This window comes from Streptomyces sp. NPDC058685 (assembly GCF_042714725.1).
Classification (GTDB): domain Bacteria; phylum Actinomycetota; class Actinomycetes; order Streptomycetales; family Streptomycetaceae; genus Streptomyces.
Map to the genome: position 1 here is coordinate 57672 of NZ_JBHXSL010000012.1, position 55233 is coordinate 112904.

Here is a 55233-nt window from a genome sequence, read left to right on the forward strand (position 1 = left end):
CCACCCGACGAACCGCCGCACCCCGAGCCGGAACTGCTGCCGCAGCCGGACCCTCCGCCGCCGTCCGGGCTCGCCGCCGCACACCACACGACCGTGGTGGTGGCCGCGACAGCGGCCGAACGCTCGTACCGGGACACGGGAGTCCGGGCCGCGGTCCTCAGCTGCGCCTGGAGGAAGGGGTCCGTCACGCCGCGCAGGCCGTGGAGGGCGACGAGATGGGCGGGGGAGTGCAGGTGCGCGAACTGCACCCCGAAGGAGCGCAGGGCGTCCTGGCCGGCCGAACTGATCCGGCGGCGTGAGCGGGCGGCCGCCGTGAAGCCGATCCCGATGCCCACGAACAAGGCAGGCAGTACCAGCACGATGAAGGGAATCCCGGGGTCCTCGGGACCCGAGACGAAACTCAGAACCGTGACGACGAACGCGAACGGAAACCCCATCACGCACACGAACCCCTGGCAGAGGCCCCAGACGGTCAGAGCACGGTTCGCCCGGGGCGGGAGCATCAGCCCGCGCGCTGCGAGACCGTCGCCGATCTCCTGCACCGCGGGACTGCGCATCACCGAGCGGCGCAGGGTGTGCAGTGCACCGGTGGGCGACGCGGCCAGTTCGTCGAACACCGCCCGTTCCACGAGGTCCTGGGCGACCGGGCGCTGGGCGACGGCGATGCCGGGACCGCCGATCGCCAGCCGCCCGTCCGCGTGCAGCACGGCGAGCGCCGCGTCCACCACCCGCGCCGGACCGCCGCCGAGGAAGGCGGCCTCGTACACGTCGTGGATCTGTGCCCGGACGCCGGGGGCGGGGCCGCGCTGCGACCTGGACACCAGGACCAGCAGCGCGGTGGACGAGGCGGCCACGGCGACGTGGACGAGGATCGCGAGGACGGTCACGGCGGTCACCTCCTCACCAGCGCGGCCCGTGCCGCCCGGACGATGCGGGCGGCGCGCCGGGGCGGGTGCGTTCCGGCGCGCTCCTCCCACCACCGGGTCAGCAGCCGGCGGGCGCTCTCGTCGGCGGGCTGCCCGGCGACGAGCAGCTGCTCAGCGAAGTCGAGCGCGTCACGCCGGTAACCGGCCTGCATGGGGCGGTACTTGGCGTAGTCGAGGAAGGCGGGCCGGTAGCCCGTGCCGAGGATCTCCGGCAGTTCGGGCGCGACCTTGGCGACGACGTCGGCGCGCTTGGCGGCGAGCGCCCGGCTCTGCACACGGAGCCGCTGCGGGTCGAAGCCCTCGGGAGCGGGCGTCCCGGCGACCAGGGCGGAGAGCAGGGAGGCCTGGGCGATACCGACGCGCTCCCGGGCCCCGGGGTCCACCTCCCCGACGGCGGCGCGCACGCCGACGTCCATGGTCCCCGGCGCCGCGCGCACGCCGTCGCCGGCGAGGACCGTGCCTGCCTCGTCGTCGGCGCGGGCCGCGGGCCCGGCGCCGTTCACCACCGTCGCGCGGACGGTCTCCAGTTCGGCCGCCAGCGCCCCCGGCGGCGGGAAGTCGTCGTCACGCTCCAGCAGGACTCCGGGCGGCGCGACCCGGGACCTCAGCTCGCGCAGGACCGAAAGGACCGGTTCGGTGACCGGGTGGGCGTGGGTGTCGTGCCAGACGCCGTCGCGTTCGACACCGCCCGCGACATGGACGTACCGGATCGCCTCGACCGGCAGTTCGTCGAGCGCCTTCGCCGGGTCCTCACCGCGGTTCACATGGTTCGTGTGGAGGTTCGCCACGTCGATCAGCAGGCCCACGCCGGTGCGTTCGACCAGCTCGGCCAGGAACTGGCCCTCCGTGAGCTCCTCGTCGGGCCAGGAGATCAGCGCGGCGATGTTCTCCAGCGCCAGCGGCACCGGCAGGAGGTCCTGCGCGATGCGCACGTTCTCGCAGAGCACCTTGAGCGCGTCCCAGGTGCGGGGCACCGGCAGCAGATGGCCGGCCTCGAGCTGGGGGGATGCGGTGCGCACACCGCCGGCCCGGACGAACGCGATGTGCTCCGTCACGAGCGGCGAATCCAGCGCCACGGCCCGCTCCGCGAGATCGGCCAGTTTCTGCTCCGAGGGACGGTCCGCGCCGCCGAGACCGAGGGAGACCCCGTGCGGGACGATCTTGGTGCCGCGCGAACGCAGCCGCGTCAGCGAGGCGGGCAGATGGCCGGGGCAGACGTTCTCCGCCACGACCTCGACCCAGTCGAGGCCCGGCAGGCCCTCCACGGCGTCCGCGATCTCAGGACGCCAGCCGATTCCGATACCCAGTTCCATGGGAAGTCCCCTCCTCTGCCCACTGCGCCGTGTGACGGTGCGTGCAGGGCCTATGGCCCCGCAGGACGGCGGTGAATCCGGAGGAGGGGACGTTCAGAGGTTCATTTGAGGTTGCGGCCCGGCCGGACCGACTAGCCCGCGGGCTGCGGTTCCGGCGCCTCCGGGCGGTTGGTGTTGACCGTGCCCGGCGCGACCGGCGAGGGCTTCGAGGTGACGGACTGGTTGCCGGACGGCTCCACGGGCGCCGGCGCCGGCGGCAGGTTGCCGTCCGGCGGCGGCGGGCCGGTGGGGCTCGCGGTCACGCCGGTGGCCGCCTCGTTGGCGATGGCGTCGAAGTCGACCATCCCGGTGTTCTCCAGCATGGTGATGTGGTCCAGCACCGTGATGTTCGCGTCGGTCGCGAGCTGCCGGATCAGTGTGTTCCGGGTGGTGTGCCGGACCTGCGCGACGAGAGCGAACACCTTGCCGTGCGCGTTGCGCAGTAGGTTGGCGAACTTGTACTCGTACTCGCGCCCGCTGGCCGCCGAGAGTTCCCGCAGCCAGCCCTGCTGGATGTCGTTGGGCTGGTTCGGCAGCTCCACCCCGAGCTGCGCCGCCACGGTGCGGGCCCGCTTGTCGAGGTCCGAGTGACCGACGATCAGGTGGTCACCGGCGTCCTTGATCGCCTTCGTGGGGGCCCGCTCGATCGCCTGCTGCCCCGCGGGCAGCTCCCAGAGTCCCGCCAGCCGGACCTTCACCAGGAAGTCGCGGTCGGTCGCCGTCAGAGGTCCCCACTGCGTCGCCACCGAAGAGGCGTTGATGTTGTCCTGGCCGGTGCCGGAACGGTCCGCGTACGACCACACAGGGAACGCCAGGGCCCCTACCGTGGCGACCAGGGCCGCGATGATGAGTGCCGTCCCGTTGATGCGCCGCAACAAAATGCCTCCTGAGCCGATGTGCTACACCGCAAACCAACCGCCAACTGAATCCGTGTTCAATGCATTCGGCGGTACTGAGAGGTACGTAACGCGGCGGCGGAGTGTTCAACTCCGGAGCGAGGGATGATCGGCGACCACGGTGCAGGAGCCCGGAGCGATCTCCGTGAAGCCGGCGTCACGCACCACGGGCAGCCCGCTGACCGTGAGTTCCTGCCACCGGGCACGCCCCGGGGTGCGGACGGACAGCCGAAATCCCGTGTCCCGCCACGACTTGCGGTCGGCGTCCGACAGTTCCCACCACGCCAGCTGGGCGCCGTGCCCGGCCTGGGCCATCGCCTTGCCGGCCGACATGTCCAGTTCGGGGCTCAGCCACAGCACCGGCTCTCCCGGGCCCGGCTCGGCCGGCGGCTCCGGATCGTCCAGATCCGTGCCGGAAACCTGTAGTTTGGCCAGCTCCTTGGGCCAGCCGTCGAGCGGCACCGGCGGGAAGACGCGTACCTCCGTCTCCTCGCCCGTCACCGTGATCCCGGGAAGCGCCGACGCCTTGCGCCACTCCGCGCCCCGCGCCCGCCGGACGACCTTGCGGATACGGGCGTCCTGCCAGTCGCGCATCGCCTGCGCCCACTCGCCGTCCCCGGCCGAGCGGTCGTCGGACAGGATGGTGAGCACGGCCCGTGCGGCGGTCTCCAGCGCGTCGGTGCGCGCCGGGGGCGCGGCCTTCTCGATCCGCACGACCAGCGGCAGCACGTACTGCGGGGCTTCGTCGCGCGAGACGCTCTCGTGCCGGAAGGGACTGTCGGGGCTGATGTCTTCGCTGCTCACACCGCCAGTCTGCCAGCCGCTCCGGACCCGTTTCGCGGGGCTGTTGGCGGAACGGACGCGTCCGGGCGACGATGCACCCCATGAAAAGCGATCTTTTTGCCTCGGAGAACATGGCGCAGCAGGCCACCGTGCCCGGAATGACCCTGCAGAACGCCAAATCGGTCAAGTACGCCGTGAACGGTGAGATGCACGCGCGGCAGGGATCGATGATCGCCTACCGCGGAAACCTCCAGTTCGAGCGCAAGAGCCAGGGCATCGGCGGCATGCTCAAGCGTGCGGTCACCGGTGAGGGCCTGGCGTTGATGGCGGTGCGCGGCCAGGGGGAGGCGTGGTTCGCGCACGAGGCGCAGAACTGTTTCATCGTCGACATCGACCAGGGCGACGCCCTGACGATCAACGGTCGCAACGTCCTCTGTTTCGACGCCACACTCTCGTACGAGATACGGACGGTGAAGGGCGCCGGCATGACCGGCGGGGGCCTCTTCAACAGTCTCTTCACCGGCTACGGGAAGCTCGCCGTCATCTGCGAGGGCAACCCCATCGTCATTCCCGTCACCGCGCAGCAGCCCGTCTACGTCGACACGGACGCGGTCGTCGGCTGGAGCGCCCAGCTGAACACCTCGCTGCACCGCTCCCAGTCCGTCGGCTCGATGATCCGCGGCGGCTCGGGCGAGGCCGTCCAGCTGATGCTCCAGGGCGAGGGCTTCGTGATCGTGCGGCCCAGCGAGCTCACGGCGCAGCCCGCGTCGAACTGACGCGGCGGTGATCGTGTAGCCGCCGCCGGTTCGGCGGCGCAAGATGGAGAGTGCTGCTGAAGAGCTCGCCGAAGGCGTCGGCACGCCATCCGGCGCCGCCGTGCCCGCGCCGCAGGCAGGGCTGGGCGGACGTGCGGGAGGTCCGATGGTGGAGGAAGCGCCGCGACTGCGCGAACTCGCGGCTCGTGTGCACACCGCAGACGTCGTCGACGCCATGGGGCGATTTCACCGGCACCGATGCCATCTGATGGATCTCAAGAGCCCCACGCCGGATCGCCTGCTCTTCGGGCCGGCCGTCACCGTCTCGTATCTGCCGTCGTGCGAGAAGTCCCTGCCGGCGGACCGGTACAACTTCACCGAGCTCTTCCGTGAGGCCATCCGCGACGGCGGGCAGGGGCGGGTGCTGGTCCTGGCGAGCAACGGCTACCCGGACGCGTCACTCGGCGGCAAGGTCAAACTCTCCCCGCTCGCTGCCCACGGGCTCGCCGGGATCCTCACGGACGCCCGCCTGCGGGACTTCACCGAGCTCGCGGAGTACGAGTTCGCCGCCTACTGCAGCGGCGAGGCCGTGCACTGGGGCGGCAACGCCGTCACGCCGTACGAGGCGAACCGGCCGGCGGTGGTGTCCGGAGTGGTGGTGCGTCCCGGTGACTACGTGTTCGCCGACGCGGCCGGGGCGGCGATCATCCCCGGGGCGGAAGTACGGGCGATCCTGGAGGAGGCCGTGCGGGTGGTGGACGAAGAAGCGCGCTTCGTCGAGACGAGCCATGGCGAGAGCGGATCCGCCGGCGGGCCGAAGCAGTAGGCGCGGGGGGTCCCGCTCCGACCGGCGGGCACCCGGGCGACCTGCCCGCCGGCCGCCGGCCCGCTCACCGGTGTTCGGGGTTCGGCTGGTCGAAGCGTGCGCCCGCGTCCCACTCGGTGCGCTGGTTGCCGCGGGCGGGGATGCCGCCCGCCCGCTTGATCATGGCGGCGAGGTGCATCAGGTTCCAGGTCATGAAGGTGACGTTGCGATTGGTGAAATCGTTCTCGGGGCCGCCCGATCCGGGGTCGAGATACGAGGGCCCGGGGCCGGCCTCACCGATCCAGCCCGCGTCCGCCTGCGGCGGGATCGTGTACCCGAGGTGCTGGAGGCTGTAGAGGACGTTCATGGCGCAGTGCTTCACCCCGTCCTCGTTGCCCGTGATCAGACACCCGCCGACCCGCCCGTAATACGCGTACTGGCCCCGGTCGTTGAGCAGCGACGAGCACGCGTACAGCCGCTCGACGACCTGCTTCATGACGGAGCTGTTGTCGCCCAGCCAGATCGGGCCGGCCAGGACGAGGATGTCCGCCGCGAGGACCCGCTCGTACAGGGCGGGCCACTCGTCGCTCGGCCACCCGTGCTCGGTCATGTCCGGCCACACGCCGGTCGCGATGTCGTGATCGACGGCCCGTACGACGTCGACCCGGACCCCCTGCGTCTCCATCAGCGCCCGGCTCTTGTCGATGAGTCCCTGGGTGTTGCTCACCTCGGGCGACCGCTTGAGCGTGCAGTTGACGACGAGGGCGCGGAGGCCGTCGAAGCGGTCGGGAAGCGCGTCGGCGGTCTGCTGCTGGGCGGTCACGGAGCCCTCCTGGATTCGGTCACCGTGCCGTTCACGGCGGTGCGACGCCGTCCATGGTGCGCTCGGGGCCCCTGCCACGGCCGTTACGGCGCGGGGGGCGACGGACGACCACACCACCAGCCCAACGGCCGGGCGGGGCCGCACTCCGTGAACCACGCCCCGGCGACCACGGGAGGTCGGGCGGCGCGGCGGTGTGTGCGTCCGGCCGAGTTGCCCGTGCCACGGCCGGGTGGTTGTGTCGATGGATGGGCGTGCGCGCGGGGTGACCGATGTGATCCTTCGTCACAGAGAGGACCTGCCATGCAAGCCATCACCGTTCGAGACCGCGACGCCGGTCTCGGTGGACTCTCTCTGACGGACATGCCCTACCCGCATGCCGCCGAGAACGACGTCATCGTGAAAGTCCACGCCGCAGGGTTCACGTCCGGGGAGCTCGACTGGCCGGGGACGTGGACCGACCGCGCCGGCCGCGACCGGACCCCGAGCGTGCCGGGCCATGAACTGTCCGGTGTCGTCGTCGAACTCGGTTACGGAACGACCGGCCTCAGCGTCGGCCAGCGGGTGTTCGGACTGACCGACTGGACCCGCAACGGCTCACTGGCCGAGTACACCGCCGTGGAGGCCCGCAACCTCGCGCCGCTCCCGTCGGACGTCGACCACGTGGTGGCCGCGGCGGTGCCGATCTCCGGGCTGACCGCGCAGCAGGGCCTGTTCGGCCACGGTCGTCTCATGACGGGGCAGACGGTACTGATCCATGGTGCCGCGGGCGGCGTCGGATCGATCGCGGTGCAGTTCGCGCACGACGCGGGAGCGCGGGTGATCGGCACCGGGCGGGCCGGCGGCAGGGACGTGGCCCTCGGTCTCGGCGCGGATGTCTACCTGGATCTCGAGAACGATCGGCTGGAGGACGCCGGCGAGGTCGACGTGGTGTTCGACGCGATCGGCGGAGAGGTCCTCGACCGCTCGGCGGCGCTGGTGCGCGCCGGTGGCACGCTCGTCGCCGTTGCCATGCCGCCCACGGTCCGTCCCGAGGACGGGCGCGCGGTCTTCTTCATCGTCGAACCCGATCGCGCCGGGCTCCTGGATCTCGCCCAGAGGCTCCGCGACGGCAGGGTGAAGCCGATCGTCGGATCCGTGCGGCCGCTCGCCGAAGCGCCGAACGCGCTCGGCCCCGGCAGGCGCACCCGCGGCAAGACGATCATCCGCGTCGCGGAGGACTGAGCGAGGCAGGACTCACTCCTTCCACATTCCCGTGACGGCCAACAGCGTTACGCTGGGTGGAACGATGCATTCCGGGATGGCGGCGTCCCCCGGGCCGCTGTTCAGCTCTCGCCGGGGCGCATCCCACGGCACGAAGGACTCAGCGATGGCATCGACGAGCGAGTCGGAAAGCCCCGAATCGGCGGGGCTGCTCAGATCCCAGGAGGGTCTGGACGACGAGGAGATCGGCGACTTCCTGGACGCCGGGTACTCGCCGCCGGAACGGCCTCTGGGTATCGGCGAGTGGGGCGTCACGGCCCGAGAGGCGCTGTCGCACGAGGACCTCGACCATCGGCTGGCCCGGGAGGTCGGCGAGAACACCGTCGACGAGGGTGACGGAATCGGTGACGCCTCGGACACGGATGGCGAGCTGATCGACGACGAGGTGGGCGACGAGCGGGCGGGCCGTCTGCTGGCCTGGGACACCGACGTGACGGGCGGGCGGCGCTACGACGGCTACGACTACTGGGCGCACGACGTGGGCATCGACGGCGGCGCCGCCTCCGCGGAGGAGGCCGCGGTGCATATCGTGCCCGACCCCGAGGACCAGCAGCGCTGAGATCGGCAGCGGTCGATCGGCGCGGTCGCTTCGGGGCGCTCGTCGACTCGGTGCCGTCCGTCCGAGGATCCGCCCCAGGAGGTGCCATGCCCGAGTACGTCAAGAACCCCGAGGCTGTCGCGCAACTCGCACCCGAGCAGTACCGGGTCACGCAACAGGACGGCACGGAGCGCGCGTTCGCCAACGAGTACTGGGACAACAAGGAGCCGGGCGTCTATGTGGATGTCGTCTCCGGTGAGCCCCTGTTCGCTTCGGCGGACAAGTACGACAGCGGCACGGGATGGCCCAGTTTCACCAAGGTGATCGACGCGGAGAACGTCGTCGAGCGGCGGGACGCCTCGCACGGGATGCTGCGTACCGAAGTCCGCTCGGCCCACGGCGACAGCCACCTCGGCCATCTGTTCCCCGACGGTCCCCGGTCCGCGGGCGGACTGCGCTACTGCATCAACTCGGCTTCCCTGCGTTTCATCCACCGCGACGACCTGGAGCGTGAGGGCTACGGGACCTATGCGGGCCTCTTCGGGACGGCGTGAAGGAACGCGCCGACGTGGGCAGGCGTGTTCAGCGCCTGCTCACTGGTCGTCCATCGGAATGGCGAGCGCCGCGGTGCCGCTCATGTCGAGCCAGACCTCGCCCCTGCCACGGACCATGCGCATCATGACCTCCCCGCATCCCGGGCAGCGGGCGACGCGGCCGGGGCCGCGGTCGTACACATGCAGCCCGCCCAGGGGCCCGGTACGGGTGCAGTGCGCACACCGGCTCATCGCCGCGGTGACATCGACCGCGAAGATCTCGGACAGCGGTCCCGCGAGCGCGTTGCCGTCCGTGTAGCTGGGCCCGCTGAACGCGTGGCCGGCTGAAATCGTCATGTCACCCTCCGCTAGCCGAAGCGTTCTGTGCGGACGCGATCAGGGGAATGGCCGAGAAGGACCAGGTAGGCGGCGGCCTTCTCGACGAAGCCGGTGGGGCCGCAGACGTAGCAGGTCGGCTCGAAATCCGGGGGCCAGCCGTGCCGCGCCAGGTCGTCCGGCTCCACGCGCCCCGCCGGCCGGGGCCATCCGTCGGGTGTCACCCGTGTGTAGACGTACGTCATGTCCAGGCCCGGAGAGCCCTTGCGCAGTTCGTCGGCATAGAGACGGTCCGCCGGATCGCGTACGGAGTACAGCAGGCGGAACGGGACCCGGCTGCCGATCGACGACCTCGTACGGATCATGGACATCAGCGGCACGATCCCGGAGCCGCCCGCGACCAGCAGAACCGGCTCCGACTGCTCGGGCTGCCAGACGAACCAGCCACCGACCGGACCGCGGATCTCGACGAGGCCCCCGACCAGCAGCGTGTCCACGAGATAGGGGGAGACCTCCCCGTCATCGATGCGCTGCACCGTGAGTTCCAGCTGCTCGCCGTCCGCGACGGAGGCGATCGAATAGCTGCGCTGCGTGCTGTACCCGTCCTCGGCGGTCAGCCGCACGTCGACGTGCTGACCCGCCAGATGGCCCGGCCAGTCCGGCACGTTCAGCACGAGCGTGGTCGCCGTTCCCGACTCCGTACGCCGGTCCTCCACCTGAGCGGTTCGCCAGCGCAGACGGTCGCCTAGTCGCCCCTGTATCGCTGCTCTTGCCATGGGTCTCCGTAGTTGTGGTAGCCGGCGCCCTCCCAGAAGCCCGGTTCGTCGTCCAGTCGGAGTTCGATCGCGCGCACCCACTTCGCGGACTTCCACAGATACAGATGCGGAACGAGGAGCCGGGCGGGCCCGCCGTGCTCGGGCGCCAACTCCTGGCCGTCGTAGTCGTGCACGATCCACGCCTGGCCGTCGAGCAGGTCCTCCAGCGGGAGGTTGGTGGTGTAGCCGCCGTAGGAGTGGACGAGGGCGAAGTCCGCCGCTGTCTCGACATCCGCGAGCAGGACGTCGAGGGACACTCCTCGCCACTCGGTGTCGAACTTGGACCACTTGGTCACGCAGTGCAGGTCGACCGTGGGCGTCTCCATCGGCAGCTTCTGCAAGGCTGCCCAGTCCCACGTGTGCCGCCGGCCGTCCTCCGCGACGACCGCGAGTTCCCAGGTCTCCAGCGGCACATGGGGAGTCGGGCCGGTCGAGAGCACCGGGAAGTCGTACGTCTCGTACTGGCCGGGCGGCAGCTTCTTGCCGTCGGTGGGCCGCCGGCCGTGGAATCCTGGCGAAATGATGGGCATGCGCGCATCGCCTTCCTCAGCGCAGGACGCGCTTCGAGGACAAAGGGCTCCCTTGCCCTGAAGGCCTGTACCCAGCATGCGCCTGAGGGCGGCGATCGCTCCACTCGAAGCGGCCGGGGGCGAGGCACCGGACAGAGCCTAGGCCCGGCCCCTCCGCATCAGCTCCGAGACCTTGACCAGGCGATAGCCGCGCTTGCGCAGTTCGGGGACGATCTTCCGGACCGCCTCTTCGGTGACCGGGGCCGCGCTGCGCGTGCAGTGCATCACCACCAGTGATCCGGGCTTCACCCCGGCGAGCACCTGTTCCGCGACCGCGTCCGCGTCCGTCGCGAAGGCGTCCCCGCTGACGACGTCCCACTGGACGGCGGTCACCTGGGCCGGGGCGATGGCCCGCAGCGCGGCGTCGTCGTAACAGCCGCCCGGGAAGCGGAAGTACGGCACGGTGTTGCGCACCCCGGCCTTCGAGAACGCGGCGAACGCCCTGTCCACATCGGCCCGCATCTCGCTCCTGGCCACCGTCGGGAGGCCGTAGCAGGAGTCCTTGAAGGCGTGGTGGCTGTAGGAGTGGTTGGCCGTCTCGAAAAGCGGGTCGTTGCCGATCCCCCTCGCCTGATCCGGATACTGCTCGGCCCAGCGGCCGGTCATGAAGACCGTCGAGGGGACCTTCAGCTCCCGCAGCGCGGCGATGAGCCCTGGGTTGTCGAAGCGCTCGCCGTCGTCCGCCCGCGGTCCCTGATCCGCCGTCATGTCGGCGTCGAAGGTGAGCGCGACGGTCATGTCGCCCGTCGCGGTGGAGGAAGCGGCCCGCTCGAAGACGGGTGTCACCCCGCCCGGACCGGGGGCGAGTGTCGGCGGGCCCTGCTTCGGGCGCTGCGCCGGGGGCTTTCCGGGATGGGGCGACGCAGCGGCGGCCTTGCCGGGGGAGGGCGGGGCGGACGAAGCCCCGCTTCCGCAGCCGGCGAGCACGGCACCCAGGGCGGCCACGGCCGCAACTCTTCGTACGATAATGATCACTGACGGAAAATATACGATCATTCCATCTGTGATGGGACACGGCGCTCGGTGTCGGGTTCTATGTGCCGGAGGTCCAGCCGAGCGGGTGCAGTTCCACCGGTCCGGACGGGGCGTCCGGCTCGCCGCCCGCCTCGGAGAAGGCGTTCAGCGCCGCGATCAGGGACGCGCGCTGCTCCGGTGCCAGGCGCTCGACGATCGTGCTGATCTCCCCGCGCCGTTTGGTCATCACCTCGTCCACGATGCGTGCCCCCTCCGGGGTCAGCCGCAGCTCCGTCTCCCGGCGGTTGCCGGGGTTGGTCCGGCGGTCCACCAGGCCGACGGCGATCAGCCGGTCCACCATGCGCATCGCCGTCGAGGGGCTGACGGCCAGCCGTTCCGCGAGCAGGACGAGCTTGGCGGCGCCGTGCGTGGACAGCACGACCAGCAGCCGGAACTGGGGGAGCGTGACCCGGTCCTCCACTGCGGCGAGGGACCGCGCCGAGATCGCGACCAGCAGCCGGGAGGCCGTGAGCACCGCACCGGTGACCGCCTCCACGTCGTCCATCCCGTCGGCGCGCGGCCCGAAGCGGGGACCGCCCGTCTCCCGGTCGTGACCGATCGCGCCGGGCTGCTGTGTCTGCTCCTTCATGGGCCTCTTTCTACCCTGCCGCCGCGGCCGCCGCCGATGAACGTGCCCCTCGCCCGACCCGTACTCATGGCGGGGCGCCGCCCGGTTTCCGGTGGCGGTACCGCTCTCTTGCATTGTGCAATGATGCCCGGCGGGGGCTCGCCGACGTCCGGGCCCTGTTCGGGAGGAATGCGATGACGGTGTCCCCGAGAGCGGGAGTTCTCGCCGGCCTGGCCGACGTGCGCGCGGTGCCCGCGGACCGCGGCGGCGCGCTGTGGCGACTGTCGGAGGCGGGCAGGCAACTGGACGCCAACATCATCCGCGTACCACCCGGTGACCGGGTCGCCCGCCATGCGGAGGCGGACCTGGACGTCCTTCTCTGTGTACTCGACGGCAGCGGCGAGCTGGAGACCGACGCCGGCCGGCAGCGGCTGGAGGCCGGTTCCCTGGCCTGGCTCCCGCGCGGCAGCCATCGTGCGCTGTTCGCCGGAGCGGACGGACTCGCCTACGTCACCGCGCACACCCGCCGTCCCGGGCTCGCCATCCGCAACGCCTCAGCCTCCCCCGTCGCCGCCGTTTCCGCGGAACCGGAACGGAAACCGGAACCCGAAGGCGGCGAAGCGGCCTGCCTGCTGAACCGGATCTGTCCCGCCTGCGATCGTCCGGCCGAGGCAATCGACGCACGTTACTGCACCCGTTGCGGCAGTTCACTGGCGCCCTGAGCGCTTTCTGACGAACCATCAACAAGGTTCTTTTGCTTGTGCGATGAGAACAACACGCGCCTCATGCGTATCCAAGGGCGGACGCGTCCCCCGGTGTCCATCGGCAACCGGACTCCGTACCCCCTACAGGAGGCGACGAGTTGAGTCACAGGCGAATAACCAAGCGAAAGGCCGTTCTGGCGGGAGCGGGTGCCGTCGGCATCGCCGCGGCTGCCATCCTGCTCCCACAGGCCTACGCTGGGCAGGACGGTTCCCAGTCCGAGGCGGCGTCGGCTCCGAAGAAGATGAGCGCCGCCTCCGCGGCAGAGCTCCTCCAGCAGCTCGGCCGGCAGCTCGGCGAGTCCTACGGCGGTGCGTACTACGACTCCGACAAGCAGCAGCTCGTCGTGAACGTCGTGGGCGACAACAACAACGTCGTCGTCCAGGTCAAGAAGGCCGGCGCGGTGCCGAGGAGCGTCCAGAACAGCGCCACGAAGCTGACCGCGGCGAAGAGCACGCTCAGCAAGCAGGCCACGATGGCCGGCACCTCCTGGGCCGTCGACCCGCGGAACAACCAGGTCCTCGTGACGGCGGACCGCACCGTCGCCGGCGAGCGCTGGGACAGGCTGGAATCCGCCGTGAAGGCCCTCGGCCCCGGCGTGGCCCGCATCCAGAAGTCCGCCGGCGAGTTCAAGACCTTCCTCGAGGGCGGCGACGCCATCTTCGGTGGCGGTGCGCGCTGCTCGCTGGGCTTCAACGTGACCACGCAGGACGGCAGCCCCGGCTTCCTGACCGCCGGACACTGCGGGGTCGCGGCCGAGCAGTGGTCCGAAGAGGCGAACGGCGAGCCGATCGGCACGGTCCAGGAAGCGGTGTTCCCGGGCGAGGGTGACTTCGCGCTGGTGACGTACGACGACCCGGCCACCGAGGCCCCGAGCGAGGTCGACCTCGGCAACGGCCAGACGGTCGCGATCACTCAGGCGGCCGACGCGGCCGTGGGCCAGGACGTGATCCGGATGGGCAGCACCACCGGCCTCAACGACGGCCAGGTCACCGGACTCGACGCCACCGTGAACTACCCCGAGGGCACCGTCACCGGTCTGATCCAGACCAACGTGTGTGCTGAGCCGGGCGACAGCGGCGGCGCGCTCTTCACCCAGGACGGCAGTGCGATCGGTCTCACCTCGGGCGGCAGCGGAGACTGCACCTCGGGCGGCGAGACCTTCTTCCAGCCGGTGACCACGGCTCTCGCGGCGGTCGGCGCGCAGATCGGTGACGGCGCGGGCGCCGGAGAGGGCGCGGACGGCGGCGCCGAGGCCAATGCCGGTGCCGAGGCCAACGCGGGTGCCGATGGCGGCGCCGAGGACAACGGTGGTGCCGAGGCCAATGCCGGTGCCGAGGCCAACGCGGGTGCCGATGGCGGCGCCGAGGACAACGGCGGCCTCGACGGAGGCGTCCAGGACAACGGCGGTGCCGAGGCCAACGCCGGTGCCGACGGCGGTCTGCAGAACAACGGCGGCGCTGACGGCAACGGTGGCGCCGACGACAACGGCGCGGGCGGCGACGGCGGCGGCGGGAACGACGCGGGGGGTGACGCGGCCGGCGACGGCGCGGGCGGGCACAACTGAGGCCGAGTCCCGCCGCGGACACCCGCAGACGAGGAGCCCCGGACATCGGCGGATGTCCGGGGCTCGTCCGTGTCCGGGGTGTCCGGTGCGTCGGTCGCGGACCTGCGTCCCTGCGTGCACGCCGTGCCCGCCCCGCCGGGCGTCAGTCGTCCTCCGTCAGGCAGGCCGCGGCCTCCAGCCCGGTCGTGTCCAGCGTGGCGGTCAGCGCTTCCAGCTCGGAGCGCAGCGCGCGGATCCGCTCCACCGTCAGCCCGGTGGCCTCGCCGATCCTGCGGGGCACGTCCAGAGCCTTCTCCCGCAGCTCCGCGCCCGCCGCCGTGGGCCGGGCCGTCACGGAGCGCTCGTCCTCCTTGCTGCGCCGACGCTCCACATAACCCGCCGCTTCGAGCCGCTTGAGCAGCGGGGACAGGGTCCCGGAGTCCAGACGCAGATGTTCGCCGATCTGCTTGACGGGCAGCTCGCCGTGTTCCCACAGCACCAGCATCACCAGGTACTGCGGGTAGGTGATCCCCAGATCCTTGAGGGCGACCCGGTAGACGCTGTTGAACGCCCGGGACGCGGCGTGCAGCGAGAAGCAGATCTGGTGGTCGAGGCGGAGGAAGGCCTCGTCCGGCACATCGGTCAGTGGCGTCTTCTCCATGCACCCAGCATACCTGCGCCCCATTGAGTTGTGCACAACTTAGTTGTGTGCTCTACTTACGCCATCGGTTCGCAACGGACGAAGAGGGATGCATTTCATGGACGCGATCTACACCGCAGTCGCCACCGCCAATGGCCGTGAGGGCCGCGCCGTCAGCTCCGACGGTCAGATCGACCTCCCGCTCGCCTTCCCCGCGGCGCTGGGCGGCAACGGTCAGGGCACCAACCCCGAGCAGCTCTTCGCCGCCGGTTACGCGGCCTGCTTCGCCAGCGCGATGGGGGCCATCGGCCGGCAGGAGCGGATCGACGTCAAGGACGCGTCCGTGACCGCCGAGGTCAGCATCGGCAAGGACACCGACGGCGGTTTCGGTCTCTCCGTGATCATGCGCGTCGAGCTTCCGGACCACCTCCAGGGCGAGGCCGGCCGTGACCTCCTGGAGAAGACCCACGCGTACTGCCCCTACTCCAAGGCGACCCGCGGCAACCTGCCGGTCGAGCTCGTCATCGAGTAGTCGCCTTGCGCAAGGTGAAGCCCGGGACAGGGAGTTACCGGACATGTCCCGGGCTTCGCCGGTTGCTCCAGAATTCTGGGAGCGCTTCTGGAGACGGCTCCATCGTGCGGCGCGTCCGCCACGGGCGCACGCCGGGAGCGTCTGACCAGGGGATCCCGCCCGGACGGCCGGACCGGCGCCCGCCGGAACCCACGGTGCCCGCGGCCGACGGCGGGCGTCTCGGGGTGGCCGGCCCGGGGCTCACGACGGCCCCGGCGCGGAGCTCACGACGACTGCTCGCGACGCCCGCGGCCCGCGGCCCGGGGGTCGAGACGGCAGCCCCGGACGGGCCACCCCGCGACGCCCGCCCGGGCCGCACACCTGCCCGCGCCGCCGCGCAACCCGCCCCGCCCGTCTCCGTCAGTCCCAGGGCCCCCTGACCGCGAACGTCGTCCCCGGCGTATAGCAGTTGACGTACATCGTCTCGCCGTCCGGCGAGAAGGTGACCCCCGCGAACTCGCCCCACTCCGGCGCCTCGGGTGTCCCGATGTTCTGGCGGCCGCGGGCCATCGCGTACACCGCGCCCGACTTGGTCAGCCCGTACACGTGCTGGGCGCCGCTGCCGTCCTCGCACACCATCAGTCCCCCGCTGGGTGCGAGGCAGATGTTGTCCGGGGACTCGCCCGGCAGCTGGATGTCCGTGCTCGGGCCGAAGGCGATGACCAGCGTCAGCCGGCGCCGGTGCGGCTCGTACTTCCACACCTGGCCGAAGTGGTCCGCCGCCGAGCCCTCGCCGCTGCGGGCGAAACTGGAGACGAAGTAGACGGAGCGCCCGCCCCAGTAGCAGCCCTCCAGCTTCTGTGCGTGCGTGATGCCCTTGGGGCCGAAGTCCTGGAGCCGGATGGGTGTTTCCTTCGCCTGGCTGTCCGGTACGGGCACCCACTCGATCCGGTCGAAGCTCGCTCCCGGTTCCTGGATCGCGGAGAGGTCGGGCACGCCCGGCACCCGCATGGCCTCCAGTTCGCCACCCGCGCGCAGGGAACGCGTCCCACCCAGTGGCCTGTTCGGCAGGAAGCGGTAGAAGAGGCCGAAGGGCCGCTGGAAGGCGTCCTCCGTCTCGTAGACGATCCCGCTCTGCGGATCGACGGCGATGGCCTCGTGCTGGAAGCGGCCCATCGCGGTGAGCGGTACGGCCCCGGTGCGCTGCGGATCGGCGCCGTGCACCTCGAAGATGAACCCGTGATCCTTGGTGTAACCGTTGGTGCCGGCCTTGTCCTCGGTCTCCTCGCAGGTCAGCCAGGTGCCCCAAGGGGTGGGCCCGCCCGCGCAGTTGACCGCGGTGCCGGCGATGGCGACCCGTTCGGACAGGACGTTGCCCCGCCCATCGAGCTCCAGGGACGTACAACCGCCCTTGCCCATCGGGTCGTAGGTCAGACCTTTGACCGTGGGGACGGGGATCGCGGCGTCCGCGCGGTTCTCGTGGTTGCGGACGAGGTGCACCCGGCCGCGGCGACCGGCGAAGGCCGCCATGCCGTCGTGATTGCTCGGAACGCGGCCCTCGCCGGAGCTCAGCGGCTCGCCCTCCCGTGAGAGGACCCGATAGCGGAATCCTTTCGGCAGATCGAGCAGACCGGCTGGGTCGGGGACGAGCGGTCCGTATCCGGCGTGGTGCCCGCGAGCGGCCGCGGTCCCCGCGAAGAGCTCGGAGAAGGCACCGGTGAACGCGATTCCGGCGGTCAGCGCGCCGGTGCGGGCCAGGACTTGTCGACGTGTTGCGGACATGAGGCAACTCCCTGTTGGGGGGACCTCCCGTTGCCGAAGCCCTGGGAGGGGACAGGAGATGTGACCCGCACGTGTGTATCACGCACCTGGGTGCACGGGAACCGTGCGGGCCACACGAGCCTTCAGCTGTCCCTACAAGTCAACCGTTCAGGCGAGCGAGGCGCTCAGGGTGATCGTCGTGCCCGACAGGGCCTGGCTGACGGGGCAGTTGGCCTTCGCGTCCTCGGCCGCCTTGACGAAACCCGCCTCGTCGAGACCGGGGACGGTGCCCTCCACGGTGAGGTGGATACCGGTAATGCCCGTGCCGGGCTGGAAGGTCACCTCGGCCTGGGTGTTGAGCCGGGTCGGCGGGGTGCCGGCCTGGGCGAGCCCGTGCGAGAGGGCCATCGAGAAGCAGCTGGAGTGGGCGCCGGCAATGAGCTCCTCGGGGCTCGTCTTTCCATTGGCCTGCTCGGCGCGGGACGGCCAGGAGACGGCGTACTCGCCGATTCCGGAGGAGTCGAAGGTGACGGTGCCCGTGCCTTCGGTGAGGTTGCCCTCCCAGACCGTGTGCGCCTGACGCGTGGTGGCCATGATGCGAATCCCTTCTGACGGAAAGGTGGTTACGCACCCGAACCTACTGCTCCACAAGGCCCTTCGCGTCACGGGCCAGCGCGGTGAGACGGGAGATGGCGCGGAAGTACTTCTTGCGGTAGCCGCCGTTCAGCATCTCTTCGCTGAACAGTCGGTCGAAGGGCATGCCCGAGGCGAGCACCGGCACTTCGCGGTCGTACAGCCGGTCGGCGAGCACGACGAGGCGCAGGGCGGTCGACTGGTCGGGCACCGGCCGCACATCGGTGAGGCAGACCGCGCGTATGCCGTCGGTCAGTGCGCCGTAGCGGCTCGGGTGCACCCTGGCGAGGTGGTCCAGCAGTGCCGGGAAGTCGTCGAGTGAGGCGCCTTCGGTGGCGTACGCGGCCTTGGTGACCGTCTCCTCGGAGTACGGGGGAGGGGCGTCCGGCAGTCCGCGGTGGCGGTAGTCCTCCCCGTCGATGCGCAGCGGACGGAACTGCGCGGAGAGGCCCTGGATCTCGCGGAGGAAGTCGGCGGCGGCGAACCGGCCCTCGCCCAGCTTGCCCGGCAGGGTGTTGGAGGTGGCCGCGAGAGCGACACCCGCCTCGACGAGCTTGCCGAGGAGGGTCGAGACGAGGACGGTGTCGCCCGGGTCGTCGAGCTCGAACTCGTCGATGCACAGCAGCCGGTGACCGCTCAAGGTGCGCACGGTCTGCTGGAAGCCGAGGGCGCCGACCAGATTGGTGAGCTCCACGAAGGTGCCGAAGGCCTTGAGCGAGGGCTCGGCCGGGGTGGCGTGCCACAGGGAGGCGAGGAGATGGGTCTTGCCGACGCCGTAGCCGCCGTCGAGGTAGACGCCGCGAGGCCCGGTGGGGGCGGCCGGCTTCTTCGCGAACCACCGGCGCTTGCCCGATCCGCTCGCGTGGGCTCCCCCGAGGCTCGCCGCGAACGAGCTGAGGACCGTGACCGCCTCGCGCTGGCTGGGCTGGTTCGGGTCCGGGACGTAGGTGTCGAAGCGCACCGCGTCGAAACGCGGCGGCGGCACCATCTCCGCGACCAACCGGTCGGCGGGGACGTGCGGCTCGCGGGCGCACAGCGAAAGGGGGGCCGCTTCGGTCATGGCACTGGTCGACACAGTTCCCAACTGTAAGGGTCGTGCCAGACTGCTCGGCATGCGACGACTGCTCCCTGTGACCGACCAGACATCCGGTGAGGACCGCGAATGGTCCCTGGACGAGCTGGCGGACGCCTACGCGTACCCGGAAGCCCTTGAGGGTGCCTGGCTGCGGGCCAACATGGTGTCCTCGCTGGACGGGGCGGCCCAGCACGAGGGCCGGTCCCAGCCCCTGTCCTCCGACACGGACATGCGGATCTTCGGCACCCTGCGGGGCCTCGCCGACGCGGTCGTGGTCGGCGCGGAAACGGTCCGTCTGGAGGGTTACCGGCCCGCACGTGCCCGGGATGCCTTCGCCGAGCGCCGGGCCGCGGCGGGCCAGGGTCCCGCCCCCGCGATCGCCGTGGTCAGCGCCTCGCTGAACCTCGACCTCTCCCTGCCCCTGTTCACCGGGCCCCTGGTGCCGACGCTGGTGCTGACGGGCGCCGCGGCCCCGCCGGACCGGGTCCGGGAGGCGGAGAAGGCGGGCGCCGAGGTGGTGGTCGCGGGCGACGGGCCCGGGGTGGATCCGCCGAGGGCTGTGCAGGCGCTCGCCGAACGGGGCCTGCGGCGGCTGCTCACCGAGGGCGGGCCGCGCATGCTGGGTCAGTTCGCCGCCTCGGGCGTGCTGGACGAACTGTGTCTGACCGTGTCGCCCACGCTCACGGTCGGGGACGCGCAGCGCATCACGGGCGGGCCGGGACTCGCCGTCCCGGAACGCTTCGCGCTGGCCTCCGTACTGGAGGAGGCGGGGTTCCTTTTCACCCGCTACCGTCGCATCTGACAATCGGCGGAATTTGTCGTTCCGGTTTGCTCCGGCCGGGCAGACTACTCTCGCAGTCCCCGTGCCGGCGCGGGGAAGGATGGTTTCCGCAGAAGGGCTCCTGACGTGTTCACAAGCGTATTGATGATCGAGAAGCCCCTGACCTCGGAAGATGTGGAATTCGTCACCACACTGCACGGTGACGAGAACATCTCCTTCGTCGTCCTGATGCAGCCGCGCGGCGACCAGGCCGACCTCCTGCTGCGTGCCATCGACGACGTCGCCATCGGCGAACTGAAGGATGCCGTCAAGGAGGGCGACGAGCCGGAGGGCCGGGCCGCCAAGGCCCCCGCCGAGCGCGCGCTGGACAACTCCCTGGCCGCCCTGCGGGCCGCCGGCAGCGAGGCCGTGGGCCAGGTCGTCGAGGACCATCCGCTCGACAAGCTCATGGAGGTCGTCGACGAGTCGGGCGCCGACGAGGTGATCGTGCTGACCGCACCGCACTACGTCGAGGAGTTCTTCCACCGGGACTGGGCCTCCAGGGCCCGTCACAAGGTCGGCGTCCCGGTGCTCAAGCTCTTCGCGCACAGCGAATAGGCTGGCCCCTCGCACGTACTCGTACCTCGTGGGGAGACACACGCATGGCACCCGCCATCCCTAGCGCCATGGAACGCCCGCACTTCATCGGCATCGGTGGCGCCGGAATGTCGGGCATCGCGAAGATCCTCGCCCAGCGCGGCGCCGAGGTCGCGGGCAGCGACGCCAAGGAGTCCGCGACCGCCGAGAGCCTGCGTTCGCTGGGCGCCACGGTCCACATCGGGCACGCCGCCGAGCACCTGGCCGCCGACGCCAGCTGTGTCGTCGTCTCCAGCGCCATCCGCGCCGACAACCCGGAGCTGGCCCGTGCCGGCGAGCTCTCGGTCCCGGTCGTCCACCGCTCCGACGCGCTCGCGTCCCTGATGACCGGCCTGCGCTCGATCGCGGTGGCGGGCACCCACGGCAAGACCACCACCACGTCCATGCTGGCGGTGGCGCTCACCGAGCTCGGCCTCGATCCCTCGTACGCCATCGGCGGTGACCTGGAGGGCCCGGGGACCAATGCCCGGCACGGGGCCGGGGACATCTTCGTCGCCGAGGCCGACGAGAGCGACCGCAGCTTCCAGAAGTACGACCCCGAGGTCGCGATCGTCCTCAACGTCGAGCTCGACCACCACGCCAACTACGCCTCGATGGACGAGATCTACGACTCCTTCGAGACCTTCGTCGGCAAGGTCGTCCCCGGCGGCACCCTGGTGATCTCCGCCGACCAGCCGGGCGCGGTGGAGCTCACCTCCCGCATCCGTGACCTGTCCACGCTGAAGGTCGTCACCTACGGCGCCTCCGAGTCCGCGGACGTACGGGTGCACAAGGTCACCCCGCGCGGCCTCACCAGCGAGGTCACCGTCCTGCTCAACGGCAAGTTCCTGACCTTCACCGTCTCGGTCCCCGGCAGCCACTACGCGCACAACGCCGTGGCCGCGCTCGCCGCCGGCGTCGCGCTGGGCATCCCGGCGCACAATCTCGCCTCCGCCCTCGGCAAGTACACCGGGGTCAAGCGCCGGCTGCAGCTGAAGGGCGAGGCCGCGGGCGTCCAGGTCATCGACTCCTACGCCCACCACCCCACCGAGATGACCGCCGACCTGGAGGCGATGCGGGGCGCCGCGGCCGACTCCCGGCTGCTGGTTGTCTTCCAGCCGCACCTCTTCTCCCGTACGCAGGAGCTCGCCACCGAGATGGGCCAGGCACTCGCCCTGACCGACGCCTCGGTGGTCCTCGACATCTATCCGGCCCGCGAGGACCCGATTCCCGGGGTCACCAGCGAGCTGATCATCGACGCCGCCCGTGCGGCGGGCGCGGATGTCACCGCCGTGCACGACAAGGAGACGGTTCCCGAGGTGGTCGCGGGAATGGCGAAGCCCGGCGATCTCGTTCTCACGATGGGCGCGGGAGACGTCACGGACCTCGGTCCGCTGATCCTGGCCCGTCTGTCGAGCTGAGGGAGCCGAATTTCATGGCGTACGACATCGAGAAGCCGGACGAGCAGTGGCGCGCGGAGCTGAATCCGGCGGAGTACAAGGTGCTGCGCCAGGCCGGTACGGAGCCCGCCTTCGTCGGTGAGTACACCGACACCAAGACGGAGGGCGTCTATTCCTGCCGGGCGTGCAGCGCCGAGCTGTTCCGCTCCGACACGAAGTTCGAGTCGCACTGCGGCTGGCCGTCCTTCTACGACCCGAAGGACACCGACGCGGTCGAACTCATCGAGGACCGCTCGCACGGCATGGTGCGCGTCGAGGTGCGCTGCGCGCGCTGCGGATCGCACCTCGGGCACGTGTTCGAGGGTGAGGGATACCCCACCCCGACCGACCAGCGGTACTGCATCAACAGCATCTCGCTGCGGCTGACGCCGGACGAGAGCTGATCCCACGGGCGATCCCGGCCACGGCCGGGTGACCCCCACCGAGCACAGCCGGCCGCGGCCGGGGCCCTGTCCGAGTACGAGCCGGGCAGCCCCCAGGCCGCGGCCGGCCCGTTCGCCGGCACATCCCGGCGGCGGCGAGCGGGGCTACTTGGGCTGGAGGAGGTCCCACCGGTTGCCGTACAGGTCCTCGAAGACCGCCACCGAACCGTAGACCTCGTGCCTCGGCTCCTCCAGGAAGCGCACACCCGCCGCCGTCATGCGTGCGTGGTCGCCCGCGAAGTCCTCGGTGTGCAGGAAGAAACCGACGCGGCCGCCCGTCTGGGCGCCCACGCTCGCGCGCTGCTCCTCGTCCTTGGCGCGGGCCAGCAGCAGTGCGCTGCCATGGCCGGAACCGGCCGGGCGGACCACGACCCAGCGACTCCCGTCGCCGCGGTCGGTGTCCTCGACCAGTTCGAAGCCGAGCGCGTCGGTGTAGAAGGCAATGGCCTCGTCGTAGTCACGGACGACGAGGGTGACCAGGGCGATGAACGACATGGACCTCACGTTATACGTATGACCGGTGATGGAACAATGCGCACATGCTTGCGCAGCCGCCCCCTCCGCACCTGCTGGAACGAGCCCGCGCCCTCGCCGTCCCCGGCCGGCGCCGCATCCTGGGGCTCGCCGGAGCGCCCGGCGCGGGCAAGTCGACGCTCGCCGGCCGCCTGGTGGACGCCCTCGACGGTCTCGCCGTCCTCGTGCCCATGGACGGTTTCCATCTGGCACAGGCCGAGCTCGAACGCCTCGGCCGGGCCGGGCGCAAGGGCGCTCCCGACACCTTCGACGCGGCCGGATACGCCGCTCTCCTCGCCCGATTGCGCACGCGATCCGCGGACACCACCGTCTACGCGCCCGCCTTCGACCGGAGGCTGGAGGAACCCGTCGCCGGGAGCATCGCCGTCCCGCCGGACGTTCCCCTCGTCGTCACGGAGGGGAACTACCTCCTGCACGACGAAGGTGCCTGGGCCGGGATCCGCGCCCTGCTCGACGAGATCTGGTACCTGGAGCTCGATCCCGCGGTCCGTGTGCCCCGACTGGTGGACCGGCACGTGGAGTTCGGCAAGGAGAGGTCCTTCGCCGAGCGCTGGGTCCGCGACTCCGACGAGGCCAACGCCCGCCTGGTCGCACGGGGCAGGGACCGGGCGGACGTCGTCGTCCCGATGCCGTAGGGCGTGTGGGACGCCGTCAGACCTGAGCGGTGTGGGTGATGAAGGCGGTCCAGGAGGCGGGGGAGAGGGCGAGTTGAGGGCCCTGCTCGACCTTGGAGTCCCGGACGTGGACGGTGGTGGGGCAGGTGGCGACCTCGACGCAGTCGTCTCCGGATCCGCCGCTGTAGCTGGACTTGTGCCAGGAGAGGGCGACCTCGACACAGCTGTCGCCGGATCCGCCGCTGTAGCTGCTCTTGAACCAGGTCAGTTCCGTGGTGGTCATGCCTCTCCTCGCATCTGCCGCAACAGGCTCAGCGAGTCCTCCAGGGAGAGAGCCTGTGACCGCATCCTGGCATACCGCATCTGGAGCATGCTGACCACTTTCGGGTCAGAGATGAACTGGCCGCTTTCCTGCCCTTCGCAGTAGCCGAACCACTTGTTGTTAGGGGTCTCCAGCAGCCTCATGGGGCCGTCGAGCCCCGCGTGACTCTCTCGCACCATCGGCATGACCTGGATCTCGATGTTGCGGAGTTCCGCGAGCCCGAGGATGTGCTCGATCAGCTCCAGCGTGATCTGCGCACCGCCCGTGCGGCGCAGGAACAGATGCTCCTCCAGGATGAAGCTGTACGCCGTGTTCGGCCGCTCCCGTAACAGCTTTTGACGGTCCAGCCGCGCCGCCAGTTGGTCCGCGATCTGCTGGTCGCAGAGCGGCGGCAGCTGGTTCGTGAACAGCGTCCGGGCATAGGCCGCGGTCTGCAACAGGCCCGGAACCAGTCGGCATTCGTACGTGCACAGGTTCACCGCCTCCGCTTCGAGGCGCGCCCACTGCCGGAACCAGCTCGCCAGCCCCGGTCGCCGCGACAAGTGCCGTGCCGCGCCCCGGATCGTTCCGAACGCGTCCAGCACCTCCTCCGCCCGGTCCACGAAATCCGCCGGCGGAAACCTCCGCCCCTGCTCGATCGACGCCACCGTCGGCACCGAATACCGCACCCGTGGCGCGAACTGTTCCTGTGTCAGTCGCGCCCTCTTCCTGAAAGCCTTGACCACTTCCCCGAACGCCTTCAGGCTGTCCGAGACCTCCGGCTCCCCGCATCCGCTGTCCACCATGGACGGCCACCTCCCGCGTCCATGGTCACGGAGGGTCACTGCGACTGTCCACCGTGTGTACCCGTACGCTGACGCAGCGTACGAGTCGCTGATCTGGAGCGGCCCCCTTCCGGGCGGCCACGGTGGGGCCATGCACCCACCCGTCACACCCCAACAGCTCGGCACCGTACGTGTGTTCACGCAGCGGTTCAGCTCCACGGCCCTCGGCGCCCGGCTCGCCCGTCACCTGGCTCTCCATCAACTCCACGCCTGGGACGTGCCGCACGGCTCCGAGGCGTCCGACACCGCCGCACTGATCGTCGCCGAGCTGGCGGCGAACGCCGTGACGCACGGCCGTGTCCCCGGCCGGGACTTCGAGCTGCGCCTCACCCGTACGCCCGCAACCCTGCGTATCGAGGTCTCCGACACCCGCGGGGAACGCCGTCCACCCGGCCCCGGGGATGTCCACCCGCCCGCCGCGCTCGACGGAGCCGGCCGGGGGCTGATGCTGGTGGACGCGCTGGCGGACCGGTGGTCGGTGCTGGACCGCGTCCCGGTGGGAAAGACGGTGCGCGCGGAGCTCGATCTCGGGAGCGGGGAGCCCTGAGGGCTCACACCTTCGGGAGGCGCGCGACCGCCCACTTCGCCCGGGCGGGTAGATCGCCCAGCGACTGGCGGAACTGCTTCGCGATCACCGCGAGGAGGTGGTGGGCGTGGGCCATCGTCTCCCGGGCCAGGCCCGTCTCCCCGGCGGCGATCACGGCGAGCACCAGCTCGAGATGCTCCTCGGTGATCATCCGGCCGAGACCGCGACGGTGCCATTCCTCGGCGCTCGTGTCCGGGGCGGGCGGTTCGCCGGCCGCACCGAGGTCCAGCGTCTGTTGCTCGTGCGAGGGTGGCGGGGCGGGGGAGTCCAGGCCGATCGCCGTACGGACGCGCGCCAGGGTCCGGCCGGCGGCCGCGAGATCGCCCGCCGAGCGTTCTCGCCGCGCGAGCACATGCCCGGCCGCGGCCCGGTCCCAGGAGCTGTTCTGGAGCGAGAGGAACCCGCGCTGCGCCCGGGCGGCCTGCGCGTACTCGCCGATCTGCTCCAGTTCCCGGCCCAGTTGGCCCAGCCGCTCCGGATCGGGGCCCGTGTCGTCGAGCCGGCGGATCAGCGAAGTGCGGACCACTTCCCTGCGGACCGGCCCGATCGAGCGCTCCGGATCGCGGGGCAGCCGGTCCAGGAGCTCGTACCCGAGCAACTCCCGCGAGTTCAGCAGCAGATGGTCCGGATCGGTGCGCAGCAGGGCTGCATGAAGACGGGCCACCAGCTCGGCGGGGGAGCGCTCGGGCAGGCCGAGGGCGGTGCGCAGTTCGGTGCGCCGGGCGTCCAGGTCGGGTGCGTAGGAGGTGCGCATCCCGTCCTCCAGTTCGCGGATCTCCTCCGGACCGGGGTCGGGACCCATCAGGTCTCGCCACGCCGGCAGCCCCACGACGATGTCCAGCGCGTCCGTCACGCTGTCCGCCAGGAGACCCGCACCGCCCTCCGAGTCGGCGTACAGCACGGCGTTGCCCCCGCACAGGAAGAAGGTCCCGCCGGTGTCGTCCCCGGCGATCGGCTCCAGCGCGGCGCCGGAGGCGAGGTGCACCTCCTCGCCGTGCTCCGCCCGGTCCAGGTCGAAGTCGAAGGGGAACGCGGCCAGGGCCGCCAGATCCGGCCGCCGCCGAAGCAGCGCCAGGGAGGGATCGGTCATGCGGCCGCATGCTACTGAGCCGTACCGACAGCCCGGCGCGCTCCTGTGCCGTCCGGGCATCGGCCCATGAGTCGGCACAGGCCGGGCAAAGCGCAGGCCACGACCCCTCTCCCGGGGGATCACCCGCCGACGGGGTGGGTACGCTCGGAGTCCAGGCAGGTCCGGTCCTGGCGGGCGAACGAAAGGGCTGATGACGTGGGGTTGTTCCGGCGGGGGCCGAAGCGCGACGGACTCGATGTGCCCCGGGACCCCGAGTTCTCCTTCTTCTCGGTCGACGAGGGTGCGCGCTTCCGGGGCCAGGTACGGGAGGCGTTCGCGGAGCACGGCCTCGAAGTGACCGTCTTCGCCGATGTCGTCACCGACAGCGACGGACGTCAGTTCGGACTCGGCAATCTGGCCGCCGTCCTGCACAACGACGACCGCGGACCGCGTGCCTGGTCCGAGCTGGTCCGGCGGCACGTCGGCATGGTACTGCGCACCATGAACGCGCCCTCCGCCCTGGACACCCTGCCGACCGAGCAGATCCGCGCCCAGCTCTACCCACGGGTCGTCGGCCACGAGGGCTTCGATCCGCAGAATTTCGGCTACGCCCGCCCCCTCGCCCCCGGCCTCTTCGAGATCATCGCGCTCGATCTCCCGGAGAGCGTCATGATGCTCACCGACGAGGCCCTGGAGCCGCTCGGTGATCTGCCCTACCTCCGTGAGCAGGCGCTCTACAACCTGCGCGGTCTGCCGGTCGAGGGGCACGAGACGGTCAAGGGCGAGGGAGGCATGTGCTTCGAGGTCGTCCTCGGCGACTCCTTCTACACCGCGAGCCGCGTCCTCGCGCTGGAGAGCGTCGTCCGGCAGATCGGCGGCGAGCAGCTCACCGCCGACGGCGCCCTGGTGGCCATGCCGTTCCGGCACCAGCTCGCCTTCCACGCCATCCACGACACCGGTGTGATCCCCACGCTGAGCGCCATGACCTCGTTCGCGGCCTCCGGCTTCGCCGACACCCCCGGGGCGATCAGCCCGTACGTCTACTGGTGGCGCGACGGGACGCTCACCCAGCTCAGCGATCGGGACGAGGACGGCGACGGCCTGCGGATCGTCGTCGGCGAGGACTTCCAGGAGCTGCTGGAACGGCTCGTGGCCGAGGACGGCGGATACGGGGATTGAGCTCGCGCGGGATGTGAGCCGGAGGCAGGATGGGCTCATGCCGACGACTCCCGCGCCCTTCACCGCCGACGACTACCGGGCCCGTATGGCCCGCGCCGCCGAGGCCGCCGCCTCTGCGGGGCTCGACGGTCTGCTGATCGCTCCCGGGCCCGATCTCGTGCATCTCACCGGCTATCAGCCGGGGGTCACCGAACGGCTCACGCTGCTCGTGCTCGTCGCGGGCCGCGACCCGGTGCTCGTCGTCCCCAAGCTGGAGGCGCCGGACGCGGAAGCCGCCGTCGGCGGACCCGCTCTCACGCTGCGCGACTGGACGGACGGCACCGACCCCTACGGGGTGGCCGGGCCGCTGCTCCCGGCGGGCGGCCGCTTCGGTGTCAGCGACAACGCCTGGGCGATGCATCTGCTCGGTCTTCAGCGGCAGTTGCCGGATGCCTCGTACGCCTCGGTGACCGAGGTGCTGCCCATGCTGCGCGCGGTGAAGGACGGACCGGAACTGGAGCGGCTGGCCGCGGCCGGCGCCGCCGCGGACGCGACCTACGAGGAGATCCTCAAGGTCCGCTTCTGCGGGCGCAGGGAGTCGGACATCGCCGCCGATCTCGCTGGTCTGCTGCGGCAGTTCGGTCACTCGCAGGTCGACTTCACGGTCGTCGGCTCCGGGCCCAACGGCGCCAACCCGCACCACGAGGCGGGGGACCGGACCATCGAGACGGGCGACATGGTCGTTCTCGACTTCGGCGGGCTGCTGGACGGCTACGGCTCCGACACCTCCCGCACGGTCCATGTCGGCGAGCCCGCCCCCGCCGAACAGCACATCCACGACGTGGTGCTGGAGGCCCAGCAGGCCGGCGTCGACGCGGTGAAGCCGGGCGTCGCCTGCCAGGAGGTCGACCGGGCTGCCCGCGAGATCATCGAAGAGGCGGGATACGGCGACCTGTTCATCCACCGCACGGGCCACGGCATCGGTGTGACCACGCACGAACCGCCGTACATGATCGAGGGCGAGGAGCAGCCGCTCGTCCCGGGGATGTGCTTCTCGGTCGAGCCGGGGATCTATCTGCCGGGCCGGTTCGGGGTCCGCATCGAGGACATCGTGACGGTGACGGAGACCGGAGGCCGCCGGCTCAACAACACGCCCCGCACGATGGCGATCGTCGACTAGGTCCTGTCGGGGCGATCTTCGAGGATCAGCCTGTGGCGTCAGATGCGGTGCATCGCACGGCGGAGGATCGTCCTCGTACTGGGCGTACTCGGGCGACTCCGACAACACAGCGAGGTGCCGTAGCTGTCGTCACAGGCCCGACAAGATCGCCCGGACAGGACCTAGCGGCCCCGGGCCGGGCAATGCCGCCTACCGCGGGTCGTGGTGGGACAGCCGCGCCAGCATCTCGTACGGATACGGCAGTGGCCTGCGGCTCGCCTCGTCCAGCCGCGCCGACTGCGCGTCCGTCAGCTCGAATGCGACCGCCCCGAGGTTCTCCTTCAACTGCTCCGCGTTCCGCGGGCCGATGATGGGAGCCGTCACCGCCGGCTGCTGCATCAGCCACCGCAGCGACACCTGCAATGCCGTACGCCCGGTCTCCCGCGCCACCTCGTCCACCGCGTCGAGCGTCCGCCAGGTCTCCTCGTTGTCCCGCTCGCGCCAGCCCTCCTTGCCCGACTGCTCCTGGAAGTGGGCCTCACGCGAACCCGCGGGCACGGACTCCATGCTACGCCGGTACTTGCCGGTCAGCCAGCCGCCCGCGAGAGGGCTCCACGGGATGACGGCGACGCCCTGCTCCTCGCACATCGGCGCCAGCTCCCACTCCAGTTCGCGGCTGAGCAGGCTGTAGCGCGGCTGGAGACTGACGTACGGCTCCCAGCCGCGGAACTGCGCGAGATCCAGGGCGCGTTGGAGCTGGGAAGGCGTCACATTGCTGGTGCCGACATAGCGGACCTTGCCCGACCGCACGAGCGTGTCCAGCGTCGCGAGAGTCTCCTCGAGCGGGGTCGTCGCGTCCCAGATGTGCGTCTGGTAGAGATCGATGTAGTCCGTGCCGAGCCGCCGCAGGCTGGCCTCCACCGCGGCGATGATGTGTTTGCGGCTGAGCCCGCCGTCGTTGGGCGCCTCGCCCATCCGCCCCCACACCTTGGTCGCGATGACGAGATCGTCCCTGCGGCGTCCCTTCAGCCAGCGCCCGAGGATCTCCTCGGAGCCGCCTCGCGCGTACATGTCGGCGGTGTCGATGAAGGTGCCGCCCGCCTCGGTGAAGGCGTCGAGGGCGCCGTGGCCGCTCGTGTCGTCGCCGAAACTCATGGTGCCGAGGCACAGTTCGCTGACGCGCAGACCCGTCCTGCCGAGATTGAGTTGCTTCATGCCCCGAGACTAGGTCGTGTCCGCGAAGTCTCGTCCTCGGCCGGTGTCGCCGACGCAGGGAGATCTACGGGCTCGGTGCCGAGGCGGGCGTGTCGGTCGTCGCGAGCAGCGCGTGCACGGTCGTCTCCATCGCGCGCCGGGCCGTCGCGGTGTCCAGGCCGCTGCTGCGCCAGTGGTACCAGGCGCCCCAGGTGGTCACCCCGTCCAGCCCGTTGAGCAGATCCGCCCGGCGGTCCGCGGGGAGCCGGTCGAGTTCCGCGGCGAAGATCTCGGCCAGGCGGTCGCGCGCGAAGTCGTAGACCTCACGGGTCACCTGCTCCACGCGTTCCGACGGCTGGTCCTGGCGCATGATCGCCAGCCGTGTCGGGGTCATCCACTCCAGGATCCGGGAGCGCTGTTCGGCCATCGCCGCGACCCGCACACTGCGCGGACCGTCTGTCGGCAGCGGCTTGATCTGCGCGAACAACTGCTCCAGCCGGCGGGTGATCGCGGTGTCGATGACCTGGGACATGTCGGCGAAGTGATGGAACACCAGTCGCCGGGACACACCGGCCCGCTCGGCGACGCGGTCCGCGGAGAAGTGCGCCTCGCCCTCGTCGAGCAGCGCCAGCAGAGCGTCGGCGATCTTCTCGCGCGTCTGCCGCCCCCGCTCGGTACGGCCGTCCGGAGCGCGGGCGGGGGTGCCGCCCTCGCCGTCGTCCGGGGCGCGGCCCGGGGCACGGCCTTCGCCGTCCCGGTTCCGGCCCGGGGTACGACCCTCGCCGCCCTCCGTTGACTGTCGCGCCGGCTGCTTCACCACGGTCCCTCCTGAAGTCTCGCTGTTGACATTGTTGCACTCGCGATGCAACGGTTCTGATTGCACGCCGAGTGCAATGAGTTCGTACGAAAGGGCCGCAATCCTGATGCTCCTGTCCGTCGGGCGCTGGTGCGCCCGCAGACCCAAGCGAACCGTGGCCGCCTGGCTGCTGCTGCTCACCGCCCTGGCCGCCGCCGTCGGGGTCTTCGGAACCGTCACCAGCGAGGCCGTCACCATCCCGGGCAGCGACAGCCAGGCGGCCCGTGACGCGGGCGAGGCGTTCGGCGACGCGGCCTCCGGGCCGCAGCCCGTCCTGCTGCACACCGCGGCCGGTGAAGCGGAACTGACCTCCGCGGCACAGCGGACAGCGGTCGAGGCGGCGGCGCGGGCCATAGCGGACGTGGATCACGTCGTGGCCGTCACCACCCCCTATGACCGGGCGGGCGGGAGCGCCCTCGGCGCCGACGGCCGTACCGGCCGGATGCTGGTCGAACTCGACCTCACCGGGCGGGACATCACCCCCTCGATCACCCGAGACATCGTCGACGCGGCCGGCCCCGCCACCGACGCGGGCGTCGAGGTCACGCCGGGCGGCGATCTCGCCGAGGCGGAGGACAAGGGCTCCACCGGTCACAGCGAGATCATCGGGCTCGCCGCCGCCTTCGTCGTTCTCGCCCTGGGCTTCGGCAGTCTCGTCGCGGCCGGGGTGCCGCTGCTCACGGGTGCGCTGGGGCTGGCCGGATCCCTGTGCGCGGTCGGCCTGGTCGGACACCTCGTCGACATGCCGTCCTCGGGCGCCACGATCGCGGCGATGATCGGCCTCGGCGTGGGCATCGACTACACGCTGTTCTGCCTGACCAGGTTCCGTGAACTGCTCGCCGCCGGGGCGGGCGTGGAGGACGCGGTCGCCCGCACCATGGCCGGCTCCGGTAAATCGGTGCTCTTCGCCGGAGCCGCCGTCATCGCCGCGCTCTCCGGTCTCGCCCTGGGCGGGCTGCCGCTGCTGCACGCGCTGGCGCTGGCACCGGGGATCGCCGTACTGGTCGCGGTGGCGGCCACGCTGACGCTGCTGCCGGCGGTGCTGGCGCTGCTCGGGCCGAGGCTCGCGCCGAAGCCCGTACCGACACGCGTACCGAGGTTCATGGCGAAGCTCGTACCCAAGCGTTCCGCATCGCGGCCGGTGGAGAGCGACGCCGATACCGGCGCCGACGTCCGCCCGCGCGGCTGGGGACGTATCGCCGGGTACGTCGCCGCCCGGCCGTGGCGCTGTCTGGCGGCCGGGCTCGTCCTGACCGGCGTCCTGGCCGCACCCGCGGCCCAGCTGACGTTCGGTCAACTCGACGGCGGCGACCGGGCCGTGGGCACGGCGAGCCGTACCGCGTACGACCGGACCGCGGCGGCCTTCGGCCCCGGCGGCAACGGGCCGCTCCAGGTCACCGGCACCTTGTCCGACCCCGCGGCCGCCCCGGACGACCCGAGGCTCGCCCCGGTCACCGCCGCGCTCAGGACCACGCCCGGGGTCGCCGCGGTCGCACCGGCCGAGCTGGCCGCCGACGGCCGCCACGCCCGCTGGCAGGTCACCCCCGAGACCGCGCCGGGGGATCCGGACACCGTCGACCTCGTGCACCGGCTGCGCGAGGACACCCTGCCCGGGGCCACGGCCGACAGCGGACTCGTCACCCATGTCGGCGGCTCGACGGCAGCCCAGGCCGACCTCAACGAACGCCTCGCCCGGCGGATGCCGCTGGTGGTCGGCTTCGTCCTGGCGGTGGCGGGGCTGCTCCTGCTGCCCGCCTTCCGTTCCCCTGTCATCGCGGTAAAGGCCGCGGTGCTGAACCTGGTGTCCGTGGCGGCCGCTTACGGAGTGCTGACCGCGGTCTTCCAGTGGGGCTGGGGCGCGCAACTCATCGGCCTGGAAGGGCCGGTCCCGATACCCGGCTACGTCCCGCTGCTGATGTTCGCCGTGCTGTTCGGGCTCTCGATGGACTACGAGGTGTTCCTGCTCAGCGCCATCAGGGCGGCCTATGTGCGCGGCGGCGACAACCGCGGTGCGGTGATCGGCGGTCTGGCGGGCACCGGCCGGATCGTCACCTCCGCGGCACTGATCATGGTCAGCGTCTTCCTGAGCTACGTACTGTCCGACGACCCGGTGGTGAAGATGTTCGGCATCGGCCTCGCCGTCGCCGTGGCCCTGGACGCGACGGTCGTCCGCGGCATTCTCGTCCCGTCCACGATGATCCTGCTCGGCCGCGTCAACTGGTGGCTGCCCGCCTGGCTGGACCGGCTGCTGCCCCACATGGACATCGAGGACGACGGTCACGGTCCGGCGCGACCTCCCAACGACGCGGTCGCCGATGTGGCCCTCGCGGGTGAAGGAGGTGCGTCATGACCCGCCTGTGCAGGGCGTGGCGCGTCAGGCGCCGATGGACCGTGCTCGCGCTGTGCGCCGTACTCGCCGCTCTGCCCGTTGCCGACCGGATCGCGGCCGGTGCCGCCGAGAGCCGGATCGCCGACCGGGTCTCCGCACTGAGCACCGCGGTGGTCGGCACCCCGCAGGTACGGATCGACGGCTTCCCCTTCCTGCTGGACGCGGCCCGCGGAAGCTTCCCGCAGGTGTCGGTGCGGGCCGACGCGGTCACGGCCGAGGAGCAGCCCGTGAGCGCGGCGATAGAGCTGCACACGGTGACGGAGAACGCAGGCACCTACACGGCGGCGAGCGCGGACGGACGATTCACGGTGCCTCTCGACTCGTTGGGCGGCGGCTCCGGCGGGGCCGCGTCCCTCTCCGCCGACGAGGACGGACGCCTGCGCATCGAGGGCGTGCGCGGCCTCCCGCTGACCGTGACGGCGGAACTGCGGCTCACCGGCCGCACGATCACGGCGGTCCCGGTGTCGGCCTCGTTCGCGGGGCGCCCCCTCGACCCGTCCGCTCCCCGCATCGCGCGGGCCTTCGCGGAACGGGACCGCGTGGTGCCGGACCTGCCGGCGGGCCTCAGCCCGACGGAGGTGACGGTGGGGGAGTCGGGGGTGACGGTGCACGCGCGGGGGGAGGATGTGCGGCTGGGCTGACGGGGATGCTCAAGTGAACCCTGCTCGGGGGGTGTTGGCCTACCTGTGGCTCCGGCCCTCGCGGCGAGGCAGGGCGAGGACGACGGACGTCGTGGACGACAGGGACTTCACCATCTGGCCGGACCTGATGGACTGACCGCGCCCGCCGCGGAGGGAAGGCCGCACCCGCCACGACGGCCTCACCCGTCCGCCAGCACCACACACGACTCCGCCGGCAGGTGCAACACCCCGTCCCCGCCCGGCGGTTCGACCGCTTCCCACGCCGCCAGCACCCTCCCCCCGCCACCCAGCGGGATCGCGGCCGGTTCCTTCGACAGGTTGATGGCGACCCGCAGATCGCCGCGTCGGTAGGCCAGCCAGCGCGCCTGTTCGTCGAACGCCACCTTCACCGCGGCCAGGTCCGGGTCCGCCAGGTCCGACTGGGCGTGGCGCAGGGCGATCAGTTCGCGGTGCCAGGCCAGCAGCCGGGCGTGCGGTTCGCGGTCGCGTTCCGCGCGGTCCAGGCAGGAGCGGTCGCGGGTGGCCGGGTCCTGGGGGTCCGGGATCTCCTCCTCCGGCCAGCCGTGCTCTCCGAACTCCCGCCGTCTGCCGTTGCGTACGGCTTCGGCGAGTTCCGGGTCGGTGTGGTCCGTGAAGAACTGCCAGGGCGTACGGGCGCCCCACTCCTCGCCCATGAACAGCATCGGGGTGAACGGCCCGGTCAGCACCAGCGCGGCCGCGCAGGCCAGCATCCCGGGGGAGAGGGAGGCCGAGAGACGGTCGCCGAGTGCCCGGTTGCCGATCTGGTCGTGTGTCTGGGCGTAGCCGAGGAAGCGGTGGGCGGGCGTGGCGGCCACGTCCAGGGCACGGCCGTGAGTGCGGCCACGGAAGCTGGAGTACGTGCCGTCGTGGAAGAAGCCGTGGGTGAGGGTCCTGGCGACGGCCGCGAGCGGCGCTGCGGCGAAGTCGGCGTAGTAGCCCTGGGACTCGCCGGTCAGGGCGGTGTGCAGGCCGTGGTGGAAGTCGTCGTTCCACTGCGCGTGCAGGCCGATGCCGCCCGCGTCGCGCGGTGTCGTCGTGCGCGGGTCGCACAGATCCGACTCGGCGATCAGGAACAGCGGGCGCCCCACCTCTGCGGAGAGTCCGTCGACCGCCGCCGCGAGTTCCTCCAGGAAGGTGAGGGCACGGTGGTCGACCAGGGCGTGCACGGCGTCGAGGCGCAGGCCGTCCAGCCGGTAGTCCCGCAGCCAGGCGAGCGCGCTGCCGAGAAGGAAGGCGCGGACCTCGTCCGAGCCGGGGGCGTCGAGGTTGACCGCCGAGCCCCAGGGCGTGGTGTGGGTGTCGGTGAGGTAGGGGCCGAAGGCGGGCAGGTAGTTGCCGGACGGGCCGAAGTGGTTGTGGACCACGTCCAGCACCACGCCGAGGCCGTGCGCGTGGGCTGTGTCGACAAAGCGCTTCAGTGCCTCCGGGCCGCCGTACGGCTCGTGCACGGCCCACAGCGACACCCCCTCGTAGCCCCAGCCGTGCACCCCGGGAAACGGGCAGAGCGGCATCAGCTCGATGTGGGTGATGCCCAACTCGGCCAGCTCGCCCAGACGTTCGGCCGCCGCGTCGAGCGTGCCCTCGGGGGTGTACGTGCCGATGTGGAGCTCGTACAGCACCGCACCCCGCAGCCCTTTCCCGTTCCAGGCGTGGCGCCACACATAGGTGTCCTGCCGTGCCAGCGCGCTCGGGCCGTCCGGGCCCTCGGGCTGGCGGCGCGAGCGGGGGTCGGGCAGCACCGGACCGCCGTCCAGCGAGAAGCCGTACCGGGCGCCGTCGTCGGCCTCCGCCTCGGCGGTCCACCAGTCCCTGCGCTCTGCGTCGCGGGCCATCGGGCGTTCGGCGCCCTCCAGCCACAGCGTGACCTGCTCCTCGGCCTGCGGTGCCCACACCTCGAACAGCACTGGCGGTCCCCTCGTCGTCGATGCCGACCCCCATCCTGACAAGGCCGGGGTCTGGAGGGGGTGACGTTGCGGCCATTAAGGTCAACGGCTATGTCATCGGCCAGCTCCATGCCACCGCTGCCCGCCTTTCCGCCCGGCTTCCTGTGGGGCGCCTCCGCTTCCGCCTTCCAGACGGAAGGGGCCGCGACCACCGACGGCAAGGGGCCGTCGGGATGGGACGCCTTCGCGGCCCAGGGCCGTATCAAGGACGGTTCCGACGCCTCGCGCGGCACCGGCTTCCACGAGCACTACCGCGAGGACGTCGCCCTGCTCGCGGGGCTCGGCGCCGACGCCTTCCGGTTCTCCGTCAGCTGGCCGCGGGTGGTGCCCGGCGGCAGCGGTCCGGTCAATGCGGCCGGGCTCGGCTTCTACGACAGGCTCGTCGACGAACTCTGCGCGAACGGCATCACCCCGGCGCCCACGCTCTATCACTGGGACACCCCCCTCCCGCTGGACGAGGCGGGCGGCTGGCTGAACCGGGACACCGCCCACCGCTTCGCCGACTACGTCTCCGCGGTCGCCGAGCGGCTCGCGGACCGCGTCCCCATGTGGATCACCGTCAACGAGCCCGCCGAGGTCACCCTGCTCGGCTACGCGCTCGGCGAGCACGCCCCCGGCAGGCAGCTGCTGTTCGACGCCCTGCCCGCGGCCCACCACCAGTTGCTCGCCCACGGACTCGGTGTCGCGGCCCTGCGGGCGGCCGGCGCGACGAACATCGGCATCGCCGTGTCGCACTCGCCCGTACGGACCGCGGGCACGAGCGAGGAGGACCGATTCGGCGCGGACCTCTACGACACGCTGACCAACTGGCTCTTCGCCGACCCGGTCCTCACCGGCGCCTACCCCGACGAGAACCTCGCCGCGCTGATGCCCGGCCCGGTGGCGGAGGATCTCGCCGTCATCGCCGCCCCGCTCGACTGGTACGGCGTGAACTACTACCAGCCCATGCTCGTCGGAGCCCCCGCCCAGGACGCGCTCGGCGACTTCGCGGGCGTCGGCATGCCGGCCGAACTGCCCTTCGGGCTGCGGGAGACACCGAGCGAGGAGCGCACGGACTTCGGCTGGCCCGTCGTCCCCGACGGACTGCGCGAGATGCTGGTCCACCTCGAGGACCGCTACGGCGACCGCCTGCCGCCGGTGTACATCACGGAGAACGGCTGCTCCTACGACGGACTCGACGACCACCGCCGGATCGCGTTCCTGGACGCGCATCTGCGGGCGCTGCACCAGGCCGTCGACGAGGGGGTCGACGTGCGCGGCTACTTCACCTGGTCGCTCACCGACAACATCGAATGGGTCGAGGGCGCGTCCCAGCGCTTCGGTCTCGTCCACATCGACTACGCGACGATGCGGCGCACGCCCAAGGCCTCGTACGCCTGGTACCGCGACGTCATCGCCGCTCAGCGCGCCCTCGCGCCGCGCGTCCGGGATGCGGACCGCCCTGGACCGCACACCATTGTCTGACTAAGGTCAGAGAATGGATGGGACGCAGATCGGACAGGTGCGCCGGTTCAACCGCACCGTCACCGAACGCGTCGGCGCGCTCCAGGACCACTACCTGGGCCGCGACCGGCCCATCGGCGAGGCCCGGCTGCTCTGGGAGATCGACGACCGGGGTCAGGACGTACGACGTCTGCGCGAGCGCCTCGGGCTCGACTCCGGGTACGTCAGCCGCCTGCTGCGCTCGCTGGAGGCAGCGGGTCTGGTGACGGTGGAACCCCAGCCCCGGGACAGACGGGTGCGCACCGTCCGGCTCACCGACGCGGGCCGTGTGGAGCGCGCCGTGCTCGACGGCCGCAGCGACGAGCTGGCGGGCTGCATGCTCGAACCGCTCAGCCCCGCCCAGCGCGGCCGGCTGGTCGCGGCCATGGCCGAGGTCGACCGCCTGCTGACCGCCGCGACGGTCACGCTGGACGCCGTCGACCCGGACGGCCCCGACGCCCGGGGCTGCCTGCGGTCCTACGTCACCGAACTTCAGGAGCGCTTCGACAACGGCTTCGACCCCGCCAGGAGCCTGTTGCCCGACGCGGGCGAACTCCGTTCGCCGCAGGGTCTGTTCCTCGTGGCCCGGATGCACGGCGAACCCATCGGCTGCGCCGGTCTGAAGCTGCCGGCCGGTGCCCCGGCCGAGATCAAACGGATGTGGGTCGCCCCCCGGGCCCGGGGCCTCGGTCTCGGCCGCCGGTTCCTCGCGGAGCTGGAGAAGCGGGCCGTACGGCACGGCTGCGGCGTACTGCGGCTGGACACCAACAAGGCACTCGACGCGGCAATCGGCCTGTACCACTCCGCCGGCTTCGAGGAGGTCCCGGCCTTCAACGACGAGCCGTACGCCCACCACTGGTTCGAGAAGCGGATCGGCACGCCGGCGCCGGAGTAGGGCAGGGGCCACGGGCAGGGAGACGAGGACGCGGGCCGGGGCGCCCGGAACTCCGGACGCCCCGGCCCATCAGCTCAGTCCTGCCGGGCCGGCTCCAGGTGGATGCGCTCCTGCACGACCGGGTGCCCGGCCCTGGTGAAGTTCGCCGCCATCGGGAAGTTGCCCTGGTCGGTGGCGCCCGCGATGAACTCCGCGCCCCGTTCGGCCAGGAAGTGCGTGCACTCCGCGAGCAGGTCGTACGCGTAACCGTGACCGCGCTGCCCGGGCACCACCCCGATGAAGCCGACGCACGGCCCCGACGGATTGTGCGCCGGGATGTGCAGCCCGACCAGTTCCCCGTCCTGGGTGTGGGCCAGCTGCCACCACTCGCGCGGCGACGGGCACCAGTGGAAGAAGTCCAGCTCTTCCCGAGCCGCCCGGTCCACACCGCCCTCCGCGATCGCGCGCAGGGCGTGGGCGTCGAGCGTCGACGAGTGCACCCGGCGCAGGACGTCGAGGAAGACCTCGTCGTCCGGCTCCGGCCGGAAGACCAGCCGGCCCGGCCGCTCCGGCAGCCCGTTCCGCGGTGTCCACCGGTACTGGAAGCGCTCCACCAGCACGGTCATTCCGGCACCCTGCGCGGCCCGCAGCCGGCTCTCACCGGCGGCCCGCAGCACGGGGTCCTCGCGCCAGCCGGCGGGCAGGATCAGCTCGTACTCCACCTGGTGCGGGGAGGTGCGCAGCAGTTCGGCGCCCGCCGCCTCCTCGCCCTCGGCGACGTCGAACCAGTTGATGTTGACAGGGGCCGTGTCGTCGGGACCGCCCCACCAGGCGGCCCGTGCGACGACCTTGCCGTCGCGCAGGGCGACGCGCTTCCAGTCGGGCCGGTGGGTGGCACGGGACAGCGCACGGCCGACGCCGAGCGGGTCGGGAAGCGAGTCGAAGAGATGTGCGTCGCTCTCGTCGAGCGCGCGGATGACCAGATCGGTCATGAGGAAGTCCTCCGGGAAGAGATCAGGGTGATGCGCTCCCGGTCAGACTGCGAACGCCGGGTGGACGGGGCGGGAGCGCGGGAATCGTGTGGTGGACATCGCACTCGCCTCCTTCCGTCGTCACAGGCGTGGTGATCACCGTAGACGGCCACGGCCCGAGCCGTCCAGCGCTTTCCCGAGTGAACTCCGGTCCGCGGTCCGGGACTCCGGGAACTCGCGACCGGGCCCGCCGGACCTCGGCGCTCGGCCCCCTCCGCCCGGGACCGGAGCACAGGCACCCGGCGGCTGCCGGCGGAGCACCTCTCCGGGACGACCACCTCGCCCGGTCCCGGTACCGGTCCCGGGCCCCGGTATCGGTCCAGGAGCTCGGCATCAGTCCCAGACGAAGTTGATCGCCCGCTCGAAGTTCACGTACCCGGCCCGCTCGAAGGCCTTCGCCATCGGCACGTTGGCCAGGTCCGTCGCCGCCCGGATCCGCGGGACGTCCTCGGCGGCCAGGACGCGGGTGCCCTCGGCGAGGATCTCGTCGATGTAACCCTTGCCGCGGTGGCCGGGGAGCACCCCGATGTACGCGATGATCGCGTTGTAGTTGTTGCGGGCGGGGATCACGAAGCCCACCGGCTCACCGCTGCCCGGCAGTTGGGCGATCCGCCACCACGCACGCGGCGACGCGTAGCCGGCGAGCTCCTCGTCGTAGTGCTTCTCCGCCGCCTCGCGGGCGGTGAGGCCGGAGGCGAGATCGTCCCGGGCGTGCGCGTCGAGGGTGCCCTCCATGACCGGAGTCATCAGCGCGAGGAGATCGTCCCGGTCGGTGACGGCGCGGAAGTCCAGACGTCCGCCCGGCGCCGGCACGGCCGTTCCCGGGCGCCACTCCAGCCGCAGCCGTTCCACCAGCGGCCGGGCGCCCGTCGCCTCCAGGATGGCCGTGCGGGTCTCCACCACCGCGCGGGCGGTCGGGTCCTCGCGCCAGTCGGGCGGGATGAAGCGCCCGTATTCCGGCCGTGGCACGTCGGCCGGGAGGACCGCGGCCGTCGCGGTCTCCAGCAGCCGCAGCCCGGCCTCCGACCGTTCGGCCGGGGGCAGTTCGTCGTCGACGTCGAAGAAGTCGAGGGCGAGCGGCCTGTCGCCGCCTGCGGTCGTCCACCAGGAGAGCCGGGCGAGAACCCGCTCCCCGCGCAGGGCGACCCACATCCACTCGGGACGCCGCCGGCCGGTGGCGAGGTCGTCCTCGAGTTCATGGTCGAGAACGTACGAAAGGCGCTGGAACAGGGGGAGTTCGTCCGGTCCGCTCAGCGCGCGGACGGTGAACTCCGGGTGTGCCGCCGGTACAGCTGTCACGTGTGAGGGCTCCTCAGGTGTTCGGATCCGAGGGACAGTAACAGCCGCGCGGGCAGGAGCTACGAGGTTTTCCTGGGCCGGAATGTTTGCTTCCGTGCAGGTCAGCGGTGGGTCGGGAGGGATGAGAACGCCGGTTCTTCTGGACACCTCAGGCCTTTCGGCCCGACAATTACGGACGTGACGTCGTCCCCCGAGTTCCACACGTACCCCGCACGGCTGTCGGATGCCGAGCGGGACCGTGTCGTCGGCGTGCTCCGAGAGGGCGCCGCGCAGGGCAAGCTGTCGCACGACACCTTCCTGCGGCGCATGGAGCTGGCCCTGGTCGCGCGCCGGCCGGAGGAACTGAGCGTGCTCACCGCCGATCTCCGCGTCGAGAACCGCGCGTCACAGGTGCTGTTCGGCGCGGTGGGCGGAGTGTCCGCGTTCTTCGTACGGCTCCGCAGGGCGTGGCAGGCGGAGAAGCTGCCCCCACTGCTGCTGCCGGAACCCGGCCCGTACCCCCTGCGGATCGGCCGCGACCCGGGCAACGGTCTGCGGCTGAGCCACGACAGCGTCTCGCGGCTGCACGCCGAACTGAGCATGCAGGGCAGCCGGTGGATCCTGCGCGATCTCGCCTCGACCAACGGCACCACCGTCAACGGACAGCGCGTGACCGGGGCGGTCGTGGTGCGCGAGGGCGACATGGTGGGCTTCGGCCGGATGAGCTTCCGGCTCACGGCGCGCTGACGGGGCAGGTGGTCCGGCCCCCGGTCCGGCCCGACGCCCGTACGCAGGCTGTTCTGCGCCCGAAGCCACAGGCGGACGAGCCCTGCCCGCCGCATCCTCACCCGTCCGGCGCACGCGGACTGCGCCGACCGCGCACCGGTGGTCGCCTTGGGGAGATCCGCGTGACGAGACGGCGCGGCGGTCTCAGGGAAACGAGTCACGATGGACGCTGCCGCACCCGGTGATCTGATACCGGTCCAGCCCTCCACGACGGCACGTCCCGCGCCCCTGCCCGGCCTGCTCTCCCGGACCCGTGAGCAGGACCCGTACGCGTTCTACCGCCGCCTGCGCGAGGACCACCCCCTCGTCTACGACCCCTCCGTCGGCGCCTGGCTGCTCAGCCGTTACGCCGACGTGGCCGCGGCCCTGCGCGACCCCCGCCTCGTCGACGGCCGCAGGCCCGGCGACCGGGGCTGCGTCCCCCACCGGGGTGCCGTGCCGCAGGCGTTGCAGGAGGTCGTGGAGCGCACCTCGTACGTCCTCGCGCACCGTATCGCCCGGCGGGAACAGGCCGACCTGGTCGAGGAGTTCTGCCGCTGGCTGCCCACGGGAGCACTCGGCGGGCGCGGACGCAGGGCGCCGGCCGCCGGTCCCGCCGGCAGGTGCGTCGCCCAGCTGTCGGTGCGCGAGATGGCCCTCGCGTCGTTCTTCGCCAATGTCCTCGACCACCCCGACCGCATCGCCGCGCTCCGCGGCGTCCCCGGGCTGATCGGTCGCGCCTGGCAGGAGTCGCTGCGGCGCGACCCGCCCGTACTCGTCGTGGTGCGCCGGGCCTCCATCGAGGTACGGGTGAGCGGCGGCACGATCCCCGCGGGCGCCGCCGTCGCCTGTCTGATCGGGGCCGCGGGCCGCGACCCCGACCGCTTCCGGGATGCCGACCTGTTCGACCTCACCCGGGAGGACACCGGTCAGCTGACCTTCGGGCCGGGCGCTTGCCCCGCCGTGGAGCTCGCCGCGCTGGAGGCGGAGCACGGACTGCGCGCGCTCTTCGACGCGATGCCCCGCCTCCGGTGGGCCGACGGCTTCCGGCCCGCGGCGACCGGACTGTTCACCCGCTCCCCTCGGAGCCTTCTCGTACGGCCGTGCGGCTGAGGAGCGCGACCGGCCGGTCGGCGAGCAGCGTGGCCAGTGGCACCGCGCCGCCGTCGAACTCCCGTGCACCGTCGAGCAGATCCGCCCAGCGCCCCTCCGGCAGGGTCAGCTCCGTCCCCTCCCAGCCGCCCGCCGCGGCCAGCCGCCTGGAGAGCCGGGTGACGGCCGTGACCACCTCGCCCGTACGGCAGAAAGCCACACAGTGCGCGGATGCCGGACCGCTCGCAACCAGGGGCACATAGGTCCCCGACTCGCCGAAGACCTCCGGCCGCTCCCGGCGCAGGCGCAGCGCCACCCGGGTCAGCGCCGTCTTCTCGTCGGGCAGGGCCTCACTGAACGGATAGCGGTTGTCCGGATCCACCAGCGCGAGGAACTCGCCCTCCGTGCGCTGATAGAGGTCCGGCACCCCCGGCATCGTCAGCTGGAGCAGCGCGGACCCCAGCACATTGGCCCGCACGAACGGGTCCAGCTCACGGGCGAACTGCGCCACCGAGTACAGCGGCGGCCCCTCGGGACCGGCCTCCACGAAGTCGGCGACGGCCCTCTCGTACGCCTCGTCCGGCTCCGTCCAGGTGGTGTGCAGCGCCGCCTCCCGCACGCCCTTGAGCAGTGCCTCGCGCAGCCGCCCCTCGTAGGGGAACCCGAAGCCGACGGCGGTCTGCCACGCCACCCACGCCAGATGGGGATCGGGAGCCCGCCCTCCCTCCAGCCGGTCGGCCTCCTCGGTGATCTGCTGCACGAACGCCGCCCACCGGTCCGGACACTCGGACAGCACCGCGATCCTGGCCCGCACATCGGAGCTGCGCTTGGTGTCGTGGGTGGTCAGCACGGTGCCGGTGGAGGGCCAGTCGCGCGCCAGCCGTGCGCAGTAGGCGTGGAAGTCCTCGGGGGCGACGGCCGGGCTGCCCGGGTCGCCGCCGACCTCGTTGGCGGAGATCAGCGGGACATAGCGGTAGAACGCCGTGTCCTCCACGGACTTGGCCCGCAGGGCCGAGGACGTCTGTGCGAAGCGGGCACGGAAGGCCACGTGGTCGGGGCCGTCGCCGAGCCGGCCGAGCGCCAGATCGCGCACCACATCGACCGCGGTGCCCTCCTCCGGGACCGCGAAGGCGCCCTTGGCGCTCGCCGCCGCCTTCACGGTGAGGACCTCGTCCCCGCCGACGCGGTACGGACGGTAGACCGGCACCCGCACCAGCAGTTCCCGGATCGCCGTCCGCAGCGCCCAGGGCGCATGGTCGCGCAGCGCTGTATCCCGGTCGCACACCCGCTCCGCCAGCCGGGTCAGCGCGGCGGTCTCGGCGGCCAGCTCGTGGGTGACCACCCGGTACGCGGCGCGGCGCACCGTGGCCTCCCAGTACCCGCCGCGGTCACCCGCGGGGCCCGCGAACTCCCGGTAGAGCGTGACCAGTTCCTCGGCGCCCACCGGATCGGTGAACAGCCCGTCCAGCTGCCGCAGCGCGTCGTACCCCGTGGTGCCCGCCACCGGCCAGCCCGCGGGAAGCCGTTCGTCACCGGTCAGGATCTTCTCGACGACGGTCCAGCACCCGCCGCCCGTCGCCTCGTCCAGCCGGCGCAGATAGCCCTCCGGGTCGGCGAGCCCGTCCGGATGGTCGATCCGCAGGCCCTCCACCACACCGTCCCGCACCAGCTCCAGGATCTTGGTGTGCGTGGCCTCGAAGACGTCCGGGTCCTCGACCCGGACCCCGATGAGGTCCGAAATCGTGAAGAAGCGGCGGTAGTTGAGCTCGGTGCGGGCGAGGCGCCACCAGCCGAGCCGGTACCACTGCGCTTCGAGCAGCTCGGGCAGCGGAAGGTGCGAGGTCGACTCGCGCAGCGGGAAGCGCTGCTCGCCGTAGTGCAGCACATCTCCCACGACCTTGAAGGAGCCGAGCTCGTCGCCGACCCGTCCGCCGAGCACCGGCAGCAGCACCTTCCCGCCGCCGGCCTCCCAGTCGATGTCGAACCACGGTGCGTACGGCGACAGCGGCCCCTCCCGCAGCACCTCCCACAGGGCGGGGTTGTGCCGGGGGACGGCCGCCATGTGGTTCGGCACGATGTCCAGGACGAGCCCGAGACCGTGCTCGCGTGCCGTGCGGGCGAGCGCCCGCAGGCCCTCCTCACCGCCCAGCTCCTCGCGCACCCGGGTCGGATCGACGACGTCGTACCCGTGTGTGGAGCCGGGCACGGCCTCCAGCACCGGCGACAGATGCAGATGCGAGACGCCGAGTCCGGCGATGTACGGCACGGCTGCCGCGGCGGACATGAACGTGAAGTCCGGCTGGATCTGGAGCCGGTACGTGGCGGTGGGCCTCATGCGAACGTACGTACCCACCTTGAGGGCTTCTGTGTCATCCGTCCCTGCGCCGGTATCGGCCGATCGGGTTACGTTCGCCCGATGCTCCGCACGTATCGCGAGGTCGTGGCCCTCACCGGGCCACTGCTGCCGGTCATCTCCTTCCTCGGGCGACTGCCCACGGCGATGTGCCAGTTCGGCAGTCTGCTGCTGGTCGCCGAGACCAGTGGCAGCCTCGCGGCCGCGGGTCTCGTCGGGGGAGCGCTGGCAGGGGGCCAGACGGTGGGTGGCCCCCTGCTCGGCCGTGCGGCGGATCGCCGCGGCCAGCGGGGCGTCGTGCTCGCCGCCGCTCTCGCCAACGCCGTCGCGGTGACCGCGCTCGTCCTCGCCGCCCTCGGCGACGCCGGAACGGCCCTGCTGGTGCTCCTCGGGGCTCTCGCGGGCGCGACGGTGCCGCAGATCGGGCCGCTGGCCCGCAGCCGCTCGGTGGCCCTGGCCCGCGGCTCCGGCGCGGACGACCGGGTGACCGGCGCGGTGCTCTCCTTCGAGGGCACCCTCGACGAGGTGTCGTTCGTCCTCGGTCCCGCGCTCGTCGGCATCGCGGCCACCCTCGCCCATCCGGCGGCCGCGCTGCTGTTGGCCGCGGCGCTGTTGGCGGTGTGTGGCACAGCCTTCGCCCTGCATCCGACGGCCGCCCGGACCGGAGCCACGGCCGCACCGGCCCCGTCCCGTGGAAAGCCCCGGCTGTCCGGCGCGGTGCACGTCCTGCGGGTCGCGATGGTCCTCCAGGGCGCCATGTTCGGCGCCTCGCAGGCCGGCATCACCGCACTGACGGACCGACTCGGCCGGCCGGAACAGGCGGCCCTGGTCTACGCGGCCATGGGAGTGATGAGCGCGGTCGCCGGCCTCGCCCTGGCCGCGCTCCCGCCGAGCCTCGGGCTCACCACCCGCTGGCGGATCTCGACCGCCGCGCTGGTCGTCCTGTCGGCGCCCCTGCTGTTCGTGGACTCGCTCGGCGCTCTGTACGCCGTGGTGACCGTGCTCGGCGTCGCGTACGCGCCTCAGCTGATCACGGTGTTCGCCCTGACCGAGCGCGGTGTTCCGGCCGCCCGGCTCGCCGAATGCATGGCCTTCCTGACGAGCGGTGTCGTCGCCGGTCAGGCCGCGGCCGTCATGCTGTCCGGCGCGCTGGCGGAGTCCGGCGGCCCGGCGGCGGCGTTCGCCGTGGCGGTGGCGGCCGCCGCTCTGTGCGCCGCGCTGTCGTGGACGGTACGGACCGGGGCACCGGCGACGACGGAGCGGGCGGAGCCCGTGGAGAGCTCCGCCCGCTGATGTCCGTTGCCGCGCCGGGAACCCCGTCGGGGCGCCGTGGTTCAGGCCGGCCGGCGGAGCACCGTCAGGCTCCGGCCCACCAGCTTCACCCGCTCACCGGCCGCCACTTTCGGGCCCTGGCCCGGCGGGACGCCCTCCTTGCGGGCGGTGTCCACCACCACCTGCCACTGCCGGCCGTGGTTCACCGGCACCGCGAAGTCCAGCTCCTCCGCGCTGGCGTTGAACATCAGCAGGAACGAGTCGTCCCCGATCCGTTCGCCCCGGGGCCCGGGCTCGGAGATGGCGTGCCCGTTGAGGAAGACGGACAGCGCCTTGGCGTGCGCCGCCTGCCAGTCCCGCTGGGTCATCTCCTCGCCCTCGGGCGTGAACCAGGCGATGTCCGAGAGCTCGTCGTGCGTCCCCTCCACCGGACGGCCGTGGAAGAAGCGCCGGCGGCGGAACACCGGGTGGTCGCGGCGCAGCCACACCATCGCCCGGGTGAAGGCGAGGAGTGTGCCGTCCGTGTCCGTGCCCGGCTCGGGCCACTGCACCCAGGACACCTCGTTGTCCTGGCAGTAGGCGTTGTTGTTGCCGCCCTGGGTGCGGGCGAACTCGTCGCCGTGGCTGAGCATCGGCACACCCTGGGAGAGCATCAGCGTCGCGATGAAGTTGCGCATCTGACGGTCCCGCAGCTCCACGACCTCGGGGTCGTCGGTGTCGCCCTCGGTGCCGCAGTTCCAGGACCGGTTGTGGCTCTCGCCGTCGCGGTTGCCCTCGCCGTTGGCGTCGTTGTGCTTGTCGTTGTACGAGACGAGGTCGTGCAGGGTGAAACCGTCGTGGCAGGTGGTGAAGTTGATCGAGGCGAGCGGCCGGCGGCCGTCGTCCTGGTAGAGGTCGGACGAGCCGGTCAGCCGGGAGGCGAACTCGGCGAGCGTGCGCGGCTCGCCCCGCCACAGGTCCCGCACGGTGTCGCGGTACTTGCCGTTCCACTCGGTCCACAGCGGCGGGAAGTTCCCCACCTGGTAGCCGCCCTCGCCCACGTCCCACGGCTCGGCGATCAGCTTCACCTGGCTGACCACCGGGTCCTGCTGCACCAGGTCGAAGAAGGACGACAGCCGGTCCACCTCGTGGAACTGACGGGCCAGCGTGGCCGCCAGGTCGAAGCGGAAGCCGTCGACGTGCATCTCGGTCACCCAGTACCGCAGCGAGTCCATGATCAGCTGGAGCACATGGGGGCTGCGCATGAGCAGCGAGTTCCCGGTGCCCGTGGTGTCCATGTAGTAGCGGCGGTCGTCGGTGAGCCGGTAGTACGAGGCGTTGTCGAGACCCCGGAAGGACAGCGTGGGGCCGAGGTGATTGCCCTCGGCCGTGTGGTTGTAGACGACGTCGAGGATGACCTCGATACCGGCCTGGTGCAGGGCCCGCACCGCCTGCTTGAACTCCAGCACCTGCTCACCGCGGTCGCCCCAGGAGGCGTAGGCGTTGTGCGGGGCGAAGAAACCGATGGTGTTGTAGCCCCAGTAGTTGTTGAGACCGGCGTCCACCAGCCGGTGGTCGTTGACGAACTGATGCACCGGCATCAGTTCCAGCGTCGTCACCCCGAGCTCGGTCAGATGCGAGATGACGGCCGGATGCGCGAGCCCCGCATAGGTGCCGCGCAGCTCCTGCGGCAGCTCCGGATGGAGCATCGTCAGGCCCTTCACATGGGCCTCGTAGATGACCGTCCGGTGATAGTCCGTCCGGGGGGACCGGTCGTCGCCCCAGTCGAAGTACGGGTTGACCACGACCGACGTCATCGTGTTGGGCGCGGAGTCCAGGTCGTTGCGGGAGTCCGGCTTGCCGAAGTGGTAGCCGTACACCGATTCGCCCCAGTCGATGCTGCCGCTTATCGCACGCGCGTACGGGTCGAGGAGGAGCTTGGCGGAGTTGCAGCGCTGCCCCCGCTCCGGTTCGTAGGGGCCGTGCACCCGGAAGCCGTACCGCTGACCCGGCATCACGCCCGGCAGATACGCGTGCCGCACGAAGGCGTCCGTCTCGCGCAGCTCCACCGCCGTTTCTGATCCGTCGTCGTGCAGCAAGCACAGCTCGATGCGCTGTGCGGCTTCGGAGTACACCGCGAAGTTGGTGCCGGCGCCGTCGTACGTGGCGCCGAGCGGATACGCCTGTCCCGGCCAGACCTGCATAGATATGACTCTTCCACTTCTGATCCGGGTGCTGGAGGGCACTTGGCCCAGATCCTCCCCGAAAGTATCCCCGCCGAACGCCTCCATGGCAGTGGACGACGCGGTCAACATCGTGTTCCTTCTGTCGCCCGGGTACCCCAACCGCTATGAAACCCCTCACTCCGGCAGATCTCGCCAGGCGGAACGTCCAAGAGGATCAAGGGAGTTGGGAAAGCCGCCCCTCGATCCGGCTGCACCTTGTCCCGCATGCGGAGTAGTCTTCCTTGATCGTTGGGTGGGGGACGGGAAGGCGGTGCGCGGGTGAGCTCGGGAGGGCTGGAGCTACCCCCAGGTGACGCGAGTCACGAGGGGGACTCCGCCGAGGTCCCGCCAGGAGCGGTCTCCCTCGCCAGGCCGATGGAGATCGGGGCGGAACTGGACTGGGGTGCGGACGCCTGGAGCGAGGTGCGTACGCGCGCGCAACGGGCCGGACGGGCCTACATCTGGCTGAATCTGGTGGAGCAGCGGCTGCGTGCCGTGGTGGCCGCGGTGCTGCGCCCCATCTACGAACCGGTGCACGGCGACGACTGGGTGGTGGCCGCGGCCGGGCCCGCCGGTCAGGAGTGGGTGCAGCGGGCCGTCGCCGTACGCGAGGTCTCGCGCCGCAAGGGCTATCTGCTGGACCCCGCCGACGACAATGTCCTCTCCTTCCTCACCCTGCCCCAGCTGCGCGAGCTGATGGTCCAGCACTGGCCCTGCTTCGAGCCCTACTTCGACGACCGGCGCGATGTCGAGCTCGCGCTGGACGAGCTGGAGGTCGCCCGCAACGTCGTCTCCCGCAACCGGGCTCTGAACGAGGCGGTGCTCGCCCAGGCGGAGCGCGCCTCGGGCCGGCTGCTGGAGATACTCGGCAGCGGCGCCGGCGTCCCCTCCGCCGACCGGCTGCCGGTCGACGCGGTCGAGGAGCTCGTCGGCGACCGGTACGCGGACGTCGTCTCCGTCCACCCCGACCGGGTGCGGCTCCAGCGCCAGCTGCCGGCCGAGGACCTGTTCGGCGGCGCCCGCCGGCTCGACGCCATCGGCATAGGCCTGAACCTGCTCGTCCAGAACTTCTCCGGCCGCCGGCTGGTCCGCCTCGCCGAGTCGGGCTGCCGCATCCGGCTGCTGTTCCTGAACCCGGCCAGCAGCGCGGTCAAGCGACGCGAGCGGGAACTCGGAATCAAGAAGGGCGAATTGAGCCGCACGGTGGAGATGAACATCCTCCATATGCGCCGGGTGCGCTCCCGGCTGCGCGACCCGGGAGCCTTCGAGATCCACGTCTTCGACGAGACGCCGCGCTTCACCGCCTACCTCGTCGACGGCGACGGCGCCGACGGGCTCGCCGTCATCCAGTCCTATCTGCGCAAGGCGCGCGGCATGGAGGCGCCCGTCCTGGTGCTGCGCGGCGGGGGCCGGGCCGTGGTCCGCGCCGGCAACGACACCGAGAACGGTCTGTTCCAGACCTACCGCGAGGAGTTCGAGTCGGTCTGGGCGGACTCACGGCCCGTCTCCTGAACGGTCCGCGTGCGGCGGCCGGCGGCCTGGGTTGTCAGTGCCGCGTGGGAGGGTGAGCAACGCACGGGGGACGGCATCACGCAGTACGGAGGAGGGCCACGATGGCTTGGCACGGGGAACCGCTGGTCGGCTTCGACCTGGAGACGACGGGCACGGAGCCGCTGGAGGCCCGGATCGTGACGGCCGCGGTCGTCGAGGTCCGGGCGGGGGAGCCGGTGCACCGGCGGGTGTGGCTCGCGGACCCGGGCATCCTCATCCCCGCGCAGGCCTCGGCGATCCACGGCATCAGCAGTGAGCGGGCGACGTCGGAAGGGCGTCCGGCACGCGAGGTGGCGGAGGAGATCGCCGCCACGCTGTGCGGATACTGGGCACGGGGCGTGCCGGTGGTCGCGTACAACGCCGCGTTCGATCTGACCCTGCTGACGGCGGAGTTGCGCCGGCACGGGCTGGCCTCGCTGAGCGACCGGCTGGGCGGCCGCCCCATCGGCCCGGTGATCGACCCGTACACCATCGACCGCGCCGTCGACCGCTACCGCAAGGGGAAGCGGAATCTGGAGGCGGTGTGCGGGGAGTACGGCGTGCTGCTGGACACGGCCCACGACGCGACCTCCGACGCGTTGGCGGCCGTGCGGGTGGCGTGCGCGCTGGCTCAGCGTCATGTGCCGGTGGCGTCGCTGACGCCGGAGCAGCTGCATGAGCGTCAGATCGAGTGGTACGCGGAGTGGGCGACGGACTTCGAGGCCTTCCTGCGGCGCAAGGGGAGCGCGGACGCGACGGTGGACGCGTCCTGGCCCCTGCGGGAGGTCGCGCCGACGGGTTCCTGACGTCCTCCCGTCCGGCGGCGAAGAGCGCCGTCCGGGGCCATCCGGGGACGGTCGGGGGCCGTGCACGCGCCACGACAGGGGGTCGGGGGCGCCTCGCCCGGACGGGCCGTTTGGTGACGTCCGACCGGGTTACGCATCCCACGAGACCGTTGCCGACGGTTCGAACGACACTCGGAGGCGCTTCGCATGACCGCTCCACAGCAGATCCCGGACCTCACCCCCGCCACGTGGACCATCGACCCCGTCCACTCCTCGGTGGGTTTCTCGGTGCGCCACCTGATGGTGTCCAAGGTCCGCGGCAGCTTCGAGAGATTCTCCGGCGAGATCACCATCGCCGAGGACCCGCTGCTCTCCTCCGCACGCGTGGAGATCGACATGTCCTCGATCGACACCCGCAACGAGGACCGCGACAACGACCTGCGCAGCACCAACTTCTTCGAGAGCGACCGCTATCCGGTCATGACCTTCGTGACGACCGGTGTGCGGGGCTCCGGCACGGACTACACGGTCACCGGCGACCTCACCATCAAGGGCACCACCCGTCCGGTGGAGCTCGCCGTCGAGTACAACGGTGTCCAGGTCGACAGCCCCCTGGGCACCCGGGCCGGGTTCGCCGCCACGACCGAGATCAGCCGCAAGGAGTTCGGCATCTCCTTCGACATGCCCCTCGAAGGCGGCGGCACCGTCGTGGGCGACAGGATCAAGATCGACCTCGACATCCAGGCCGTGCTCCAGTCCTGACGCCGGGCGGGTCGGACGACGCGCGTCGCGCGGTCCGTCCCGGGCGCGCGGGTCCGAGACAGGTGGTCAGAAGGGGTACCAGCGGACGTCCGGCGTGGCCGTCCGCAGGGACTCCACCCTGCGGCCGAACTCCAGCCGCGCCGCCTCGTTCGTCGGCGCGTGCTGTGCCACCCACGCACAGCTCGCCGTCTCCCGAGCGCCCCGCAGCACCTCGCACCCCTCCCACTCCCGCACATCCCACCCGTACGCCTCGGTGAAGGACTCGTACGCCTCCCACCCCAGGCCGTACCGGTCCCTGGACAGGGCCATCACCACCAGGTCGTGCTCGCGGAAGTCGCCGGAGAACGTCTCCAGGTCCACCAGTACCGGGCCGTCCGGGCCCACATGGACGTTGCGGGGCAGTGCGTCCCCGTGGATCGGCCCGGGCGGCAGGTGCGGGGTGAGCGCGGCCGACGCCGCCGCGAAACCGTCGCGCCGCTCCCGCAGATAGGCCGCGTCCGCCGGGTCGATCGCATCCCCGGCCAGGTGCAGCCACCGCTCGACCCCGCCCAGCAGCTCCCGCCGCGGCAGCGTGAAGTCCGGCTCGGGCAGCGCGTGCACCTGACGCAGCAGAACGGCGAGGTCCGTCGCGTCGGCCGGGCGCACCGCGTCGGGGAGGCGGTGCCAGAGCGTCACCGGGTGCCCTTCGACCCGCCGTGCCCGCGGCTCCGCGGGCCGTACCGCGGGCACCCCCGCCTCCGCGAGCCAGACGCCGATGGCCAGTTCGCGTTCCGCCCGCGCCTGAAGGGTCTCGTCACCGACGCTCCGGCCGACCTTCACGACGAGATCGTCCGCCGAGAAGACCGCGTTCTCGCCGAGCGCCAGCAGTGCCGCGTCGGCCGGCAGCCCGGCGGCCCTCAGCACCTCGCGTGCCCTCGTCTCGTCCATCCGGCACCACTCCCGCTCTCGCTCCCACAGCCTTGTGAATCCGCCAAAGTCTTGCATCCGTGCAGGTGGGGTTGACGAAGCGACGGGCCGTCAGCACGATGACGGGGGCCGCCAGGGCGGCCGGACCAGCAGGACCAGCCGCCCGAAGGAGTCGATTCCGTGACATCGGCGACCGCAGCGCCGCGGTCCGCGCGCAGGACGGACCATGGAGCCTGGTTCCTGGTCCTCCCGGCGCTGATCCCCATACTGGTGCTCAGCGTGGGGCCGCTGCTCTACGGCATCTCGCTGGCGTTCACGGACTCCCAGGCCGGACGCACCGAGCCGACCCAGTGGATCGGCACCCTCAACTTCCAGGACCTGCTCCACGACACGCTGTTCTGGGACTCCTTCAGGATCGGCCTGCTGTGGGCGGTCGGTGTGACGGTGCCGCAGTTCGTGCTGGCGCTCGGTCTCGCGCTGCTGCTGAACCAGCGGCTCCGGCTGCGCTGGCTGGCCCGCGCCCTCGCGATCATTCCCTGGGCCATGCCCGAGGTGGTCGTCGGCATCATGTGGCGTCTCGTCTACAACCCCGACGCGGGCATCCTCAACGAGACGATCCGGGACCTGGGACTCGGCGACGGACGCGACTGGCTGACCGGGCTGGCCACCGCCCTGCCCGCCGTGATCGTCGTCGGCATCTGGGCCGGCATGCCGCAGACCACCGTGGCCCTGCTCGCCGGACTGCAGAACACACCGCACGAACTGCACGAGGCCGCCGCCCTCGACGGCGCCGGAGCCTGGCGCCGCTTCCGCACGGTCACCTGGCCGGCGCTGAAGCCGATCGCCCTCGCGATCACCGCGCTCAACTTCATCTGGAACTTCAACTCGTTCGCGCTGGTGTACGTGCTCACCAACGGCGGGCCGGGCGGACGCACCCGTCTCCCCATGCTCTTCGCCTACGAAGAGGCCTTTCGCTACGGACAGTTCGGCTATGCCGCCGCCATGGGCTGTGTGATGGTCGCGGTCATCTCCGTGATGCTCGCCCTCTATCTCGTGGGACGGCTCAAGGGAGGGGACGAGTGACCACGCTCCGTACCGGCAGGGCCGGCCGCGCGGGACAGTACGCCGCACTGGCCTGCTACCTCGTCTTTCTCGCCTTTCCCTTCCTCTGGCTGATCTCCACGGCCTTCAAGCCGCCGCGGGAACTGGGCTCGCTGCACCCCACCTGGATCCCGGAGAACCCGACGCTCGACAACTTCCGGCAGGCGTTCGACGAACAGCCGCTGCTCCAGGCAGCCGGGAACAGTCTGATCGCCGCGGTGTCCGCCTCCGTGATCGCGGTGCTGATCGCGACGCCGATGGCGTACGTCATGGCCCGCAACCGCAGCAAGCTCTCCACCGCCGCCACCGGGTGGGTGGTGGTCAGCCAGGCGTTCCCGTTCGTCCTGGTGATCATTCCGCTGTTCCTGATCCTCAAGAACCTGCATCTGATCAACACCCTCGCGGGGCTGATCATGGTGTACGTCGTGTGGGCGCTGCCCTTCGCGCTCTGGATGCTCGTCGGTTACGTACGGGCGGTGCCGCGCGAGCTGGAGGAGGCCGCGGCCGTCGACGGCGCGGGCCGGCTGCGCACGCTGGTGTCGGTCACCGCGCCGCTCCTCGCGCCGGGCATCGTCGCCACCGCGCTGTTCGCGTTCATCACCGCATGGAACGAGTTCTTCTTCGCGCTCGTCCTGCTCAAGACCCCGGAGAAGCAGACCTTGCCGGTCGTCCTGACGCACTTCCTCGGCGCGGAGGGGGCCGCCGATCTCGGACCCCTCGCCGCCGCCGCGTTTCTCGCCACGCTTCCCTCGCTCGTCATCTTCGCGGTCATCCAGAAGCGGATCACCGGCGGCATGCTGGCCGGGGCGGTGAAGTCCTGATGCGCGCGCGGACGCTGGCCGCCGCGGCCACGGTGCTGGCCCTGCTGCTCACCGGCTGCTCGGACGGCGACGAAGGGCGGACGGACGGGACCGTCAGGCTCCGGTTCCAGTCCCTCGCCTGGCAGAAGGAGTCCGTCGACGCGAACAAGGAGCTCGTCGAGGAGTGGAACAGGACCCATCCCGGCGTGCAGGTGGACTACGTCCAGGGCAGCTGGGACAGCGTCCACGACCAGTTGCTGACGTCGTTCGAGGGCGGTGAGGCGCCGGACATCATCCATGACGCGTCCGACGACCTCGCGGACTTCGCGTACGGCGGCTATCTCGCCGACCTGACCGGCCTCCTGCCCCAGCGGCTGAAGGACGACATCCCCCGGCAGAGCTGGGAGACGGCCACCTTCGACGGGAAGACCTACGGCGTCCCCTTCCTCCAGGAACCGCGGGTCCTGATCGCCAACAAGAAGATCCTCGACGCCTCCGGGGTCAGGGTCCCGACGGCCGCGGATCCGTGGAGCTGGGCGGAGTTCCGTGAGGTCACCAAGACGCTGACGGCCGCGATGGGCAAGGGGAGGTACGGCGTCGCCTGGCCGCTCAAGGAGCCGGTCTCCGTCACCCTCAACCTCGGGCTGTCGGCGGGCGGGCGGCTCTTCCACCGGGGCGACGACGGCAGGGTCACCGTCCGGTTCACGGACGCCGACGGGGTGATGCCCGGGACGGTCCACGACCAGGTCAACACCGACCGGAGTGCCGCGCGGACCACGCTCGGCATGAGCGGCTCGGACACGCTGCCCGGTCTCTTCGGCGGTAAGTACGCGATGGTGCCGCTGGGCTTCTCCTTCCGGCAGCAGGTCGTGCAGCAGGCGCCGAAGGGCTTCGAGTGGACGGTGTTGCCGGCTCCCGCCGGTAAGGAGGGGAACGCGCAGGGCGTCAGTCCGCAGACCCTGTCGGTCGCGCAGGACAGTCCCTATAAGAAGGAGGCGGCCGCGTTCATCGACTTCATGCTCCGGCCGCCCAACATGGTGCGCCTCGCGCAGGGGGACTGGATGCTGCCGACCGGCACACGCGCGCTCGCGGATCCGGCGCTGCACACCCCGAAGGACGGCTGGTCGACCGGCGCCGAGCTCGCGCGGAGTCTGCGGTCCGCCCCGGCGCAGTCGGTCCGCGGCTATCCGGAGTGGAAGGACAAGGTGGCGACGCCCGCACTCCAGGAGTACTACAGCGGTGCCATCGACCGGAAGGAGCTGGAGAAGCGGCTGGTGAAGGACGGCAATCTGGTGCTCGCGCGCTACCAGCGCTGACCCCGGCCGGGTTGCGTAGTTGTACGAGACGTATCGTCTCGTTTACGGTGGACCCATGACCGAACGACAGCATGCCCATATCGCCATGTTCTCCATCGCCGCCCCGGGGCATGTGAACCCGAGCATCGAGGTCGTCCGGGAACTCGTCGCGCGCGGCCACCGCGTCAGTTACGCGATCCCCGCCTCGTACGCG

At 71.4% G+C, this 55233-nt stretch carries 56 protein-coding genes (2 of these 56 running past the window's edge); 30 read left to right on the forward strand and 26 right to left on the reverse strand.

Translation table 11 applies throughout. The annotated features are described in order from the left end of the window. The 4 genes from ACFWU3_RS13950 to ACFWU3_RS13965 all read right to left on the reverse strand — a co-directional run. On the reverse strand, positions 1–887 hold the 5' portion of the coding sequence (locus ACFWU3_RS13950) for a TIGR04222 domain-containing membrane protein (protein ID WP_384435852.1). It extends 109 nt beyond the left edge of the window; only the first 887 of its 996 coding nucleotides appear in the window; its start codon is at positions 885–887; its stop codon lies beyond the left edge, outside the window. Positions 888–892: 5 nt separating this feature from the next. After that, the gene (locus ACFWU3_RS13955) at positions 893–2239 is read right to left on the reverse strand and encodes a DUF692 domain-containing protein (protein WP_384435855.1); all 1347 of its coding nucleotides are present in this window, start codon (positions 2237–2239) and stop codon (positions 893–895) included. A gap of 131 nt (positions 2240–2370) precedes the next feature. Beyond that, the gene (locus ACFWU3_RS13960) at positions 2371–3153 is read right to left on the reverse strand and encodes a DUF4142 domain-containing protein (RefSeq protein WP_384435858.1); all 783 of its coding nucleotides are present in this window, start codon (positions 3151–3153) and stop codon (positions 2371–2373) included. 108 nt (positions 3154–3261) lie between these two features. Then, positions 3262–3978 (reverse strand): aminoacyl-tRNA hydrolase, encoded by a 717-nt coding sequence (locus tag ACFWU3_RS13965; protein WP_384435861.1) that lies wholly within the window; start codon positions 3976–3978, stop codon positions 3262–3264. Between the two features lie 80 nt (positions 3979–4058). Here ACFWU3_RS13965 and ACFWU3_RS13970 point away from each other — a divergent pair, with 80 nt between their 5' ends. Together ACFWU3_RS13970 and ACFWU3_RS13975 are read left to right on the forward strand one after the other, a co-directional pair. Next, a complete protein-coding gene (locus ACFWU3_RS13970) occupies positions 4059–4733 on the forward strand; it encodes an AIM24 family protein (RefSeq protein ID WP_313943520.1) in 675 nt (224 codons plus the stop codon). A 145-nt stretch (positions 4734–4878) separates the two neighbouring features. Then, positions 4879–5538 carry an RraA family protein gene (locus ACFWU3_RS13975; RefSeq protein WP_384435864.1) on the forward strand — a complete coding sequence of 220 codons (660 nt, stop codon included), beginning with the start codon at positions 4879–4881 and terminating at the stop codon, positions 5536–5538. A gap of 64 nt (positions 5539–5602) precedes the next feature. Here ACFWU3_RS13975 and ACFWU3_RS13980 read toward each other — a convergent pair whose 3' ends face one another. Continuing rightward, positions 5603–6340 (reverse strand): flavodoxin family protein, encoded by a 738-nt coding sequence (locus ACFWU3_RS13980; protein WP_384435867.1) that lies wholly within the window; start codon positions 6338–6340, stop codon positions 5603–5605. Positions 6341–6640: 300 nt separating this feature from the next. Here ACFWU3_RS13980 and ACFWU3_RS13985 point away from each other — a divergent pair, with 300 nt between their 5' ends. The 3 genes from ACFWU3_RS13985 to msrB (ACFWU3_RS13995) all read left to right on the forward strand — a co-directional run bounded on the left by ACFWU3_RS13985 (position 6641) and on the right by msrB (ACFWU3_RS13995) (position 8692). Beyond that, entirely contained in the window at positions 6641–7561 is a 921-nt protein-coding gene (locus ACFWU3_RS13985) for an NADP-dependent oxidoreductase (protein WP_384435870.1), read from the forward strand. Positions 7562–7706: 145 nt separating this feature from the next. Continuing rightward, entirely contained in the window at positions 7707–8159 is a 453-nt protein-coding gene (locus ACFWU3_RS13990; protein ID WP_384435873.1) for a DUF5709 domain-containing protein, read from the forward strand. An 86-nt stretch (positions 8160–8245) separates the two neighbouring features. Then, entirely contained in the window at positions 8246–8692 is a 447-nt protein-coding gene (gene msrB / locus ACFWU3_RS13995; RefSeq protein ID WP_384435876.1) for a peptide-methionine (R)-S-oxide reductase MsrB, read from the forward strand. A 39-nt stretch (positions 8693–8731) separates the two neighbouring features. Here msrB (ACFWU3_RS13995) and ACFWU3_RS14000 read toward each other — a convergent pair whose 3' ends face one another. The 5 genes from ACFWU3_RS14000 to ACFWU3_RS14020 form a co-directional block, all read right to left on the reverse strand. Further along, a complete protein-coding gene (locus ACFWU3_RS14000; RefSeq protein WP_384435879.1) occupies positions 8732–9028 on the reverse strand; it encodes a DUF6510 family protein in 297 nt (98 codons plus the stop codon). Positions 9029–9039: 11 nt separating this feature from the next. After that, the gene (locus tag ACFWU3_RS14005) at positions 9040–9783 is read right to left on the reverse strand and encodes a ferredoxin reductase (RefSeq protein WP_384435882.1); all 744 of its coding nucleotides are present in this window, start codon (positions 9781–9783) and stop codon (positions 9040–9042) included. Next, complete coding sequence (locus ACFWU3_RS14010) at positions 9753–10352, reverse strand: molybdopterin-dependent oxidoreductase (RefSeq protein ID WP_384435885.1); 600 nt, start codon at positions 10350–10352, stop codon at positions 9753–9755. Before ACFWU3_RS14010 ends, ACFWU3_RS14005 begins: the two co-directional genes overlap by 31 nt. A gap of 138 nt (positions 10353–10490) precedes the next feature. Continuing rightward, the gene (locus tag ACFWU3_RS14015; protein WP_384436167.1) at positions 10491–11327 is read right to left on the reverse strand and encodes a polysaccharide deacetylase family protein; all 837 of its coding nucleotides are present in this window, start codon (positions 11325–11327) and stop codon (positions 10491–10493) included. A 97-nt stretch (positions 11328–11424) separates the two neighbouring features. Beyond that, positions 11425–11910, reverse strand: a complete 486-nt coding sequence (locus ACFWU3_RS14020) for a MarR family winged helix-turn-helix transcriptional regulator (RefSeq protein ID WP_384436170.1) — start codon at positions 11908–11910, stop codon at positions 11425–11427. A 257-nt stretch (positions 11911–12167) separates the two neighbouring features. Between ACFWU3_RS14020 and ACFWU3_RS14025 the strand changes: the two genes are divergently transcribed. Together ACFWU3_RS14025 and ACFWU3_RS14030 are read left to right on the forward strand one after the other, a co-directional pair. Continuing rightward, positions 12168–12695 carry a hypothetical protein gene (locus ACFWU3_RS14025; RefSeq protein ID WP_384435888.1) on the forward strand — a complete coding sequence of 176 codons (528 nt, stop codon included), beginning with the start codon at positions 12168–12170 and terminating at the stop codon, positions 12693–12695. Between the two features lie 140 nt (positions 12696–12835). After that, positions 12836–14302: a S1 family peptidase gene (locus ACFWU3_RS14030; RefSeq protein ID WP_384435891.1), complete on the forward strand. Its 1467-nt coding sequence runs from the start codon at positions 12836–12838 to the stop codon at positions 14300–14302. Between the two features lie 142 nt (positions 14303–14444). On the opposite strand, the gene ACFWU3_RS14035 is transcribed toward ACFWU3_RS14030, so the two are convergent. Then, positions 14445–14942, reverse strand: coding sequence for a MarR family winged helix-turn-helix transcriptional regulator (locus tag ACFWU3_RS14035; protein WP_384435894.1), 498 nt, complete (start codon positions 14940–14942; stop codon positions 14445–14447). A 97-nt stretch (positions 14943–15039) separates the two neighbouring features. Between ACFWU3_RS14035 and ACFWU3_RS14040 the strand changes: the two genes are divergently transcribed. Continuing rightward, a complete protein-coding gene (locus tag ACFWU3_RS14040) occupies positions 15040–15453 on the forward strand; it encodes an organic hydroperoxide resistance protein (RefSeq protein ID WP_313943508.1) in 414 nt (137 codons plus the stop codon). 399 nt (positions 15454–15852) lie between these two features. Here ACFWU3_RS14040 and ACFWU3_RS14045 read toward each other — a convergent pair whose 3' ends face one another. From ACFWU3_RS14045 to zapE, 3 genes are all read right to left on the reverse strand, one after another. After that, the gene (locus ACFWU3_RS14045) at positions 15853–17214 is read right to left on the reverse strand and encodes an alkaline phosphatase PhoX (RefSeq protein ID WP_384435897.1); all 1362 of its coding nucleotides are present in this window, start codon (positions 17212–17214) and stop codon (positions 15853–15855) included. A gap of 147 nt (positions 17215–17361) precedes the next feature. Beyond that, complete coding sequence (locus tag ACFWU3_RS14050; RefSeq protein ID WP_313943506.1) at positions 17362–17787, reverse strand: OsmC family protein; 426 nt, start codon at positions 17785–17787, stop codon at positions 17362–17364. Between the two features lie 43 nt (positions 17788–17830). Next, positions 17831–18940 carry a cell division protein ZapE gene (zapE, locus tag ACFWU3_RS14055; RefSeq protein WP_384435901.1) on the reverse strand — a complete coding sequence of 370 codons (1110 nt, stop codon included), beginning with the start codon at positions 18938–18940 and terminating at the stop codon, positions 17831–17833. Between zapE and ACFWU3_RS14060 the strand changes: the two genes are divergently transcribed. The 4 genes from ACFWU3_RS14060 (at position 18939) to msrB (ACFWU3_RS14075) (ending at position 22140) form a co-directional block, all read left to right on the forward strand. Continuing rightward, positions 18939–19703: a pyrimidine reductase family protein gene (locus tag ACFWU3_RS14060; RefSeq protein ID WP_384435904.1), complete on the forward strand. Its 765-nt coding sequence runs from the start codon at positions 18939–18941 to the stop codon at positions 19701–19703. The genes zapE and ACFWU3_RS14060 overlap by 2 nt on opposite strands. A gap of 105 nt (positions 19704–19808) precedes the next feature. Beyond that, complete coding sequence (locus ACFWU3_RS14065) at positions 19809–20279, forward strand: indole-3-glycerol phosphate synthase (protein ID WP_384435907.1); 471 nt, start codon at positions 19809–19811, stop codon at positions 20277–20279. A gap of 44 nt (positions 20280–20323) precedes the next feature. Next, positions 20324–21718 (forward strand): UDP-N-acetylmuramate--L-alanine ligase, encoded by a 1395-nt coding sequence (gene murC, locus ACFWU3_RS14070; RefSeq protein WP_384435910.1) that lies wholly within the window; start codon positions 20324–20326, stop codon positions 21716–21718. Positions 21719–21732: 14 nt separating this feature from the next. Beyond that, complete coding sequence (gene msrB, locus ACFWU3_RS14075; RefSeq protein ID WP_313943502.1) at positions 21733–22140, forward strand: peptide-methionine (R)-S-oxide reductase MsrB; 408 nt, start codon at positions 21733–21735, stop codon at positions 22138–22140. 144 nt (positions 22141–22284) lie between these two features. On the opposite strand, the gene ACFWU3_RS14080 is transcribed toward msrB (ACFWU3_RS14075), so the two are convergent. Further along, positions 22285–22674, reverse strand: a complete 390-nt coding sequence (locus tag ACFWU3_RS14080; RefSeq protein ID WP_328862048.1) for a VOC family protein — start codon at positions 22672–22674, stop codon at positions 22285–22287. 44 nt (positions 22675–22718) lie between these two features. On the opposite strand from ACFWU3_RS14080, the gene ACFWU3_RS14085 reads away from it, so the two are divergent. Beyond that, the gene (locus ACFWU3_RS14085; protein WP_313943500.1) at positions 22719–23348 is read left to right on the forward strand and encodes a nucleoside/nucleotide kinase family protein; all 630 of its coding nucleotides are present in this window, start codon (positions 22719–22721) and stop codon (positions 23346–23348) included. 16 nt (positions 23349–23364) lie between these two features. Here the strand turns inward: ACFWU3_RS14085 and ACFWU3_RS14090 are convergent, their stop codons facing one another. Both ACFWU3_RS14090 and ACFWU3_RS14095 read right to left on the reverse strand, forming a co-directional pair. After that, the gene (locus tag ACFWU3_RS14090; protein WP_384435915.1) at positions 23365–23610 is read right to left on the reverse strand and encodes a DUF397 domain-containing protein; all 246 of its coding nucleotides are present in this window, start codon (positions 23608–23610) and stop codon (positions 23365–23367) included. After that, positions 23607–24434 carry a helix-turn-helix domain-containing protein gene (locus ACFWU3_RS14095; protein WP_384435918.1) on the reverse strand — a complete coding sequence of 276 codons (828 nt, stop codon included), beginning with the start codon at positions 24432–24434 and terminating at the stop codon, positions 23607–23609. Before ACFWU3_RS14095 ends, ACFWU3_RS14090 begins: the two co-directional genes overlap by 4 nt. Before the next feature lie 130 nt (positions 24435–24564). On the opposite strand from ACFWU3_RS14095, the gene ACFWU3_RS14100 reads away from it, so the two are divergent. Next, positions 24565–25020 carry an ATP-binding protein gene (locus tag ACFWU3_RS14100; protein WP_384435921.1) on the forward strand — a complete coding sequence of 152 codons (456 nt, stop codon included), beginning with the start codon at positions 24565–24567 and terminating at the stop codon, positions 25018–25020. A gap of 4 nt (positions 25021–25024) precedes the next feature. Here the strand turns inward: ACFWU3_RS14100 and ACFWU3_RS14105 are convergent, their stop codons facing one another. Beyond that, complete coding sequence (locus ACFWU3_RS14105) at positions 25025–26149, reverse strand: hypothetical protein (protein ID WP_384435924.1); 1125 nt, start codon at positions 26147–26149, stop codon at positions 25025–25027. Between the two features lie 195 nt (positions 26150–26344). Between ACFWU3_RS14105 and ACFWU3_RS14110 the strand changes: the two genes are divergently transcribed. Continuing rightward, entirely contained in the window at positions 26345–27307 is a 963-nt protein-coding gene (locus ACFWU3_RS14110; protein WP_313943495.1) for a hypothetical protein, read from the forward strand. Positions 27308–27344: 37 nt separating this feature from the next. Beyond that, positions 27345–28466, forward strand: coding sequence for an aminopeptidase P family protein (locus tag ACFWU3_RS14115; RefSeq protein WP_384435927.1), 1122 nt, complete (start codon positions 27345–27347; stop codon positions 28464–28466). A gap of 189 nt (positions 28467–28655) precedes the next feature. On the opposite strand, the gene ACFWU3_RS14120 is transcribed toward ACFWU3_RS14115, so the two are convergent. Next, positions 28656–29660 (reverse strand): aldo/keto reductase, encoded by a 1005-nt coding sequence (locus ACFWU3_RS14120; protein WP_384435929.1) that lies wholly within the window; start codon positions 29658–29660, stop codon positions 28656–28658. Between the two features lie 64 nt (positions 29661–29724). Beyond that, positions 29725–30459 carry a TetR/AcrR family transcriptional regulator gene (locus ACFWU3_RS14125; protein WP_384435932.1) on the reverse strand — a complete coding sequence of 245 codons (735 nt, stop codon included), beginning with the start codon at positions 30457–30459 and terminating at the stop codon, positions 29725–29727. A 73-nt stretch (positions 30460–30532) separates the two neighbouring features. Between ACFWU3_RS14125 and ACFWU3_RS14130 the strand changes: the two genes are divergently transcribed. Next, on the forward strand, positions 30533–32845 hold the full coding sequence (locus tag ACFWU3_RS14130) for an MMPL family transporter (protein ID WP_384435935.1): 2313 nt from the start codon (positions 30533–30535) through the stop codon (positions 32843–32845). Continuing rightward, complete coding sequence (locus tag ACFWU3_RS14135) at positions 32842–33525, forward strand: DUF2993 domain-containing protein (protein WP_384435938.1); 684 nt, start codon at positions 32842–32844, stop codon at positions 33523–33525. Before ACFWU3_RS14130 ends, ACFWU3_RS14135 begins: the two co-directional genes overlap by 4 nt. A 179-nt stretch (positions 33526–33704) precedes the next feature. Here the strand turns inward: ACFWU3_RS14135 and treZ are convergent, their stop codons facing one another. Continuing rightward, positions 33705–35450, reverse strand: a complete 1746-nt coding sequence (gene treZ / locus ACFWU3_RS14140; RefSeq protein WP_384435941.1) for a malto-oligosyltrehalose trehalohydrolase — start codon at positions 35448–35450, stop codon at positions 33705–33707. A gap of 90 nt (positions 35451–35540) precedes the next feature. Here treZ and ACFWU3_RS14145 point away from each other — a divergent pair, with 90 nt between their 5' ends. Together ACFWU3_RS14145 and ACFWU3_RS14150 are read left to right on the forward strand one after the other, a co-directional pair. Further along, a complete protein-coding gene (locus ACFWU3_RS14145) occupies positions 35541–36953 on the forward strand; it encodes a GH1 family beta-glucosidase (protein ID WP_384435944.1) in 1413 nt (470 codons plus the stop codon). Positions 36954–36966: 13 nt separating this feature from the next. Further along, positions 36967–37866: a GNAT family N-acetyltransferase gene (locus ACFWU3_RS14150; RefSeq protein ID WP_384435947.1), complete on the forward strand. Its 900-nt coding sequence runs from the start codon at positions 36967–36969 to the stop codon at positions 37864–37866. A gap of 74 nt (positions 37867–37940) precedes the next feature. On the opposite strand, the gene ACFWU3_RS14155 is transcribed toward ACFWU3_RS14150, so the two are convergent. Continuing rightward, complete coding sequence (locus ACFWU3_RS14155) at positions 37941–38837, reverse strand: GNAT family N-acetyltransferase (RefSeq protein ID WP_384435950.1); 897 nt, start codon at positions 38835–38837, stop codon at positions 37941–37943. Positions 38838–39209: 372 nt separating this feature from the next. Beyond that, complete coding sequence (locus tag ACFWU3_RS14160) at positions 39210–40175, reverse strand: GNAT family N-acetyltransferase (RefSeq protein ID WP_384435953.1); 966 nt, start codon at positions 40173–40175, stop codon at positions 39210–39212. Between the two features lie 177 nt (positions 40176–40352). On the opposite strand from ACFWU3_RS14160, the gene ACFWU3_RS14165 reads away from it, so the two are divergent. Next, positions 40353–40901: a DUF1707 and FHA domain-containing protein gene (locus tag ACFWU3_RS14165; protein ID WP_384435956.1), complete on the forward strand. Its 549-nt coding sequence runs from the start codon at positions 40353–40355 to the stop codon at positions 40899–40901. A 201-nt stretch (positions 40902–41102) separates the two neighbouring features. Then, on the forward strand, positions 41103–42032 hold the full coding sequence (locus tag ACFWU3_RS14170) for a cytochrome P450 (protein WP_384435959.1): 930 nt from the start codon (positions 41103–41105) through the stop codon (positions 42030–42032). On the opposite strand, the gene treY is transcribed toward ACFWU3_RS14170, so the two are convergent. Next, positions 41989–44346 carry a malto-oligosyltrehalose synthase gene (gene treY / locus ACFWU3_RS14175; RefSeq protein WP_384435962.1) on the reverse strand — a complete coding sequence of 786 codons (2358 nt, stop codon included), beginning with the start codon at positions 44344–44346 and terminating at the stop codon, positions 41989–41991. The genes ACFWU3_RS14170 and treY overlap by 44 nt on opposite strands. 81 nt (positions 44347–44427) lie before the next feature. Here treY and ACFWU3_RS14180 point away from each other — a divergent pair, with 81 nt between their 5' ends. Then, positions 44428–45657: an MFS transporter gene (locus ACFWU3_RS14180; protein WP_384435965.1), complete on the forward strand. Its 1230-nt coding sequence runs from the start codon at positions 44428–44430 to the stop codon at positions 45655–45657. Positions 45658–45698: 41 nt separating this feature from the next. Here the strand turns inward: ACFWU3_RS14180 and glgX are convergent, their stop codons facing one another. Further along, on the reverse strand, positions 45699–47819 hold the full coding sequence (glgX, locus tag ACFWU3_RS14185; protein ID WP_384435968.1) for a glycogen debranching protein GlgX: 2121 nt from the start codon (positions 47817–47819) through the stop codon (positions 45699–45701). 300 nt (positions 47820–48119) lie between these two features. Between glgX and ACFWU3_RS14190 the strand changes: the two genes are divergently transcribed. From ACFWU3_RS14190 to ACFWU3_RS14200, 3 genes are all read left to right on the forward strand, one after another. Next, positions 48120–49352 (forward strand): SAV2148 family HEPN domain-containing protein, encoded by a 1233-nt coding sequence (locus ACFWU3_RS14190; protein WP_384435971.1) that lies wholly within the window; start codon positions 48120–48122, stop codon positions 49350–49352. Positions 49353–49453: 101 nt separating this feature from the next. Then, on the forward strand, positions 49454–50176 hold the full coding sequence (locus tag ACFWU3_RS14195) for a 3'-5' exonuclease (protein ID WP_384435974.1): 723 nt from the start codon (positions 49454–49456) through the stop codon (positions 50174–50176). Between the two features lie 186 nt (positions 50177–50362). Then, positions 50363–50917 (forward strand): YceI family protein, encoded by a 555-nt coding sequence (locus tag ACFWU3_RS14200; RefSeq protein ID WP_384435978.1) that lies wholly within the window; start codon positions 50363–50365, stop codon positions 50915–50917. A 66-nt stretch (positions 50918–50983) separates the two neighbouring features. Here ACFWU3_RS14200 and ACFWU3_RS14205 read toward each other — a convergent pair whose 3' ends face one another. Next, positions 50984–51844: a phosphotransferase enzyme family protein gene (locus ACFWU3_RS14205; protein ID WP_384435981.1), complete on the reverse strand. Its 861-nt coding sequence runs from the start codon at positions 51842–51844 to the stop codon at positions 50984–50986. A gap of 159 nt (positions 51845–52003) precedes the next feature. On the opposite strand from ACFWU3_RS14205, the gene ACFWU3_RS14210 reads away from it, so the two are divergent. The 4 genes in view from ACFWU3_RS14210 to mgt are tightly spaced (at most 55 nt apart) and all read left to right on the forward strand, a layout consistent with a single transcriptional unit that may run on beyond the window. Further along, positions 52004–52906: a carbohydrate ABC transporter permease gene (locus ACFWU3_RS14210; RefSeq protein ID WP_384435984.1), complete on the forward strand. Its 903-nt coding sequence runs from the start codon at positions 52004–52006 to the stop codon at positions 52904–52906. Next, the gene (locus ACFWU3_RS14215) at positions 52903–53745 is read left to right on the forward strand and encodes a carbohydrate ABC transporter permease (RefSeq protein WP_384435987.1); all 843 of its coding nucleotides are present in this window, start codon (positions 52903–52905) and stop codon (positions 53743–53745) included. The genes ACFWU3_RS14210 and ACFWU3_RS14215 overlap by 4 nt, the downstream gene beginning before the upstream one ends. Continuing rightward, positions 53745–55040, forward strand: coding sequence for an ABC transporter substrate-binding protein (locus ACFWU3_RS14220; protein WP_384435990.1), 1296 nt, complete (start codon positions 53745–53747; stop codon positions 55038–55040). The genes ACFWU3_RS14215 and ACFWU3_RS14220 overlap by 1 nt, the downstream gene beginning before the upstream one ends. Before the next feature lie 55 nt (positions 55041–55095). Continuing rightward, a protein-coding gene (gene mgt / locus ACFWU3_RS14225; RefSeq protein WP_384435993.1) for a macrolide-inactivating glycosyltransferase crosses the window boundary here: on the forward strand, positions 55096–55233 show its start. It continues 1065 nt past the right edge of the window; only the first 138 of its 1203 coding nucleotides appear in the window; the start codon lies at positions 55096–55098; its stop codon lies off the right edge, out of view.

Excerpts from the sequence above, each read along its gene's own strand:
- ACFWU3_RS14085 (WP_313943500.1), top strand. The coding sequence starts at position 22,719 with ATGCTTGCGCAGCCGCCCCCTCCGCACCTGCTGGAACGAGCCCGCGCC.
- zapE (WP_384435901.1), bottom strand. The coding sequence starts at position 18,940 with ATGCCGAGCAGTCTGGCACGACCCTTACAGTTGGGAACTGTGTCGACC.
- ACFWU3_RS14145 (WP_384435944.1), top strand. The coding sequence starts at position 35,541 with ATGTCATCGGCCAGCTCCATGCCACCGCTGCCCGCCTTTCCGCCCGGC.
- ACFWU3_RS13985 (WP_384435870.1), top strand. The coding sequence starts at position 6,641 with ATGCAAGCCATCACCGTTCGAGACCGCGACGCCGGTCTCGGTGGACTC.
- ACFWU3_RS14080 (WP_328862048.1), bottom strand. The coding sequence starts at position 22,674 with ATGTCGTTCATCGCCCTGGTCACCCTCGTCGTCCGTGACTACGACGAG.
- ACFWU3_RS14205 (WP_384435981.1), bottom strand. The coding sequence starts at position 51,844 with ATGGACGAGACGAGGGCACGCGAGGTGCTGAGGGCCGCCGGGCTGCCG.
- ACFWU3_RS14060 (WP_384435904.1), top strand. The coding sequence starts at position 18,939 with ATGCGACGACTGCTCCCTGTGACCGACCAGACATCCGGTGAGGACCGC.
- ACFWU3_RS14005 (WP_384435882.1), bottom strand. The coding sequence starts at position 9,783 with ATGGCAAGAGCAGCGATACAGGGGCGACTAGGCGACCGTCTGCGCTGG.
- ACFWU3_RS14000 (WP_384435879.1), bottom strand. The coding sequence starts at position 9,028 with ATGACGATTTCAGCCGGCCACGCGTTCAGCGGGCCCAGCTACACGGAC.
- ACFWU3_RS14120 (WP_384435929.1), bottom strand. The coding sequence starts at position 29,660 with ATGAAGCAACTCAATCTCGGCAGGACGGGTCTGCGCGTCAGCGAACTG.
- ACFWU3_RS14020 (WP_384436170.1), bottom strand. The coding sequence starts at position 11,910 with ATGGACGACGTGGAGGCGGTCACCGGTGCGGTGCTCACGGCCTCCCGG.
- ACFWU3_RS14045 (WP_384435897.1), bottom strand. The coding sequence starts at position 17,214 with ATGTCCGCAACACGTCGACAAGTCCTGGCCCGCACCGGCGCGCTGACC.
- ACFWU3_RS14095 (WP_384435918.1), bottom strand. The coding sequence starts at position 24,434 with ATGGTGGACAGCGGATGCGGGGAGCCGGAGGTCTCGGACAGCCTGAAG.
- msrB (WP_313943502.1), top strand. The coding sequence starts at position 21,733 with ATGGCGTACGACATCGAGAAGCCGGACGAGCAGTGGCGCGCGGAGCTG.
- ACFWU3_RS14035 (WP_384435894.1), bottom strand. The coding sequence starts at position 14,942 with ATGGAGAAGACGCCACTGACCGATGTGCCGGACGAGGCCTTCCTCCGC.
- ACFWU3_RS14050 (WP_313943506.1), bottom strand. The coding sequence starts at position 17,787 with ATGGCCACCACGCGTCAGGCGCACACGGTCTGGGAGGGCAACCTCACC.
- ACFWU3_RS14105 (WP_384435924.1), bottom strand. The coding sequence starts at position 26,149 with ATGACCGATCCCTCCCTGGCGCTGCTTCGGCGGCGGCCGGATCTGGCG.
- ACFWU3_RS14220 (WP_384435990.1), top strand. The coding sequence starts at position 53,745 with ATGCGCGCGCGGACGCTGGCCGCCGCGGCCACGGTGCTGGCCCTGCTG.
- murC (WP_384435910.1), top strand. The coding sequence starts at position 20,324 with ATGGCACCCGCCATCCCTAGCGCCATGGAACGCCCGCACTTCATCGGC.
- ACFWU3_RS14200 (WP_384435978.1), top strand. The coding sequence starts at position 50,363 with ATGACCGCTCCACAGCAGATCCCGGACCTCACCCCCGCCACGTGGACC.
- ACFWU3_RS14130 (WP_384435935.1), top strand. The coding sequence starts at position 30,533 with ATGAGTTCGTACGAAAGGGCCGCAATCCTGATGCTCCTGTCCGTCGGG.
- treY (WP_384435962.1), bottom strand. The coding sequence starts at position 44,346 with ATGAGGCCCACCGCCACGTACCGGCTCCAGATCCAGCCGGACTTCACG.
- ACFWU3_RS14040 (WP_313943508.1), top strand. The coding sequence starts at position 15,040 with ATGGACGCGATCTACACCGCAGTCGCCACCGCCAATGGCCGTGAGGGC.
- ACFWU3_RS14115 (WP_384435927.1), top strand. The coding sequence starts at position 27,345 with ATGCCGACGACTCCCGCGCCCTTCACCGCCGACGACTACCGGGCCCGT.
- ACFWU3_RS14100 (WP_384435921.1), top strand. The coding sequence starts at position 24,565 with ATGCACCCACCCGTCACACCCCAACAGCTCGGCACCGTACGTGTGTTC.
- ACFWU3_RS14090 (WP_384435915.1), bottom strand. The coding sequence starts at position 23,610 with ATGACCACCACGGAACTGACCTGGTTCAAGAGCAGCTACAGCGGCGGA.
- glgX (WP_384435968.1), bottom strand. The coding sequence starts at position 47,819 with ATGCAGGTCTGGCCGGGACAGGCGTATCCGCTCGGCGCCACGTACGAC.
- ACFWU3_RS14170 (WP_384435959.1), top strand. The coding sequence starts at position 41,103 with ATGGACGCTGCCGCACCCGGTGATCTGATACCGGTCCAGCCCTCCACG.
- ACFWU3_RS14150 (WP_384435947.1), top strand. The coding sequence starts at position 36,967 with ATGGATGGGACGCAGATCGGACAGGTGCGCCGGTTCAACCGCACCGTC.
- ACFWU3_RS13975 (WP_384435864.1), top strand. The coding sequence starts at position 4,879 with ATGGTGGAGGAAGCGCCGCGACTGCGCGAACTCGCGGCTCGTGTGCAC.
- ACFWU3_RS14155 (WP_384435950.1), bottom strand. The coding sequence starts at position 38,837 with ATGACCGATCTGGTCATCCGCGCGCTCGACGAGAGCGACGCACATCTC.
- ACFWU3_RS14180 (WP_384435965.1), top strand. The coding sequence starts at position 44,428 with ATGCTCCGCACGTATCGCGAGGTCGTGGCCCTCACCGGGCCACTGCTG.
- msrB (WP_384435876.1), top strand. The coding sequence starts at position 8,246 with ATGCCCGAGTACGTCAAGAACCCCGAGGCTGTCGCGCAACTCGCACCC.
- ACFWU3_RS14025 (WP_384435888.1), top strand. The coding sequence starts at position 12,168 with ATGACGGTGTCCCCGAGAGCGGGAGTTCTCGCCGGCCTGGCCGACGTG.
- ACFWU3_RS13955 (WP_384435855.1), bottom strand. The coding sequence starts at position 2,239 with ATGGAACTGGGTATCGGAATCGGCTGGCGTCCTGAGATCGCGGACGCC.
- ACFWU3_RS14195 (WP_384435974.1), top strand. The coding sequence starts at position 49,454 with ATGGCTTGGCACGGGGAACCGCTGGTCGGCTTCGACCTGGAGACGACG.
- ACFWU3_RS14010 (WP_384435885.1), bottom strand. The coding sequence starts at position 10,352 with ATGCCCATCATTTCGCCAGGATTCCACGGCCGGCGGCCCACCGACGGC.
- ACFWU3_RS13990 (WP_384435873.1), top strand. The coding sequence starts at position 7,707 with ATGGCATCGACGAGCGAGTCGGAAAGCCCCGAATCGGCGGGGCTGCTC.
- ACFWU3_RS13970 (WP_313943520.1), top strand. The coding sequence starts at position 4,059 with ATGAAAAGCGATCTTTTTGCCTCGGAGAACATGGCGCAGCAGGCCACC.
- ACFWU3_RS14135 (WP_384435938.1), top strand. The coding sequence starts at position 32,842 with ATGACCCGCCTGTGCAGGGCGTGGCGCGTCAGGCGCCGATGGACCGTG.